Here is a 57,671-nt window from a genome sequence, read left to right as displayed (position 1 = left end):
TACGCAGGCTGACCTGGTGCTCAGGGATCGGAGATAGGCCGAGCCTTTGCCCGCTGGGGCCGTTGACCCAACGACGGAAGCGTTTGTAGAGCAGGTTGAAGGCGAAGTTCCCGAACAACAGGGTTCCCGGTTCCTCGGAGCCCATGAGATCCTCGGCGACCTTGACGGCGCGGTGGACCTCTTCCGTGACGATCCACTCGTCATCCGTGCCGCCCAGCGGCTGTCCCTTGATCACCTTGCTTGCCAGGCGATAGCGGACCATGCCCGGGATCGGCTCCTCGGTCAGACGGCAGCCCACGGCGAGCTCGGCGATCTCGCTGATCCTCATCCCGGAGACCGCCGCGGTGACGATGATGCATGCCGTCCGCAGCTGACGCTCCAGAGTCCTGACCTGATCTTCGGGAATCGGAGCCGTCCACGGGATCTCGCCTTGTTCGTCCGCCCGGATGACCGTGGCGGCGTCCCGGCCCCATGGCTGCTCGACTCCCACCGCGTCCAGGGCCCGCAGGAGCACGGGACGTAGCGCCGGTAGGTGGCGGTAGTTGAATTCGGAGCGTCCCGCTTCACGGGCGAGCGAGTCGAGTGACACCTGCAGGAGTGGATCCTCCGGCGCGAACGTGCCCTTGGACAGACGCAGGGTGATACGTCCCTGCGGGAGTCGGTCGAGGGGCCGGGCCTCGGCGATCCGGCGGCGTACGACTTCCTCCAGGACGGCCACGCCTCGGACGCGTGGTTCTGGACTCGGTGCCGGCTGCTGAAGGTCACGGACCTGGTCACGCAGCGCGAGGATGTGCGGGGCGAGGACCTGCACCATGTAGAGCGCGGCACCGAGCAACGGCTGCAGGACCTCGTCGGGGACGACGGGGGTGGAGTTCTCCCCGTTCCTGGTCCTGCGGAGGCCCGCGACCGTGGAGGCGGCGCGCCCGTCGAAGGGCTGCAGGTCAGCTGGATAGCGGTCGGTACTGAACAGCTCCTGGTAGTAGGCGAGTTCGATGACAACGTTCGCGGCCCTGGCCATGGTCGGGCTCTGCTGCCCGATCACCTCGCCGCCCTTGTCGAGACGTCGTGCACGTTCTGCTGCGTAGGCGGTGCAGTGGTACTCCGTTACGTCTCCGAGCCGGGAGATGCCACGGCTGGTGAGCCAGTTCAGCCACCGAGCGGCCTCCTTCAGCTTCAGGTTGCACGTCTGCACGGTATGGGGTGTGCGGACGGCTTTCGGGAGTTCCCGGACCCGTTCATGGCCCGGGAGCATCAGGGCCGCGACGTACTCCTTGGCGACCACCCGCCAGAGCGGGTTGCGGATCGAGGTGAAGTCCAGGATTCGATCAGCCGTCTTCATGTAGGCGGGGAGCCCGGTGACCTGACTGAAGTCCCAGACGTCCTGCCCGAAGACGGGCCCGGCCTGCCCGGGAGGAAGCGCGAATCCGACCGCCGGGCAGAGAGCGAGCCCGGCGAATGCGGAGCCCGGGGGCTCCGCGGTGCTCACGGCGGTGTGGCGTCTGATCACTGTGTGCGCTCCTCGGGAAGCAGCGGCAGTTCGTCGTCGGTATCGGCCACCGTGGCGGCCGCGCGGAGGACCAGTTGTGCGTCACGCGCGCGGAAGGCATCGAGGACTTCATCGACGCGTTGCGCGTAGGGGCCGAAGACGGCCATGAACTGGGCGGCAGGCGTCTGCTTCCACTGGCGGGAGAAGAACGCCTTCATCCGCAGCAGATTCGGGACGTGCCGTGGCGCGAAGATCGCCAATGGGCAGAGCAGGCAGATCCACGGTCGTGCCGGGCAGGGCTTGCCCGCCGGACCGTGCAGGCCGCTGAGCGGATCGGTGCAGGCAGCGACGAACACGTCGCGCTCGCCGCCGAGCAGCTCGGCAAGCGCCGAATCGTCCAGGTCCATCCCGGCGACCAGCCCGGGAAGTTCCCCAGCAAGGTCCGCCGCCTGATCATCCGTCAGGATCAGCGGCGGACGGGATTTGCGGAGCAGGTCGGCCTGAGCTTCTTCGATGATGGTCTCGACGGCGTCCTTCTGGGCCGGTGTGGTCACGGTCAGGTAGTGATCGCCTTCCACCCGGGGAGTGTGGTTCGGGTCCACGGTGGCCCGGGTGCTGCCGAACCAGCTTCGCCGTTCACGCAGAGACTGGTAGGTGGTCCGGATGCGGGACTCGTGGATCTTGAGCGGCTTTCCGTCGTCGCCGACGACTTGGTGTTTGGTCATCCAGGCCCGCACCGGATACGTCGAAATGGGGGTCGTGTGCCACGGCCCCCCGACGCTGCCGGGCACGTGCCGCAGCCACAAGGCATCACGGAACTCGCGAGGAGCGTGGCGCCGGGACAGTTCGGAGTGCCGCAGCCACTGTTCCAGCAGGCGCACGCCGCGCCGGTTCAACGTCGTACTCTCCTTGGCCGTGCGGCCCTTGAGGTAGTCGAGCAGGACCACCCCGTCGCCGGCCCAGTCCAGGCCCTCGACGCTGAGATCGTCGACACCGTCGGGAACGACCCCGGTGTAAGTGGCGAACAGGAGCCGGTAGGCCAGCGCCGCAGAGACATCGGGGAACAGAGCGGTGGTCGCCCGCCTGAGCTCGGGGATCTGCCGGTTTACCCACGGCGTGCTCCAGCCGAGCTCCGCGCCGATCTCGGCAGCGGTGGTCGGGCCGCGGTGAACAAGCTGCCAGTGCGCGTTCGGTTCGCTCCACCCACCCTCGCGGGGATCCTGGCCGTCCTCGGCGGCGGCGAGCGCCCGCTGGTGAGCGGCGTAGGACTCTCGAACCACAGCACGGCATGCTTCCTGCAGTCGCTGCCACTCCCGCTCTCCGTAGGGAGCCAGCGGTGCCCTGGCCACGGTCCGGTTGAACGCCCGGCCGCGGACGAGTTCACGCACCTCGGGCCGCAGTACCCGTACGTCCTCATCGAAGACGGTCAGCATGCGACGGCAGGCCGCTTCAGCCTGATGAGACAGGCCCCACAAGTACTCCGCGAGACGTGCCCGGGAAAGCCCCGCAGCAGACCCCGTGAAACCGTCGGCGTCCAGGGTCTTGACCATCGCGCGGGCGGCGTTGACGTACATCTCCACGGTGGAGGGCGCATCGACCCGCCCGTGCGGGTGGACCAGTCCGACCAGGCCGCTGAGCAGCTCGCGGGCCAGGACCGGATTGGGGCACGTGCCGAAGGTCAAGGTGACCGTGGTGGCGTTGCTCAGGACGCATTCGATGCCCAGCGGCTCGTCGACGATACGCGCGGGCATCAACACTCCTCGTCTTCGTCGAACTCGTCGTCGACCTCGTGGGCGACTGCCTCGCGGCCGGCGGGATCGTAGAGGCGTTCCGCCCGGTCGTAGGCGTCCTTGTAGATGCGGGTCATGTCCAGGCGCCGAAGATAGGTTTCCGTGACGAGGACACTGGAGTGACCCAGCAGGTCGCGCAGCACCATCAACGGATCGGCCTTGCTCAGGTAGAGCGCCAGCGCGGCGTCGGCATCCGTATCGCGAACGAGCTTCGCCGCCTGCGTGTAATAGCCGCCGACCAGGAGTTCCAACGTGCGCATCGCGAAGCTGTGACGCAGCCGGTGGGCGAAGACGTGAGGGAACCGGGGTTCGTGCCGATCGCGGATCCGCGTCGAAGTGCGGGCGAAGACGGTGGGCCAGGCCGTGAACGGGCCACCGTCGTGCCGGACGGCCAGCAACATGCTGCCTCCGTCGGGGGCGACCAGGCGCCGTCGCTCGACCGGCCGCAGCGAAGCCCACTGCGTGCGCTTGCCGTTGACCCTCCCGCCTCGCGCATCCGCTTCGGTCACCACCAGCGGCTCCCCCCATCGCGCAGGCGGACGCCACGACGAACCCTCGGCGGAGAGGGGCCGGAACAGGTCCATGTAGCCGTGTACTTCGGCCAGCGCCGCATAGTCGATCCAGGTCGTGCGGAACTTGCGTCCCTTCGTGATGCCGGCCGCCACCGGGAAGGGGATCGGCAATGCCGTCGGCGCGGGAGGAAGCGGCGGAACCTCGGGCGTAAGCAAGTAGGTGAACTCCTGTCGGCGCAGGCCAGTCGACAACGCCAGCCGGCCGACCGCCGCGTTGCGGGCCGTCTCCCTCCCGCGGAAGCCCTCGTCCTCGCCTCCGTCGGGCCGCAGCCCCGCCAGAGCACGCAGGAACAACTCGGCGAAGTCGTCCTCCAGGTACTTGATCGTCACGTGAGCCTTCGGGGTACGACGGTTCGCCAGGTTCACCGACCGCTCGCGTACCTGATCGCCGTAGAACGTCTGAGCCTGCTTGTAGGTGAACGGCTCGGCCGACGCGACGCCTTCAGCCACCGCCCACCGGTAGAAGCCGGACAGGATGCTCATGTGCTGGTTCCACGTCGTGGCCTCGATCCGCTGCTCCAGCGGACCGCTCGCCCGGAACACCGCGTACGAACTCAGCGCGGCCTTCAGACGGGTCCGCTCCTCAAACGGGCCGAACCCGTGCGCGGCAAGATGCTCCAACCATCCACGCAACACCTGCGCGTAGTACCGCCACGACCGCGGTGACGGGCAGCCACTCGACGGCAGCTCGCTCAGCCACCGATTCACGGCGACGGTCGGCCGCAGTACCCCTCCATCCTCAAACAGCAGGTCGTCATCGACGAGCACCGGCATGCCCTCAGGGATCACCGGCCTGTCATCGAGACCCCAGGACTCCCAGCCATCAGCCGAGAAGAATGTCTGTTGCATGACGGGCGACTCTAGGTATGAGACACAGTCGACTGCAAACGACAGAACACTTTTGAGCGAACCTCAATGCTTGCGCAGGGCTTGAAAGAGACACCGCAGCTAAGCGGCGACAACGGCGGCGAGCCCACCATGGATCCGCACTTCCAGGGTGCCTACCGGTACGCCTGGCAGGCCGGGATGATGCTCACCATCTCCACCAACGGCTCCCTGCTCTGGCGGCCGGACCTCCTCCAGCTCTTCCGCGACTGCCTGCCCTACCGGCTGGTCGTCAGTATGTACGGAGCGAGCGAGGAGTCCTTCGACGCGCTCACCCAGCGGCGCGGAGCGTGGAAGGCGTTCCGACGCGGCATGGAGGCCGCACGCGAGGCGAGCCTGCCACTGCGTATCAACGTCGTGGTGACCGAGGACAACGCCTCCGAGGCCGACGAGATGGCCGCCCTCGCTGAGGAGTGGAACGTCGAGAACCACGCGTACACGAACATGACGCCCACGATCTACGGCGGCGGAGAGCCGCTGCTCGCCCAGTCCGCCGCCCACTTGCGGCAGCGCAAGCCGTTCGCCGGCTGCAACGCGGGACACACCTTCTTCCACGCCGACCCTCACGCCAAGGTCTCGATCTGCAAGGTCGGCCGCGACGACCGGATCGACCTGATGACCGAGGGCATCGACGGCCTCACCCGGCTCGGCGCCATCGCCGACCGCCTCATGCTTCGCACCGGTGGGTGCGAGGGCTGCGCCTTGTCCGGCACCTGCCGGGTCTGCCGCCCCCTGGCCAAGCACTACCAGGAGGCGAAGGCGCCGCTGCACAGCTACTGCCAGCACGGAGACAAGGAGAACGCCTCATGACCCCGCCCGTACCGGTGACCATCCTCCCCGGCCCGCCGGCCTCGGCCCGCCGCGCGGCACCGCCCGTCGCGACCGCGTCGATCACCGCCGTCCAGGACCTCGACGTGATCGTGGAGAGCACGGAATGCTCCTGCGATGCTGGTGACGACAACCCCCACTGACCGAGACGATCCAGTCAACACTGTTCAGGCCCCGGCGTACTCGCGTCGGGGCCTGAGCCCTGACCGGCTCACCGCTAGGGTGCCGCTCATGTTCTTCCGCTGGGACTGGCTCCAGCCCCAACTGACCGCGCCGATCGTGCCGAGTCTCGGTCCCGTCCACCCCGACGCCCTGACCGTCAGCCTCTTCGAAGACGTCTTGCGAGCGGCCGACACCGCGGACTTCCTTCCCTATGACAAGGACCGACGCTGGGGCGGCGAAAAGGACGAGAGAGTCCTCCGCAGCGATGTGGTTCACCAATCCGAGCACACCCTCATCCCGACCCTGGCCCGGCGCGGACGCGGCACTGTGAAGGTCTTCGCCTACGGGCTCCCCGACAGCATCGTGGATGAGGCCTCCGAGCTGGCCGCCAAGCTCGCTGCCAGGCACGACGTGGTCAATGCCCGGGTCGTATGCCCCCTCGGCCCCGAGACCGCGCACCCGCGCGGCACCCGTATCCAGCTGAAGGACTTCGCCACCGGCCCCTGCCCCGCCCCGGATGGTCCGGTCCGGCCCGTCACCACCTGGTCGGCCGCCGTGCAGGAGACCTTCGCGCCGTTCGCCGAGGCGATGGCCACCGATGGCCTGACCTTCCTCCACACCCAGATGCAGGCCGACCGGTGCGGCCCGGTCCTCGCCGCCGCCGTCGAGGACCGCGTCGTTGGCGCGATCGGCCCCATGGAAGTACGCCTCGACGCGATCAGACGCCCCCAGCTCATGCCCCAGTACTTCGCCGTCCTGCCCGAGGCCCGAGGACAGGGCCTGGGCCGCATCCTGTGGCGGGCCGCGATGCACTGGGGCCACTCCCACGGTGCCGCCTACCAGCTCCTCCAGACCGAGGTCGGCGGCCCCTCCGACCGGCTGTGCCAGGCCGAAGGACTGACCTCCCTCGGCTTCACCCACACCACACCGGCGTAGCGCAACCGCCTCGTTGAGCAGGGACTTCGCGCCGAGGAGTAGGGCCGATCTTGGCCCGCACATGGCCCGCACGCCCTGGTCAACACCGGGAAACAGGGGCACGAGGTGAGACAAGGCGAACACAGAGGGCGGGCCTCGTTTCGGTGACCCGCCCTCTGACCTGCCACTTCTCTCACCTGGCGGTGGGTGTGGGATTTGAACCCACGGTGACATCGCTGCCACGACGGTTTTCAAGACCGTTCCCTTAGGCCGCTCGGGCAACCCACCCACGCCCCGCCCACCAGCGGCGGAGCGGCTACAGCCTACCGGCTGACCGGCTCGGGTGCGTATGCGCAGGCGGGCAGGGGGCAGCCCGTCCGATGCGGACTGGCTCATATGGCTCGTGGGTGCAGGTTGAGGGCGCTGCTGGACGAGCGTGTGGCGCTGCGGCCGCGGTTCGTCCGGGGGCCTCCGCGACGGCGCACGAGCTACGGAGAAACCGGACCACGTGGTCGTGGAGCGCGCCGATCGGGTCGGTGGGGCGACACCCCGAGCGTGTCCGTGCGTGAATAGCTCAACAGTGGTTCCCGCGTCCTCATAGCCGTTCTCTTCGGCGTTACGGTTCGCGTGGGACCGGACGGAGGGGACATCGGATGACCAGCCACACCTCGGACACCCTGGGCACGCTCGGCCGGGGCTATGTGCGTGACGCCCCTGGCTCGTTCGGGAAGGCGTGGCTCGCCGCGAGGTATGTGAATCCTCGGTTGCGGGACCGCCCGCGGCAGCGTGTCGTACGGACCCGCTTCGGCGCCCGGTTCGCCGTCGACACCCAGGACTTCATCCAGCGGTACCTGTATCTCTTCGGGGTCTGGGAACCGCACATCACGCGGTGGCTGCAGGGCCGGCTCCGCCCCGGTGACACCTTCGTCGACATCGGCGCGAACATCGGGTACTACAGCGTGCTCGCGTCGGGACTCGTGGGGAGCGCGGGCCGGGTCGTGGCCGTCGAGGCGTCGCCGGCGTTCCATCAGCGGGTGGTGCAGCATGTACGGCTCAACGACTGCCGCAACGTACGAGCGGTCAACGCCGCTGTCTCCGACAGCCGGAAGAAGGTCACCTTCGTGCTGGCCAGTTCGGCGAATCTGGGGGCGAACAGCATCGTCCCCTACGACGGGCCCGCCGAGTCGTCCTTCGAGATCGAGACCGTTGCGCTGACGGAGCTGCTGGAGCCCGACGAGATCACCCGCGCCCGGGTCATCAAGATCGACGTCGAGGGCGCCGAGGGGTCCGTCGTACGGGGCATGGTGCCGCTGCTCGACAAGCTGCGGCCGGACGTGGAGATCGCGATCGAGGTGGCCCCGGGCCGTATGGCTCAACTCGGCGACTCCGCCGAGGAATTGCGGGCGACCCTGCGCGAACACGGCTTCAACGCCTATCAGATCGCCAACGACTACCTGCCCGACAGCTACCCCCTGGCGATCCGCAGCACGTCGATCGTTCCCGAGCGGTGGCGTGGACCGATCGCCGGGCAGTGCGACCTGATCTTCTCCCGGGTGGACGCCGAGACGCTGGGCTGACGCGAGGGGCCTTCCGTGGAGCGCTGCCGGCCATCGGTCGCGTCGTGCGGTACGGCGCCAGCGGAGGTGATCCGTCCGATGAGCGTACGGCAGCGGGCTCAGCCGGCGGTCGGTGAGCTCCAGCGGAGGCCCGCCAGGGCTCGTGCCCGTGCCTCCACCACCGCCATGCGTGCGTCGCGCTCGGCCGGGTCGGTGTGGGCCGCCTGGCCGGTCGCCTGGCCGGGCCATTTGCGGTAGAGCAGCCCTGTCCCGGACGAGAACCAGCCCCGGCTGACGGAGTCCAGCGCGAGGAGCAGTCCGGTGTCCTCGGAGGCAGGCAGGGCCATCCAGCCGCCGAGTGCGAGCACGAGATGGCGGCGGGCGAAGAGCGTCGCCGGGTGGACCTGGGCCCGGTAGCCGTGCGTCGACCAGTACGCGAGGACGGCCCCCTGCTCGATCACGCCCTCCTCCGGGTCGCCCTCGAAGCCGACCGTTGAGCCGTCGGGCAGCAGATCCAGCGCCCGTGACGTCGCCCAGCCGATGGTCGGGTCGGCTTCGAGCGCGGCCAGGTCACGGGCGAGCGCCCCCGCCGTCAGCTGGTCGTCGGCGTCCAGGACCTTGACGTACTCACCGTCCGCCAGCGCGAGCGCGAGCGTACGGGCCGTACCCGGGCCGCCGGGCCGGCCCTGCGTGAAGGTCACGCGGGGATCGTCGGGAACGTACGGGGCGACCTCGTCGCTGCGGCCGTCCTCCTGGATCAGCCAGTGCCACTCCCACCCCTCGGGCAACTCCTGCGCGCGCAGCGACGCGTACGCCTCCGGCAGGAAGTGTGCGGACGGCGCGTGAACGGCGGTGATGACGATGACGCGCCGGCGCACGGCACTCACCACCTTTCCAGGGGAGTGACGAAGAGCATTTCGGTGCGGTCGCCGGAGAGCGTGACCTCGGACATCTCCACCACACGGCCCTCGGTGTCGTACGACGTCTTCCGGCACAGCAGGACCGACGTCCCGGGCGGCAGCCCCAGCTCCTCCGCCTCCTCGGGGGTCGGCGGCCGGGCGGTCACGCGCTCCTCGATGCGGTCCAGCTCGATACCGACGGAGAGGAGCTGGTTCTGCGTACCGCCGGGCCACGGCTCGTTGGCCGCGTCCAGGAGCTTGGGGTTCGACTCGACCAGCACGCGGACGAGGTAGGAGGTGACCAGCGCGAACGGCGCGGTCTCGGCTGCGTGCCGCGTCCGATACGTACGCTCCACCAGCGCACTTCCCTCAGGAACATCGAGCGCCTCGGCGACCCTCGCGTCCGCCTTGGTCTCGCGGTACGCCGCGTGGAAGACGAGATCACCGACGCACAGGCCGGTGTCGTGCTCGGTGGAGCCCGTCTCCAGCCGCTTGGCCTCGGGCTGGTGCGCCCGGTCCTTCTCCCACTGGTGGCGGGCGTTGCCGCGCAGCACCTTCGTACGGGCCCTGCGGACGAAGTTGCCCCGGCCGTGCTGCTTCTCGACCAGGCCCTCGTCCTGAAGCACCCGGAGAGCGTCGCGGATCGTGGGGACACTCCGGCGGTAGCGCTCCGCGAGCCTGGTCTCCGAGGGCAGACGGTCACCGGGCCGGAGTCCGCCCGCGCGGATGGACTCCCGCAGCTCGTCCGCGATCCGCTCGTACGCCTTGGCCATGAGTGCTCACCGCCCTTTCGTACAACGACGCCAGGATACGACTCCTCAGGAGGTCCTGACGACTCGGACGACGCGGCATACGAGGCAGTCGATCATGGGTGATCATGGGTGGCCGGCCACGGCTGCCGTACGGACGCGCGGAGGCGGGGCACCGGGATGGTCGGTGCCCCGCCTCACCTGCGGCGACGGGGAGCCGGGGAGGTGGCTCCCGCACTCGCGTCCGCGTCGGTGTCGGTGTCGGCTTCGGTGTCGGACCGGGCCTCGGCCTCGGACCTTGGCCCGGCGTCGGACCGCGTGCTCTGCCTCAGCTTTCGCCTTCGCGTTCGCCCAGCGTGACCTGGGCCGTGGACTCCTTGCCGCCGCGCTTGTAGGTGAGCGTGACCTTGTCGCCCGGCTGGTGGGTCCAGATCTGGCCGATCAGGGTCGGGCCGTTGTCGATCGGGATGTTGTTGAACTTCGTGATGACGTCGCCGGCCTTCAGCCCCGCCTTGGCCGCCGGGCCGTTCGGGGAGACCGCGGGCGTACCGCCCTCGCCCTGCGCGGCGATCGTGGCGCCCTCGCTCGTGTCGGTCATCGTGACCGTCGCGCCGATCACCGGGTAGACCGGCTTGCCCGTCCTGATGAGCTGCTCGGCGACGTTCTTCGCCTGGTTGACCGGGATGGCGAAGCCGAGGCCGATCGAGCCCGCCTGCGACTGGCCCAGGCCGCCGCTGCCCGCCGACTGGATGGCCGAGTTGATACCGATGACCGCGCCCCGCGCGTCCAGCAGCGGGCCGCCGGAGTTGCCGGGGTTGATCGACGCGTCGGTCTGGAGGGCGCTCATGTACGAGTTGCCGGAGCCCGAGCCGTCCCCGGAGGCGACCGGGCGGTTCTTGGCGCTGATGATGCCCGTCGTCACCGTGTTGGAGAGGCCGAAGGGCGCGCCGATCGCGATCGTCGTGTCGCCCACCGCGACCTGCTCCGAGTTGGCGAGGGGAAGGGGGGTGAGACCGGAGGGCGCGTTCTTCAGCTTCACGACCGCCACGTCGTAGCCCTCGGCCCGGCCGACGACCTCGGCGTTGTACTTCTTGCCGTTGGAGAAGGTCGCCGTGAGAGCACCGCCCTCGGCCGCGGAGGCCACCACGTGGTTGTTGGTGAGGATGTGGCCTTCCTTGTCGTAGACGAAGCCGGTGCCCGTACCGCCCTCGCCGTTGCCGCCCTTCGCCTCGATCGTGACGACGCTCGGCAGCGACTTGGCGGCCACCGAGGCGACCGTACCCGCGTCACGCTTGACTTCCTTCGGGGCGTCCGCGGCGGAGACGGTCGTGGAATCCGTGGCACCGCCGTCGTTGTTCTCCGCCGCCCAGTAGCCGATGCCGCCGCCGACCCCGCCCGCGACAAGTGCGGCGACGAGCACGGCGGCGATCAGCCCGCCCCCGCGGCCGCGCGGCGGCTTCGGTTCGTGGCCCGGCGTCGGCGCGCCCCAGACGGCGCCGTCACCGCCGCCTCCGTAGGAGGGGAGTACGGGCGGGGGCGGCGGCCAGCCGGCCCCGGCGGACTGCGCCGCGGTGGGCGCGCCCACGGACGCGCCGGCCGGGACGGGGCCCGGGGGCGGCGTGGGCGCCGCGTACTCCGGCGCGGGGTAGGCAGGGGCGGGGGCCGCGTACGGGGGCGGCGGCGCCTGGCCGGGCCGCTGCGGGGCGCCCGCGGGCTGCTCCGGCGCAGCGCCCGGCGTCTGCGGGGCGGGCGGCCGCGCACCTGTGGGCGTGGCCGGCTGGTGGTCCGGCTGCCGACGCGGGTCCGGCTGCTGCGGGTCCGTGGGCTCGGACGCGGCCTCTCGTGCGACCTCTCGCGGAGCGGACGCGGGTGTGCCCGCGGGAGCGGCATCCGGTACGGGAGGTACGGACGGGACGGCGGGGCCCGCGGTGCCCTCGTTCTCGGTGCTCACAACTCTTTCTCCTCGGTTCCACTCGGTCTTCGGCAAGAGTCCGCTGTGCACGTGTCTGCGGTCAGCTTTTCCCACAGCACGTCAGACCACTGTAAGCAGGACCTGTGCATCTGCCCGCCAACCTTTACTACGGACATTACGGACGCGCTTGGCGTAGGCCCCGGAACGGCCCCCGTCGAACACCCGTCTACCCCGTCACGATGGCACCATGACGCGGTGACTCAAGCACGACAGCACAGCATCCAGGTCGTCGCCCACCGCGGAGCCTCGGAGGACGCCCCCGAGCACACCCTGGCCGCTTACACCAAAGCCATCGAGGACGGTGCGGACGCCCTTGAGTGCGACGTACGCCTCACCGCCGACGGCCATCTCGTCTGTGTCCACGACCGGCGCGTCAACCGCACCTCCAACGGACGCGGCGCGGTCTCCGCCCTGGAGCTGGCCGATCTCGCGGCGCTCGACTTCGGCTCCTGGAAGGACAGCGAGGAGAGCCCGGACTGGCGGGACCCGGAACTCACCTCCGTACTGACACTGGAACGGCTCCTCGAACTCGTCGCGGACGTCGGCCGCCCTCTCCAGCTCGCCATCGAGACCAAACACCCCACCCGCTGGGCCGGCCAGGTGGAGGACCGGCTGCTGCACCTGCTGCGCCGCTTCGGCCTGGACACCCCCGGCGGCCCGGACGCCTCCGGCGGCCCAGGCGCCACCGGCCGTGCGGACGCCACCGGTGGTGCGGATGCCCCAGGCGCCGCGGAATCCCGCGTACGGATCATGAGCTTCTCGGCGCGCTCGCTGCACCGGATCGCGAACGCCGCGCCCCAGCTCCCCACCGTGTACCTGATGCAGTTCGTCTCCCCCCGGCTGCGCGACGGACGGCTGCCCGCCGGCGCGCGCATCGCCGGGCCCGGGATGCGCATCGTCCGTAACCACCCCGGCTACATCACCCGGCTCCAGCAGGCGGGCCACCGCGTCCATGTGTGGACGGTGAACGAACCGGAGGACGTCGACCTCTGTGTACGTCTCGGCGTCGACGCGATCATCACCAACCGCCCCCGTCAGGTGCTGACCCAGCTCGGCCGGCCCGTCTGACGCCTGCCACAACCGGCCACCGCGCCGCTACGGATGGCGACGGGGTGTGCACCGGCGCGTTCGTCGTAAAGGCGATCGGTACGAGTGCGTCAAAGCCTCGTGTCCGGCCGGTTTCCGGTTCAGGCCGTTGGGGCATTCACACCGTGGCGTGGGGCAAAGGAGGTCTCGGGGGTGGCGTTTGTGGTGACACAGGAAGTACCCACGTCGTCTTGCATGGCCGTTCCGCATGGCCCTGCGGGCGTGGGTCAGGCACGGCACCGTATGCGGGAGCAGTTGAGCCGCAGCGGGGTGTCGGAGTCGGTCGTCGACGACGCCGTACTGATCCTTTCCGAACTCGTCAGCAACGCGTGCCGGCACGGCAGACCCCTCGGGCATGCGGAGATCGGCGACGGCGACATCCGCGCGGAGTGGCGCGTCGACAAGGCGGGGCGGCTGACGGTCGAGGTGACGGACGGCGGCGGCCCGACCCGGCCCGTCCCGGCCACGCCCTCGGTCACGGCCCGCGGCGGCCGGGGACTCAACATCATCTCGGCGCTGGCGCAGGAGTGGGGCGTACGGGACAGCGCGACCGGTGAGGTCACCGTCTGGGTGATCGTCACCGAGGGCCACCGCCGCGAGGACTTCGCCACCCGCGTCACGGCCCCCGCCCTGACCGGGCTCGGTGACCTCGACGACCTCGACGGGCTGGACGGCTTCGAGGGGCTGGACGGGCTCGACGGCCTCCGCGGTCTCAGCCGGATCGACGATCTCGGCGGACTGGATTTCGCGGACTCCCGCAACGACAAGGACTGACGCGCGTAGCCACCGTGTCCCTCGTCAGGACGGACGTACGGGACTACAGACGTACGGGCGTTCGTCCGGACGAGGGGGTACGGGCGCGCCCGGAGCGCCCCGCGCTCCCCCGTGAGTGGCGTACGGCCGGGGCCCGTCCGAGCGGGACGCTAGGCTCGCGCCGACACCGCATCGCCGTTCCCGGGAGAAAGCCACCATGGCCAAGAAGCGCCCCCAGACGAAGGCCGCGAAGGCTCAGCTCAAGGACGGCCCCGTCCCGGTGGTGGGGGCCCGCGAACCCTGCCCGTGCGATTCGGGCCGCCGCTACAAGGCGTGTCACGGCCGGGCCGCCGCGCACGCCGTCACCGAGCTGGTCCAGCGGCCCTTCGAGGGCCTGGCCGGTGAGTGCGACTGGGTCGCGCTGCGCGAACTGGTGCCCGCCGCCACCGTCGAACTGACGCTCAAGGACGGGCTGCCCGAGGGCGTGCCCTCCGTGACGCTCGCGACCGTCCTGCCGATGGCCTGGCCGGCGCTGCGCCGTGACGACGGCTCCGTGCTGCTCGCCCTCCAGAACGACACGTCCTCCGGCGACCTGAGCCGCGACCTCGCCGACACCCTGCGGCGGGCGCTGGCCGCCGAGCCGGGCCGGCCGGTGGCCGCCCACCGGGTGCCCGCCGACGGCCCGCGCCTCCAGGACCTGCTGGACCCCGCGGCGCCGTTCACCCCGGTCGTGCACTCCGGTTTCGAGTTCTGGGTGCCGGACGCGGAGAACAGTTCGGCGGAGGTGACCGCCTCCCTGGAGCGCGCCAACGCCGCCGCCATCCCGACCGCCCTCCTCTCCGGCACGGACGCCGCGTACTGGTGCGAGACGCCGGAGAAGAACCACCTGCGCTGGGTCATGCCGCACCCCGAGGAGAAGCTGCTGGACGCGCTCGCGCGGCTGCACGCGGCGGGCACGTCGAGCCTCGGCGAGTCCACCCGGCTGGTCGGCTCCTTCCGGGCGCACGGCCTGACCGTCCCGGTGTGGGACCTGCCGAGCGCGATGGGCGCGGAGGAGTGCGAGAAGCCCGCGGCGGAGTTCGCCGAGCGGCTGGCGGCGGCCCTCGCCGTCGACGCGCCGCTGACGGGCGACGAGCGCCGGGCGCGCGGCGGTCTCACCAACCGACAGGTGACGCTGAGCTGACCGGAGCCGCGCGGAGCCGTACGGGGGTGGCCGGCCCTCCCCGAAGGCTCCGCGCGGCCCCGAGGGGTTGCGATCCCAAAGGGTTCCACGGAAGTCCACAGAAGTTCACAAGAGTTCGGTGATACCAGTCACACCTTGCCGTACTGGCAAGTAATTCGTTGTCCGAATACGCCGGATCGAATTTGCTAACGGCCGATCTCTTGTTACCGTTCTAGAAGCCCGGTCGCTGGTGCATCCCCCGTCGCCAGCGACCGGGCGTCCGCGTTCCCGGTCCCGTCCGGCCTGGCCGACCGTCGGGTCAACGGGCCGCCGAGCCGGGGGAGTTGCTTCCCGAACGCAACAGCAGCGGCCCGTCGTGCGCCCCGCTCCCGTCTTCCCCCGTCGCCGCGAACTCCGCCATCGCCAGATAGCCGGAACGCTTTCCCCGCGACGGTTCACGCGGCGTTTCACAGGTCGCCGGTTCGTCGTCGGCGGCGATCACGCAATGTGTCTGTACGGTGCGCCCGCGCGGGCCCATCAGACTGAGTACGGCGAGCACTTCACCGCCCGTCGCATTGCGATAGTAAGTACGGCCCCAGGTGTCCCCGTCCCCGGCGGGACTGTCGGACAGGACGCAGGTCTGCGCCTCGACACCTTCGGAGGAGGCGACTTCAGGCCCGCACAGCTCGACGGTCCGCACCACCGCGTCCACGGGTGCCCTGGCGTCCTCGGGAGCTTCGGCATCCGCGCGCACCTCGGCCTCCCCGGACGGGCCGGCGGCCGTGCGCGACCCCGCGTCCGTGGTGCCCGGCGCGGGAGCCCGTACGGGGGCGGTGGCGCTCCCTGGGGCGGCTCCCGGGCCGGAGGAGCCCAGGGAGCCCAGGGAATCCGGAGGAGGGCCCAGGGGGCCCGCGGAAGCCACCAGAGGCACCAGTGCGGCGCACACCACGGCGGCCGAGAGTCCGATCATGCGGAGATTCATGGTGGGCCGAAGATAACGGCGGAACAGGCCGCTCAGGGACACCGCGCGGCCGCTTCCCGGACAACTCGGCCCGGCTCACACCCGTACGAGTGACGCGGCCGGCCTCCGTGCCGGCACGCCACCGGACAACCGGCCGCAGGCGGACGGCCGCACGCGGCGGCGGTCCGGGCGGCGGCATCCCGGGCGGCCCGGCCCGTGCGGACCCTCCCGGATCCCGGCCGTCCGCCCGGCGCCCCGCAGGTCGCCTCAGTACGCGAGCCGGCTGCCGCCGTCCGGCGCTCCGGTGCTCGCCTCGACCAGCGCGTCCACGACCGCCTCCACGTCCGGCAGCCAGGGCGCCGCCGACCCCGCCAGGGGCTCCCGCTCCCAGCGGACCTGCCCGCCGGCCGCCTCGGACGGCGGCAGGACGAGATAGCCGCCCTCGCCGTGGAACCGCAGCGAACTGGGTACCCAGTCCTTCGCGTACAGCAGCTCGCCGAGCCGTTCGAGTGTGTACGGGGCCACCAGCAGCGACCAGCGCGTGGGCGTCGCCACGACCGGGCCGAGCCGCATGCCCATCCGGTCCAGCTCCACCAGCGCCCGCGCGCCGGCGACGGCCGGCAGGCTCACCGCGCACGGCGCGGCGCCTCCGGTGGCCAGCACGATCGGGGCCGTGGGGCGGTTGTTCCACCACCAGCGCACCATGCGCTCGTCGGTGGTCGCCGCGAGGAGTCCGGGATCGAAGGGGTGGGCGCCTGGTACGACGCATTCGGGGTCGGGGCAGGCGCAGCCCTGGCCGCGGGTCCCGCGTCCGCCGGCCGCCTTGAGGCCGGCACCGGGGAGTACGGGCCAACCCCATTCCGAGGCACAGATGAGCGCCGCGTCGAGCTGGGCAGGACTCTTCTTGCTCCCCTTGCGCCGGAGCCGGAGCCTGCGTCGCCTTCCGAGGATCTCGCGCATGAGCGCTCGTTCCTTTCCGTTGAACGCCGAGGGTCCACATGACACTGACACCCTGCGTGTGCATGTGCGTGCATCACTTCACCGTGCGTACTTCCAGCGCTCGGCCGCCCCTGCCCGAGGCGCGGACAGTCGTTCCTGGTCCGCGGCGCGTCGCACCGTACCTGGACCGATCACGGACGGTCGTCGTTACTTCTTCGCTTCGCTTCGTCGCGTGGTTCGAACGGGGTGGAACGTGGGGCGAGGAGTGGCGTGCGCATGGCGCTTGCTGTTCCGCTGTCGCGTGTCGCACTTGGTAGGGCGCTTGGTTTCCCGCTGTCCCGCTGTACTTTTCTCGCCACTCCGGGGGACGGGGTGTGGCCTACGGCGGTTAAGACGCCATGGCCCGCCGCCAGGTTCCGGGGCGGTCCCAACTGCCCCTGTCCGTCACCGTTTACGTACCCAGCACGTTCGGAATGACGCTCGCGTTCGGAATGACGCTCTATGACGCTCCACCAGGGTTGTTGCGGAACCCAGCCCTGACAGATCCCCTGTTGAACGCCTTCAGTCGATCGCAAAACATGGTCAGGGGGGTCATTTTTTGGACAAGTTCAGGATCCCACAGAAACCCACCGCTGCGCCAGGACAATGCTGGACATTGCATCCGCTGTGCGTGTACATGTGGATGCAATGCCAGCCGTGCAGAATGACATGGGGGTTTGCGATGCTATCGAGCGAAACGCACCCACCGGGGAGCGACCGTCATGAGCGCCCCTAACCTGCCGAAAGTGGCTGGAATCGATTCAGCGATCACCGCTTCCGCGCACACTGCCGCGCCGCGCGATGTCATTCCGGGCCCGCCGGGCGCGCTGATCCAGGACCGGCTGGCCGGCTGGGTCTCGGACCTGACCACACTCCACGAACTCGTGGAACGGCTGTCCGGAACCGCTTCGCCGGGCGCCGCGCTCGACGAACTGCTGCGCGCCGGGGCCGCGCTGGTCGGCGCCCGGCGCGGCCTGGTGGTACTGGAACCGGCCGACGGGCTCGGCCCCGTCACCACCGTCGGTCTCGGCCTCTCGCACGCGGATCTCGGCCATCTGGAGACCGTGCCGCGCCACGCGAGCGCGTACGGCAGGCTCCTCCTCGACGGTGCCGGCTCCCCCTCCGCCGCTCGGACGGCCGGCGGAGTGGCCGAACCCGATCTGTTCGGTGACCCAGCCACCGACCATCGGCAGCGCGAAGTCGCCGCCCGTCTCGGCTACGGGGCGAGTTACGCCGTCCCCCTTCACGCCGTCCCCCCGCGCATCGATCCGGCCACGGGCCCGTCCCCGGACGCTTCCCCGGCGCGATCCGGACAGCTCGGCGTGGCGGTCTGGTTGTACGACGGGCCCGCCGAACCGGCGGAGCGCCTGCGCCGTCTGGTCGGCCTCTACGCCCGCCACGCCGCCGCCCACCTCGCCGGGCTGCTGGAGCTGGAACGGGCCCGTGCCCGGGCCGCCGCGCTCGCCGAGGAGCTGCGCCCCGGCGCGCTGCCCCGGATCCCCGGCGTACGGCTGGCCGCGCGCCACAGCACCCCACGGCCGCCCGGCCGCGCCCCGTCCTGGCCCGCGTACAGGCATCCGTACGGCGGCGACTGGTACGACGCGCTGCCGCTGCCCGAGGGCGCCCTGAGCCTGTCCGTCGGCTCGGTCAGCGGCTCGGGCCCCGCCGCGCTCGCCGCCACCGCCCGGCTGCGCGCCGCCCTGCGCGCGTACGCCGTGATGGAGGGCGAGGACCCCGTCGCCGTCCTCTCCGACCTGGAACTGCTCCTCCGGCTCACCGAGCCCGCCCGGACGGCCACCGCGCTCTTCGCGTACGCCGAGCCGGGACCGCGCAAGATCCTGTTCGCCGGGGCGGGGCACGCGCCACCGCTGATCGTCGGGGACCGGCGTACCGAGTACGTCGAGACGACCCTCTCCGCACCGCTCGGAATGCTCTCCTGCTGGCAGGCGCCGAGCGTGGAACTGTGGGCCGCGCCCGGCGAAACGTTGCTCCTTTACACAGATGGGCTGCTGCGCCGTACCGGCGCCCCCATGGACCGCGCCTTCGCGCGGCTGCACGCGGCGGCGGCGAGCGTCCCGCCGTCCGCGCGGAACGACCCGGGGGACGTCGCGGACCACGTCCTGCGGGTCCTGTTCCCGGAAGGACGCCGGGAAGAAGGACGCCGGGAAGAAGGCGGCGAGGACGCCGTATTGCTCGCTGCCCGCTTCGACTGATTCCTCACAGAAATCCGGCCCCGCTTCCCCTCACACATACGATGGAAAAAATGGGCTTTCGTACGAGGAGAAGACGTGGCTGAAGAGCTCACCCCGGAGACACCCGAACCGGAACCGGAGACCCCTGAGTCGGCGGAAGAACCCATCAAGCAGCGGAAGAACGGTCTGTACCCGGGCGTGTCCGACGAGCTCGCAGAGAACATGAAGTCCGGCTGGGCCGACACCGCGCTGCACGGCCTGCGCCCCGTCCCGCAGGCGGCCGAGACCGCCGCCCGGCGCGCCGCGCTCTCCGCGCGCTTCCCCGGCGAGCGTCTGGTGGTCCCCGCCGGGAACCTGAAGACCCGCTCGAACGACACCGAGTACGCCTTCCGGGCGTCCACGGAGTACGCGTACCTCACCGGCGACCAGACCCAGGACGGCGTCCTGGTCCTGGAGCCGAAGGCCGAGGGCCACCAGGCGACGATCTACCTGCTGCCGCGCTCCAACCGCGGGAACGGCGAGTTCTGGCTCGACGGCCAGGGCGAGCTGTGGGTCGGCCGCCGCCACTCGCTCGACGAGGCGGAGCAGCTTCTCGGCCTGCCCGCCAAGGACGTACGGGAGCTGCCCGCGGCGCTCCGGGCGGCCACCGGCCCGGTCCGTACCGTCCGCGGACACGACGCCGGGATCGAGGCGGCGCTGGCCGACAAGGTCACCGCCGAGCGCGACGAGGAGCTGCGCGCCCATCTCTCCGAGGCGCGCGCCGTGAAGGACGCCTTCGAGATCGGTGAGCTGCAGAAGGCCGTCGACTCGACCGTACGGGGCTTCGAGGACGTCGTACGGATCCTCGACAAGGCCGAGGCGACCAGCGAGCGCTACATCGAGGGCACCTTCTTCCTGCGCGCCCGCGTCGAGGGCAACGACATCGGTTACGGCTCGATCTGCGCGGCGGGCCCGCACGCGACCACCCTGCACTGGGTGCGCAACGACGGCGACGTACGCTCCGGTGACCTGCTGCTGCTCGACGCCGGTGTGGAGACGCACACCCTCTACACCGCCGACGTCACGCGCACGCTGCCGATCAACGGCACGTACAGCGAGATCCAGCGGAAGATCTACGACGCGGTGTACGCGTCCCAGGAGGCGGGTATCGCGGCGGTCAGGCCCGGCGCGAAGTACCGGGACTTCCACGACGCCTCGCAGCGTGTCCTCGCCGAGAAGCTGGTCGAGTGGGGGCTGCTGGAGGGGCCGGTCGAGCGGGTCCTCGAACTGGGGCTCCAGCGCCGCTGGACGCTGCACGGCACCGGCCACATGCTCGGCCTCGACGTCCACGACTGCGCCGCAGCGCGGCGCGAGGCGTACGTGGACGGGACGCTGGAGCCGGGCATGTGCCTGACCGTCGAGCCGGGTCTCTACTTCCAGGCCGATGATCTGACCGTGCCGGAGGAGTACCGGGGCATCGGCGTCCGGATCGAGGACGACATCCTCGTCACGGAGGACGGGAACCGGAATCTGTCGGCGGGGCTGCCGCGCCGGGCGGACGAGGTCGAGGCCTGGATGGCGGCGCTCAAGCAGGCCTGACCGGGACGGCCCGCCGCTCGCGGGCCGGGCCCCGGCTTGTGTGCGTACCCGGTTCCGCGGCCCCTTCGGAACCGGGTACGCACAGGCGTCAGCCCACGCTCAGCAGGGCGTCCCCGCGCCACTTCAGGACCTTGTCGAAGCTGACGACGGCGCCGTGCCCCGGCCGGTTGCGGAAGTGCACGTGGTCGGCGAACTGCTCGATCATGCGGAGCCCGCGGCCGTTCTCGGCGGTCGCGGCGGCCGGGGCGCTGCGGCGCACCACCCGCCGGGACGGGAAACCGGGGCCGGAATCGGCCACTTCGATACGGCAGCGCTCACCGTCGAGATACGCGGTCACCCGGTAGGCGCCGGGCGCCTCCCCGGGGGAACGTTCGTCCCCGCCGTGCTCGACGGCGTTCGCGCATGCCTCGGTGAGGGCGACCGAGAGGTCGAACGAGACGTCCGGGTCGACCCCGGCGGTCCGCATGGCGTCGAGCAGAAGGCGCCGGGCGAGCGGAACACTCGCTGCTTCACGTCGCAAGTGGAGAGACCACCAGATGCTCATGTGTCAGCCTCCTGGCTGCGGCTGTTCAGGCTGCTGCGGCTCGACATACCGATACGTATTGCCCCTACGGCCGACCCGTAAGCACACGATTGACGTGATAGCCCTCATTCGGCGGATGCGAGGGGGATGCACGCCGTGTATAGGGCGAGTCCATGCGTGGAAAGGGCTGACCTCATGCATGGAAAGGGCTGACATGGGGCAGACGACGACCTTCCGGACCTGCCCTACGGGACCCGGCGCCGCAGTGCGATGATGACCCGGCCATGTCCAGTCCCGTCCGCATACGTGCCGGAGCCGCCCCGCGGCTGCTGAGGGCCGCGGTGTTCACCGCGGTCTGTGTCGTGCTGTCGGCGACGGGACACGCCATGGCGGCCTGCGCGCCCGTTCCCTGGTGGACCCTGCTCGTCGGGTTCCTGGGGGTCTTCGCGGTCGCCGCGCCGCTGGCGGGCCGCGCCCGCTCCACAGGGACCATCGTCGTCGCCCTGGCGGGCGGCCAGCTCGGTCTGCACACCCTGTTCGGCATCGGCCAGCACAAGCTCCATGTCCCGGCCGGCAGCGACGACGTACTGATCCGGATGGCCGCGCGATTCGTCTGCGGGGCGGGCGCCAACTCGATGAGCCCCCTCGACGCGCAGCGCGTCCTGGCCGACGCGGGCGTCCCCGCACCGGGCCCGGCGGCGGGTGGCGTCCATGACCACATGGCGACGGTCGGGTCCGCGGCCACCGGACCGCTCGGCGCCCCGGCCGACGGGCTGCTGCCCTCCGTACCGATGATGCTCGCGCACCTGCTGGCCGCCCTCGCGGCCGGCTGGCTGCTGCGGCGCGGCGACCTCGCGCTGCTCCGGCTCGGCAAGCTCTCGGCGGACGGTATCGGTGAGGTCGCGGAGAGCGCGCCACTGCGCGCCCTGCGCGCCGCTCTGGCGCTCGTACGGGCCCTGTGCGCCGGGCTCCCCGGCGTGCCCGCGCCCGGTCCGCGCGCCGCGCACGCCGCCGCGTACGGCGCTCGTCCGGTGCCGGCCGGGGAGACACTCCAGCACACGGTGATCAGGCGCGGCCCGCCGGCCGGCTGCGCTCTCGCGGCCTGACGCGACAGGCCCCGCCCGCCGCACGGCCCACGGCATGCGCTCCCGCGTGCTGTGCCGGTCCGTTTCCTTCGGTGCCCGTGCGGCCGGGGAGCATCGCCGTGCCGTCGCGCTCGCCCACGCGCGCGCCTCGGCAGGTCCGGGCCGGGTGAGCCTCCGGCACGCCCACCGACCGATCACCGCTTCCCTCATCCTGTGGAGTGTTCCGTGTTCCGAGCCTTCCCCTCGTCGTCGTCCTTCTCCTCGTCCTCCTCGTCGTCGTCCTCCGGCTCCCCGGCCGTCGCCCGTCTCTCCGTCGTCGGCGGTGTCGCCGTCTCCGCCCTGTTCCTGCTGGCCGGGCCCGCCTCCGCGCATGTCAGCGTGCAGCCCCAGGGCGAGGCCGCCAAGGGCGGCTACGCCGTCATCAACTTCAAGGTGCCCAACGAGCGGGACGACGCCTCCACCACCAAGGTCGAGGTGAACTTCCCCGCCGACCACCCGCTGGCCTCCGTGATGCCGCAGCCCGTGCCCGGCTGGAAGGCCAGCGTCGCCAAGGAGAAGCTCGCCAAGCCGCTGACGATGCACGGCAACACCATCACCGAGGCCGTCTCCAAGGTCACCTGGACCTCCGACGGCGGCAAGATCGGCCCCGGTGAGTTCCAGCAGTTCCCGCTCTCCGTCGGACAGCTTCCCGAGAACACCGACCAACTGGTCTTCAAGACCCTCCAGACGTACGACAACAAGGAAGTCGTCCGGTGGATCGAGGAGACCAAGGAGGGCGCGGAGGAGCCCGAGAGCCCCGCACCGGTGCTGAAGCTCACCGCGGCCACGGGTGACGGGCACGGCGCCGCCGGCTCCGACGACTCCGCCTCCGACACCGCCGACAAGGCCGCGGCCACCACCGGCGACCAGCGGAACGGCACCACCGAGACGGCCTCCGCCGACAGCAGCGACACGACCGCCCGCGTCCTCGGTGTCGTCGGCATCGTCGTCGGTGCGGCGGGGGTGGCCTTCGGCGTGCTGGCCGGCCGACGCCGTACCACCTCCTGACGCACCGATCCGCAGGCGGTCGCCGACAGGCGGTCACCGCCACGCGGCGCGGTCGCTGACACGCGGTCACTGACACGCCGTACCCGCCGCACCCCGTACGACGCGGTCGTGGCGAGCGAGGCTGGGACTCCCCCGGCCCCGCTCGTCCGGCCGCCACCGCACTCACACCAGGAAACAGCCCTATGCGCACCAAGAAGACCGTGACCACCGTGACCACCGCGGCCGCTCTCGCGGCCGTGGCAGCACTCACCCTCACCGCCTGCGGCAGCGGCGACGACTCCGCGAAGCCGATCGCCGATGTCTCCACCCAGGCCAAGACCCAGGCCGCGACCGTGCTCGACCAGCCCTTCAAGAAGCCGAACCTCGTCCTCAAGGACACCCACGGCAAGGACTACGACCTCCGCGAGGAGACCAAGGGCAAGCCGACACTGATCTACTTCGGCTACACCAACTGCCCGGACGTCTGCCCCCTGACGATGAGCAACATCGCCATCGCCAGGAAGTCGCTCAGCAAGGCGGACCAGGAGAAGCTCCAGGTCGTCTTCGTCACCACCGACCCCGAGCGGGACACCTCCGCCGAGCTCGCCAAGTGGCTGCCCAGCGCGGGCGACCCGTCGTTCGTCGGGCTGACCGGCGACTTCCCCACCATCCAGGCGGGCGCGCGCCAGCTCGGCATCGGTATCGACGCCCCCAAGAAGGAGAAGGACGGCACCACCGTCTCCATGCACGGCACCCAGGTCATCGCCTTCTCGCCGAAGACCGACGCCGGGTACGTCCTGTACGGCGAGGACGCCGGCTCGGACGACTACGCCAAGGATCTCCCGAAGATCATCAAGGGCGAGAACCCGTGAACCGGCGCACCACCTCCCTCGTACTCACCATCGGCCTCACCGCCACGCTCACGCTGACCGCCTGCTCCTCTCCCGGCCCGCCGGAACTCAAGGTCGGCGCGGGCTACATGCCACGCCCCGTCAGCGACCTCGGCGCGGGCTTCCTCACCGTCACCAACAGCGGTGACACCGACGACAGACTCACCTCCGTCACCAGCGACATCTCCGAGGACGTCACCATCCATCAGACCGAGAACCGGAAGATGCGGGAGGTGAAGTCCTTCGACATCCCCGCCGGCGGCGAGCTGGATCTCGAACGCGGCGGCAACCACCTCATGTTCATGAACCTCAAGTCCCGCCCCGCGCAGGGCCAGAAGGTCGGCATCGAGCTGCACTTCGAGAAGACCGACCCCATCAAGGTCGAACTTCCCGTGAAGGAGACCAACTACAACCCCGCCCAGCACTGAGGCCGCGACCCGCCCGGACCAAGGGACTGAGAGAAGACCTATGACAGCCACCGCCCCGCGCTTCGGAGCCGTATCCCTGGTGCGGCTGCTTCTCGTCACCACGGTGCTCCTCGGCACCGTCCTCACCGTGCTCTCGGGCACGGCATCGGCGCACGCAGCACTCACCGGGAGCACCCCCGAGGACGGGGCCGTGGTCGCCACCGCCCCTCAGGACATCACCCTCACCTTCTCCGAACAGATCGCCATGGGCGACGACTCGATCCGCGTACTCGATCCGGACAACAAACGCGCCGACACCGCGAAGATCCGCGATCTGGGCACGGGCTCCACCGTCAAGTACGGCGTCGCCCTGAAGGCCGGCCTGCCCGACGGCACCTACACCGTCGCCTGGCGTGCCGTCTCGGCCGACAGCCACCCCGTCTCCGGCGCCTTCACCTTCTCCATCGGGGCGCCCTCCCGGACGACCGCCATCGTGCCCGACGAGAAGGTCGGCGGCGGACTCGTGGGCACCCTGTACGACGTCGCCCGCTACCTCTCGTACACCGGCTTCATCCTGCTCGTCGGCGGTACGGCCTTCATCCTCGCCTGCTGGCAGCGCGGCGCGTCCGTACGGCCGCTGCAACGGCTCGTCGTCAACGGCTGGCTCACCCTGACCGCCGCCACCCTCGCCATGCTGCTCCTGCGCACCCCGTACACCGGCTCGGGCAAACTGGCCGACGCCTTCGACCTCGGCGGGCTCCAGGACGTCCTGACCACCAAGACCGGCGCGGCGCTCGTCTCCCGGCTGCTGCTGCTCGGCGCCGCCGCCCTGTTCATCGCCGTTCTCTTCGGCACGTACGCCAGGCGGGACAGGCCGGAGGAGAGTACGGGGGAGGACGCCGAGCAGGGCGACGGTCCGGGCGAAGGACAGAGCGCCGAGCAGGGCAGCGCGGAGAAGAACGACCTCGCTTTCGGACTCGCGATGGGCGGCACCGTCGTCGCCGCGGGGCTCGCCGCCACCTGGGCGCTCGCCGAACATGCCTCGACCGGGATCCAGCCCGGTATCGCCATGCCCGTGGACATCCTGCACCTGCTGTCGGTGGCCACCTGGCTCGGCGGACTGGCCGCGCTGCTGATCGCTCTCCACAAGGCGCCTTTCATGGAGAGCGCGGCGATACGGCGCTTCTCCCGTATCGCGTTCATCAGCGTCGTCGTCCTCGCCGTGACCGGGCTCTACCAGTCCTGGCGGCAGGTCGGATCCTGGTCGGCGCTCGGGGGGACGTCATACGGGCGGCTCCTTCTGGTCAAGGTCGGGCTGGTCGCCGTACTGGTCGTGATCGCCTGGTTCTCACGACGGTGGACAGGACGGCTCGCGGAAGGCACGGGGACGGACTCGGATTCGGATTCGGGGACCGGGACGGGCACAGGGCCGGGGAGGGCTGCGAAGACGGACACAAAGGCGGAGACGAAGGCCGAAGCCGCGGCGGAAACGGGGACTGGGAGTGGACCCGAGACCCCCGCGGCGACAACCGTCGTTGGTGACGCTGAGAGAGCTACCCAGCTCACACGCCAGAAAGCCGCGATGGCGAGCACACGCCAGAAACGTCTGCGCGACGCCGATCCCGAGCGGACCGGACTGCGCCGCTCCGTTCTCGCCGAGGCCGGCGTCGCCGTCGTACTCCTCGCCGTCACGACCGCGCTGACCTCCACGGAACCGGGCCGTACCGCGGAACAGGAGGCCGACCGGGCCGGCCCGCCGGCCGCCGCCGCGCCCGAGAAGACGGGCCCCACCACCGTCACCCTGCCCTTCGACACCGGAGGCGAGAACGGCCAGGGCACCATCAGGCTCACCCTCGACCCGGCACGCTCCGGCCCCAACGTCATGAACATCTACCTCGACGACGCCGAGGGAAAGGTCATGGACGTGCCCGAGGTCAAGATCGCGTTCACCCTCACGGCCGAGAAGATCGGCCCGCTGCCGATCGTGCCCGTACGCGCCGCGGCCGGAAAATGGACCGCGGACCCCGTCCTGCTGCCCATGCCGGGCAACTGGAAGCTCCAGGTGACCGTGCGGACCTCGGACATCGACCAGACGACCGTCGACAAGAACGTGAAGATCGGCTGACTCACCGTGAGCGACACCCGACAGACCCCGACCAGCCACAACGCCCCGAACACCCCGAAGGCCGCGGCCTCCTCCGGCGCGCCCGACGGCGGGGGCACGGACGCCCGCACCGTCTCCCGACGGCGGCTGCTCGGCACCGCGGGCGGAGCCGGAGCCGCCGGGCTGGCCCTCGGCGTGGCGGGCGGAACCGGCTACGCGACCGCCCGCCGCCCCGACCCGGTCACCGCGCTGACCACCGTCGGCACCGAGGCCGTCCCCTTCTACGGCGCGCACCAGTCCGGCATCACCACCCCGGCGCACGCCCGCGGCCATCTGGTCGCCTTCGACCTCTCCCCGGGCGCCGGCCGGAAGGAGGCCGCCGCGCTGCTCCGCCGCTGGTCGGCCTCGGCCCTGGCGCTGATGGCCGGCGAACCGGTGGACGGCCGGACCGGCGGCCCGGCGAGCGGCGGTCACGACACCGGGATCGCCCTGGACGCGGGACCGTCCTCCCTCACGGTGACCTTCGGCTTCGGCCACAGCTTCTTCGGCCGTACGGGACTCACCGCCCACCGCCCCGCCGCCCTGGACGCCCTGCCCGCCTTCTCCTCCGACCATCTCGACCCCGCACGGAGCAACGGGGACCTGTGGATCCAGATCGGCTCCGACGACGCGCTGGTCGCCTTCCACGCCCTGCGCACGCTCCAGAAGGACACGGGCGCGGCGGCCCGGGTCCGCTGGCAGATGAACGGGTTCAACCGCTCCCCCGGCGCGACCGCGCAGCCCATGACCGCCCGCAATCTGATGGGCCAGGTCGACGGCACCCGTAACCCGAAACCGTCCGACCCGGACTTCGATCAGCGCATCTTCGTACCGGCGCAGGTGCCGGCCGGCACGCCGGAGTGGATGGCCGGCGGCTCGTACGCCGTCGTACGGCGCATCCGTATGCTCCTCGACGACTGGGAGGAACTGGCGGTCGCCCAGCAGGAGCGGGTCATCGGACGCCGCAAGTCCGACGGAGCCCCGCTGACCGGCGGTACGGAGACGACCGAGCCGGATCTCGACAAGCGGGGCCCCGACGGCGATCTCATGATCCCCAGCAACGCGCACGCCCGGATCTCACGGCCGGACGCGAACGGCGGGGCCGCGATGCTGCGCCGGCCCTTCTCCTTCCACGACGGCATCGGCGCCGACGGGACACCGGACGCCGGACTCCTCTTCGTCTGCTGGCAGGCCGACCCGCTCAAGGGGTTCGTACCGGTGCAGCGCAAGCTCGACCGCGGCGACGCGCTGTCGGCGTTCATCCGTCACGAGTCGAGCGGACTGTTCGCGGTGCCCGGGGGCGCGCGCCAGGGGGAGTACGTGGGTCAGCGGCTGCTGGAGTCCTGAGCCCCCGTGCCCCGGCAGGCGCGCGGACACGGGAACCATCGGTGCGGCCGGGCCATTAGGGTGACCGTATGTCGGCCACGCGCTATACGTATCTCGGCCCCGAGGGCACCTTCACGGAAGCGGCACTCCGCACCCTCCCCGAAGCCGCCACACGGGAGCTGGTCCCGATGGTGTCGGTCCCGGCGGCTCTCGACGCCGTACGGAACGGAGAGGCCGCCGCGGCCCTCGTACCGATCGAGAACTCGGTGGAGGGCGGGGTCACCTCGACCCTCGACGAGCTGGCCGGCGGCGAGCCCCTGATGATCTACCGCGAGGTGCTGCTGCCGATCTCCTTCGCGCTGCTCGTACGGCCGGGCACGACACTCTCCGACGTGAAGACGGTGACCGGGCACCCGGTGTCCCAGCCGCAGGTGCGCAACTGGCTGCGCGCCCAGCTCCCGGACGCGCTGTGGGAGTCGGCCGCGTCGAACGCGGACGGGGCGCGGCTGGTGCAGGAAGGCCGGTTCGACGCGGCCTTCGCGGGCGCGTTCGCGGCGGCGACGTACGGCCTCGAACCCCTGGTCAGCGAGATCCACGACGCGGAGAACGCGGAGACACGCTTCGTCCTGGTGGGCCGGCCCGCGCGCCCCGCGGCGCCGACGGGCGCGGACAAGACCTCGGTGGTCATCTGGCTGGGCGACGACCGGCCTGGCGCGCTGCTGGAGCTCCTTCAGGAGTTCGCGGTGCGGGGCGTCAACCTGATGCTGATCCAGTCGCGGCCGACCGGTGCGGGCATCGGCAACTACTGCTTCGCCGTGGACGCCGAGGGCCATATCTCGGACCGCCGGGTGGGGGAGGCGCTGATGGGGCTGAAGCGGATCTGCCCGAAGGTGCGGTTCCTCGGTTCGTATCCGCGGGCCGGGGTGTCGGCGAAGGATGTGGGGACGCTGCGCCCCGGGACGTCGGACGCCGAGTTCATCGCCGCGGCGGACTGGCTGGCGCGCAGCCAGGACGGCCGGGCCTGACGCCGAGCGGGCCGCGTCCGGCATCGAGCGGGCCGTGTCCGGCTCCGGGCCGGATCGGGCAGGTCGCGGACACCGGGGGCACCGAGGCACCGGACGCTGGCCGCTGGACACCGGGGCACCGGCCGTGCCCGCTGGTGCCGTGACACAGGGCCTGTGGACAGAGACCCAAGTTATCCACAGGCCTGGTTCTCGACCTGGGGACAAGTCGACAACCCGCACCACCCGGGTCGACAAATCTCCGCAGTCGTCCCGGTTTCGTCCACAGGCCCCTCAACCGCCCGGTGTCACCCCTATTCCCGTGATCAACTCGTTAGAGCGAGTAATTCCCACCCGAATGAGCGTGTGAAGTGGGTTTGAGGAGTGGTTTCCCCGTCCCTCATCCAGCTTTCAAAGGCCTCTTTTCCCGGATCCACAGATCTCCCGCACAGCCTGTGGATAACTTTGGGAGAGCCCGCCTTTCTGTGGACAACAGGGCGCCGACCCCCTCCCATCAGCCGCCCCAAGTCCCGCCCCACACAAGGGAAGTGGGTCAAGGCGGTAACGCCGGAATGCCTCGTTCCGGGGAATTCAAACCCCTTTATTGACGAACGACGGGAGACCTGCAAGGGATTTCCCGACAGTTTTACCAAATGCCGCAATTCGGACAGCGCCCTTGTCCGTCGCCAATCGAGTGGGGCGTTGTCAGTGCGCACCGGTAGCCTGGTGGGGTGATTGACCTTCGCCTGCTTCGTGAGGACCCCGACCGTGTTCGCGCCTCCCAGCGCGCCCGTGGAGAGGACGTCGGCCTTGTCGACGCCCTGCTCTCCGCCGACGAGCGGCGGAGGTCGTCCGGCGTCCGCTTCGACGAGCTGCGTTCCGAGCAGAAGTCGCTCGGCAAGCTGATCCCCAAGGCCTCCGCGGAGGAGCGCGCCGAGCTGCTCAAGAAGGCCGAGCAGCTCAAGGCCGACGTGAAGGCGGCCGACGCCGAGCAGCACGAGGCCGACGAGGAGGCCAAGCGCCTCCTCCTCCAGCTCGGCAATGTCGTCCACCCCGACGTCCCGGTGGGCGGCGAGGAGGACTTCGTCGTCCTGGAGACGCACGGCACGATCCGCGACTTCGGAGCGGAGGGCTTCGCCCCGAAGGACCACCTCGAACTGGGCGAGTCGCTGGGCGCCATCGACGTCGAGCGCGGCGCCAAGGTGTCCGGATCGCGCTTCTACTACCTGACCGGGATCGGCGCGCTGCTGGAGCTGGCGCTGGTCAACGCGGCGATCGCGCAGGCCACCGAGGCCGGCTTCATCCCGATGCTCACCCCGGCGCTGGTCCGCCCGCGTGCCATGGAGGGCACGGGCTTCCTCGGCCAGGCGTCGGAGAACGTGTACCACCTGGAGAAGGACGACTACTACCTGGTGGGCACGTCGGAGGTGCCCCTCGCCGCGTACCACATGGACGAGATCATCGAGGCCGACAAGCTGCCCCTGCGGTACGCGGGCTACTCGCCGTGCTTCCGCCGCGAGGCCGGTACGTACGGCAAGGACACCCGGGGCATCTTCCGGGTCCACCAGTTCGACAAGGTCGAGATGTTCTCGTACGTCGACCCGGCCGACGCCCAGTCCGAGCACCAGCGGCTGCTGGAGTGGGAGAAGCAGTGGCTGACCGGCCTTGAGCTGCCCTTCCAGGTGATCGACGTGGCAACGGGCGACCTGGGCGCCTCGGCCTCGCGCAAGTTCGACTGCGAGGCGTGGATCCCGACACAGGGCAAGTACCGCGAGCTGACCTCGGCGTCCAACTGCGACGGCTTCCAGGCCCGCAGGCTCTCGGTCCGGATGCGCGAGGGCAAGCAGGTCAAGCCGCTCTCGACGCTGAACGGCACGCTGTGCGCCGTGCCGCGCACGATCGTGGCGATCCTGGAGAACCACCAGCAGGCCGACGGTACGGTGCGGGTGCCCGAGATGCTCCGTCCGTATCTGGGCGGCCGCGAGGTGCTGGAGCCGATCGCCAAGTGAGTATCGACCCGGCCGCCGCACCGTTCCCGTACAAGCTGGTCGCGACCGACCTCGACGGCACGCTGCTGCGGGACGACGGCACGGTCTCGGGGCGTACGCGCGAAACGCTCGCCGCCGTCACCGCGGCGGGTGCGGCGCACATCATCGTCACCGGGCGGTCCGTGCCCTGGACACGTCCCGTCCTGGACGACCTGGGGTACGAAGGGCTCGCGGTCTGCGGACAGGGCGGGCAGGTCTACCACGCCGGTGAGCACCGGCTGCTGACCTCCCTGACGCTGGACCGGCAGCTCGCGGGGGTGGCGCTGGCCAAGATCGAGAGCGAGACCGGACCGCTCGCGCTGGCCGTGAGCCGGGACGGATTCGACGGCGAGGTCGTGGTCACCCCCGGCTACCGGCTCCAGGACGCCCTGCTGCGTACGACGCTCGTCGAGGACCCGGCGGAGCTGTGGTCGGCGCCGCTGAACAAGGTCTACATCCAGCATCCGGAGCTGGACGACGACGCGCTGACGCGGATCGCGCGGGCGACGGTCGGCGGCCTGGTCGATGTGGTGATGGCGGGCGAGGGGATAGTGGAGATCCTGCCCCTGGGCCTGTCGAAGGCCACCGGCCTCTCGCTGGCCGCGCGCCGGCTCGGCCTGAAGGCGGCGGACACGATCGCGTTCGGCGACATGCCCAACGACATCCCGATGTTCGGCTGGGCGCGGCACGGCGTGGCGATGGCGAACGCGCACGCGGAGCTGAAGGCCGTGGCGGACGAGATCACGGACTCCAACGGGGACGACGGCATCGCGGTGGTGCTGGAGAAGCTGCTCCTCGGCTGAGCCCGCCGCGTCGCCACGGACGCGGCGGGGAGCGAGGGGGTACGGGAGGGGCGGCCCGCGCGGATGCGCGCTCGAAGCGGCCGCCCCCGGGCGGCACACACGCGGCTGCGCGGAGTGGTGATGGCTCCTCCGGTGCCGGTGGCGGTGCTGCCCTGTTCGGAGCGCGACGGACTCGGCCCGACGGGCCCGAGGGACTCGTCAGCCGGTCATCGCCGCGCTCCGCTCCCGGTCTGTGGTGTGTCCCGGCGCATCGGCTGCCGTGACATCACCACTGTGCTCCCGGCGCGCCGCGGCGCGCCACTGATTATCGGTACGGGCCCGCGCCCGCCCCGCCCACCGCGTGACGGCGAGGGCGAGGCGGACGCGGGCTCGACTCCGCCGGGAGTGGATCAGCGGCGCCTACGGCCGCGCCGCAACTCCCCCACCTGCTGGGCCACGTGATCCACCTTGGCGTCCACCCGGTCGATCCGGTCGGACATCTCGCACAGCCGGTTGCTGATCGCGGCGACCACCTGGTTGGTGGCGTCGAGCCTCCGGTCGAGGCTGTCGAGCCGGTACGACATCCGGTTCAGCACCGGCCCCAGCTCCTGGAGCGCCACCCCGACCCCGCCGAGGCAGGACTCGACGTCCGTCACACGCCGGTCGAGTGCGGCGTACCCCTCGCGCCAACCCTCCTCGGCGTCGAGAAGGTACGTACGGACGCACCGCACGATGTCGCTGTCGCGAAGGAGCATGGCGACGTTGAGGACGGCGCGGCGGGTGTAGAGAGTGAGCTGAGTGGCAGCCTGTGGATAACTTTCGGCATAGCGCCCGCCCCATAGTGACACCATGTCACTATGAAATTTCCGCAGGTCAGAGCCTCGCAGTACTCGCATGCCGCTCTCAGCGAGCTCAGCTCGATGCCTTGCCGTCACTTGCCGGATTACATCTGTGGATACTTCGAAGTGCCGGGACATGTCCTCGGTGCGAATGTGAACACCATCCGGGAGCATGACAAGCGCCTTGATCTTGTCAAGCGCGTCGACGCGCCCCAAATGCTCGACACGCATCGAGCGCGATTCGAGCAGAGCACCTTCAGGTGGCATGAGCATGCCTTTCCTTTGTGAACCGATGATGGTCGGCCCTCTCCCCGGGCTTCAGGGGCGGAGGTCGGCTCACGGTGGCTACTCACCCAATGACCGGTGCGGCGGTTCCCCCGAACCGCCACCGGCAATCCCCAGTTTCACGAACGCTCGACGCTACGAACTCCAGTTGCCTCCACGCACACGGAACAACGAGCCGATAAACGTACAGTTACGCGGCCCCCAGCGTCCTCAGCGCCCTCAGGGGCACCTCACCCCTCAGGGGCACCTCAGCCCCCTCAGGGGCATCTCAGCGCCCCTCACTCCTCGCCCGCGAGCGTCAGCGTCCGCAGCTTCTGGCCCGCGTACCAGGTCGCCGCCGCCGAGACGCCCACCAGCAGGGTCACCGCCAGCGGCAGCCCGACGTCCGAGGTGATCGTGGAACCGGCATCGATCTTCTGGGCGAGCGCCAGCGCCCACTGCTGGACGCTGAGGGTCCGCGCGCCGGACACCAGGCTGCCGAAGAGGGTCTCCCAGACCAGCGCGTAGACGAGGCCGATGACCACCGCGTGCCGGCTGACCGTACCGAGCAGCAGGAAGAGCGCGCTGTACGCGATCGAGGCGACGAGCGCCGCGACCGTGTAGGCGATCGCGATCTGCTGGCCGTTGCCGTTGAGGATCCACCCGGCGATGAAAGTGGGGATCGCGGAGAACCCCATGGTGACGGCGATCGCCACAATCAGCTTGGTGAAGATGATCGCCGACCGCTTCACCGGCTTGGAGAGCAGATAGACGATCGAACCGTCGTCGATCTCGGGGCCGATCGCGCCCGTACCGGCGATCACGCCGATCAGCGGGACCATCGTCGCGAGGGCGAATCCGCCCAGCACCTCCGAGGCGACCTGGTCGTCGACGCCGTTGAACATACGGACGGCGACCGCCATCAGGATCAGCAGAGCGGGCAGCACGAAGAGGATCGCGGCCCGGCGCCTGCCGAGCAGGGCCCGGTAGGTGAGCCGGGCGACTGTGGGGTTGTACATGACGTCACAGCTCCTTTCAGGCCGCTCAGGCCGCTACGAGGTAGGAGAAGACCGACTCAAGGGATTCGTCGGAGGGCGAGACCGTGAGCAGCCGGATGGAGTGCTCGCGGGCGACCTTCGGCAGCAGTTCGGTGAAGCGGCCGAAGTCGACGGCCTGGATGCGCAGGGCGCCCTCGGCGAGGTCGACCTCGATGCCGGCCGTCGACGGGTCGGCGATCAGTGCGGCGGCGAGCGCGCGGTCGTCGCTGGACCGTACGAGATAGCGGTGCGGCCGGTCGGTCATCAGCCTGCGGATCTTGCGGAAGTCACCGGAGGCGGCGTGCCGGCCGGCCACGATCACCTCGATGTGCGAGGCGAGTTGTTCGACCTCCTCCAGGATGTGGGAGGAGAACAGGACCGTGCGGCCCGTGGCGCCCATCCGCCGCAGCAGTTCCATGAGCTGCATGCGCTGGCGCGGGTCCATGCCGTTGAACGGCTCGTCGAGGAGCAGCACCGACGGATCGTGGACCAGCGCGGACGCCATCTTCACCCGCTGGCGCATGCCCTTGCTGTACGTCCCGATCCTGCGGTCCTGCGCGTACTCCATCTCGACCGTGGCGAGCGCGGCTCGGGCCTCCTTGGCACCCAGGCCGTGCAGTTCGGCGTTGGCGACGACGAATTCGAGGCCGGTGAGGAAGTCGTACATCCCCTCCCGCTCCGGCACGATGCCGATCTGGCGGTAGACGGACTCGTTGCGCCAGATCTTCTCGCCGTCGAGGGTGACAGTGCCCGTGGAGGGGGCGAGGAAGCCCGCCATCATGTTGATGAGGGTGGACTTGCCCGCGCCGTTGGGGCCGAGCAGACCGGTCACGCCGGGGCCGATGGTCATGGTCACGTCGTTGACGGCGACCACGTTCCCGAACCAGCGCGAGGTGTGCTCGATGTTGATGGTGGTCACAGCCCGACCTTCCGGTAACGGCTCATGAGGACGGCGTACGAGCCGGAGATGAGCGCGAGTACGGCCAGCAGATAGACCACGCCGACCCCGGCCGAGGGTCCCGCGCCCCCGGGGAAGGACGACGTGGCGCCGAGGAACGCGGTCTGCAGACCGTCGATGAGCGTGATGGGTGAGAAGAGGCCGATCCATTGCACGGCGTCGGTCCGGTCCGTGGACAGGGCGATCGCCTGGAGGACGGAGACGGCCCCGTAGGAGATGGTCAGGGTCGCGATCACACCGGCGACACCGAATCCGCGGCGCGGCGTGAGCGCGGCCACCACGAGGCCGAGTCCGCCGAACAGGAGGGAGAGCACCGCTACCGACACCAGCCCCTGGCCGAACCCCTTGGTCTGCTCGACGAAGTCCATCGAGGCGAGCAGGGAGCCGATGTACAGGATGAGAAGCGGCACGCCGGTGAGGATGAGCAGGGCGGAGGTCATCGCGCCGAACTTGGCGAGGACGTAGTCGCCGCGTTCGATGGGGCGCGAGAAGTAGAGCGGAATGGACTTGAAGCGCAGATCGCGGGAGACGGACTGGGGCGCCTGCGCGGCGAGGTAGAGGCCGATGACCGCCTGGGTGAAGATCGCGTAGCGCGTGTAGTCCATGGGCAGGCTCTTGAGGTCCGTCGCCACGGCGACCGCCACGATGATCGCCGCGGGCAGGCACATCACCGCGAGGAGGATCATCGGCAGGACCTTGGACTTGGCGGACCGGCCGAGTCCGTACGCGCCGCGCAGGGACTGCGTGTAGAGGGAGCGGCGGGCGTAGGCGCGGCCGAGCCGGGGCCCTTCGTACGCGCGGTATCCGATGTTGTGGATCCGGCTGGCGCCGGTGTCGGTGCCGCTGTGGGCACCGGTGAGGGCGTTGGTCTCAGCGCTCATCGCGGGCGCCTCCCTTCTGCAGTGCGTACGCCGCCTGGTCCGCGCCCTGGTCCTGGCCCTGGCCGGCGCCCTGGCCCTGTTCCGACTCGGCGGCTGACCGGGGGCGGAAGACCTCCGCGATGTGATGGCGGCGCTGTTCCATCCGTACGAGCCCGAGACCGAGCCCGGCGACGGTGTCGCGGACGATGTCGTACGTCTCCTCGCCCGTGGCCTCGATCAGCAGGATGTGTCCCGCGCCCGGCAGCCCCTCCTCCGTGCCCGAGCGGAGCGTGACACCGGCGGCGGAGAGGGAGTCGCGCAGCGCGCCTGTTCCGTCGGGGTGCGTGTCCGTGTCGGTGACCTCGACCGCGAGGGTCGTGGTGATCTGGGTGAAGTCGCTGGTGGAGCTGGAGCGCAGCAGCCGCCCGCCGTCGATGACGACGACATGGTCACAGGTGCGTTCGAGTTCGCCCAGGAGGTGCGAGGTGACCAGGACGGAGATGCCGAAGTCGGTGTGGACACGGCGGATCAGGCCCAGCATCTCGTCGCGGCCGACCGGGTCGAGGCCGTTGGTCGGCTCGTCGAGAAGGACGAGCTTCGGGTCGTGGACGAGCGCCTGCGCGAGCTTGACGCGCTGCTTCATACCGGTGGAGTAGCCGCCGATGGGACGGTAGCGCTCCTCGTAGAGGCCGACATGGCGCAGGGTGTCGGCGGTCCGCTCGCGGGCCGCGGTCGGGGGCAGCCCGGACATGCGTGCCATGTGGACGACGAACTCGGTGGCCGAGACGTCCGGCGGCAGGCAGTCGTGTTCGGGCATGTACCCGACCTGCTCGCGGATGGCGCTGCCGCTGGTGGCGACGTCGAGCCCGAGCACGGTGGCCCGGCCCTCCGTCGCGCGGGACAGGCCGAGCAGAATCTTGATCATGGTGGATTTGCCGGCTCCGTTGGCACCCACCAGGCCGGTCACACCGGGCCCGATGTCCAGGGAGAGCCGGTCGAGTGCGGTCACCCGGGGGTACCGCATGCTCAGGCTTTCGGTCGCGATCACAGTCGTCACCATTCGAAGGTAGTGGTGCGGGCCACGGACAACGTCAGACCTGGCGCCTGTATCCGTGTCCGTCTCCAGTCGTACGGACCCGTAGGGGCCGTGCCCCCGAGGATGAGGGAAAGCGGCGGAGGCGGGGCGTGCCCCGGGAGGGCGCCTGCGGAACAGGCCGCGAGCCAGGTTGTCCACAGGGACAACGGGTCACTTGACGCGGCAGTCGGGCTCTTGCGACATTCTTCACTGTCACCGTACGGACACGGAGCGCATACGGAGCGAAGGGGGCGGCAGGGTGGCGATCCACGAGGTCCGGCAGCCGGCGTACACGTGCGCGGAGGAGGCCGTATGAACGACGACGACCGGGCGGGGGACGGGTACCGCGAGCGCTGGGTGCGCGCCGGCGGGGTCGACCTGTGCGTCGCCGAACTGGGCGATCCGGCCCGGCCGACGGTGCTGTTCGTGCACGGCTATCCGGACAGCAAGGAGGTCTGGTCGGAGGTGGCCCGGCGGCTCGCGGACCGCTTCCACGTGGTGCTGTACGACGTACGCGGGCACGGCAGGTCGACGGCGCCGGTCCCGCTCCGCGGCGGCTTCACCCTGGAGAAGCTGACGGAGGACTTCCTGGCGGTCGCGGCCGCGGTGAGCCCGGACGGGCCGGTCCATCTCGTGGGCCACGACTGGGGGTCCGTGCAGTCCTGGGAGTTCGTCACCGTGGCCAGGACCGAGGGCCGGATCGCCTCGTTCACCTCGGTGTCGGGCCCTTCCCTGGACCATCTCGGGCACTGGTTCAGGGAGCGGGCGGTGCGCCCCACCCCGCGCCGGGCGGGGCAGCTTCTCGGCCAGAGCGCCAGGTCCTGGTACGTCTACGCGCTGCACACCCCCGTCCTGCCGGAGCTGGCCTGGCGCGGGCCGCTCGGCAAGCGATGGCCGGGGGTGGTCCGGCGGATCGAGGGGCTGCCCGGGGAGAGCTTTCCCGTCCCCTCGCTGCCGCGGGACGCCGCGCACGGGGTCTGGCTCTACCGGGACAATGTCCGTCCCCGGCTGCGCCGGCCGCGTACGGACGCCTTCGCGCATGCGCCGGTCCAGCTCATCACGCCGACCGGGGACGCCTTCCTCTCCGAGCGGCTGTACGACGATCTGGAGCGGTGGGCGCCCGGGCTCGTACGGCACTCGCTGCCCGCCGGGCACTGGGTGCCCCGTACCCGCCCCGATCAACTGGCCTCATGGATCGGCGACTTCGTCCTGGCCCAGGAGGACGGCGAACCGCGGGCCGCGGCCGGCGCGCCGCGCGGCCCCTACGGCGAGCGTTTCGGCGGTCGACTCGTCCTGGTCACGGGCGCGGCCGGCGGCATCGGCCGGGCGGTGGCCTTCGCGTTCGCCGAGGCGGGCGCCCGGGTCGTGGCGGTGGACCGGGACGGAGACGGCGCGGCGCGAACCGCGGAGCTGGCCAGGCAGATCGGAGCCCCGGACGCCTGGAGCGAGACCGTCGACGTCGGCGAAGGGCCGGCCATGGAACGGCTCGCCGAGAAGGTCGCGGCGGAGTACGGCACGGTCGACATCCTGGTCAACAACGCGGGCATCGGGCTGTCGGGAGCCTTCCTCGACACCACGGCCGAGGAGTGGAAGGACGTCCTGGACACCAATCTGTGGGGCGTGATCCATGGCTGCCGCCTCTTCGGCAGACAGATGGCGGAACGCGGACAGGGCGGCCATATCGTCAACACCGCGTCCGCCGCCGCCTATCAGCCCTCCCGCGCGCTGAGCGCGTACGCCACGTCCAAGGCGGCCGTACTGATGCTCAGCGAGTGCCTGCGCGCCGAACTGGCCGGTCAGTCCATCGGGGTGTCCGCGATCTGCCCCGGCTTCGTCCACACCGGGATCACCTCCACCGCGCACTTCACCGGCGTCTCCGCCGCCGAGGAGGCCCGTCTCCGGAAGAGGACCGCCCGGCTGTACGGGATGCGCGGCTACCCGCCCGAGAAGGTCGCGGACGCCGTACTGCGCGCCGTCGTCCGCGATCAGGCCGTCGTGTCCGTCACCCCGGAGGCGCACGGCGCGCGGTTCCTGTCTCGGATCGCCTCACGGGCACGCCGTGCCGTCGCCCGGGTGGAACCGCCGTTGTGAACGCCGGGCAACGGAACCGCCGGCAACGGAACCGCGAGGAAGGCAACTTGGAAGTCCGCACTTCAACACACTGACAGGAACAGCATTTTGGCCAAATGATGTGAAAAGACTCAGCGCTTGTCCACAGAATCGCCAAATAACCTGTGGATAAGTCAAGTTGACTGTGGATCAAACCTATGTGCCACAACAACTTGAAAATCCGGTGGCGGCCTTCCGCCACCACCCGGCACGCTGACCGGATGCACAACGCCGACGAGCGACGCACCCTGAAGGTGTCGAAGTACCTCTCCAGACACCTGCGCCACCAGCCCGAACGGATCGGGCTCACCCTCGACCCGAACGGCTGGGTGACGGTCGGCGAACTGCTCCGCGCGGCCGGCGCCCACGGCTTCCGGATCAGCCGCGCCGAACTCGACCATGTGGTCGCCGTCAACGACAAGAGCCGTTTCACCCTCGACAGCGAGCGCGACCGGATACGGGCCAACCAGGGCCACACCGTTACCGTCGATCTGGAGCTGGCGCCCGCGGAGCCGCCCCCGTACCTCTACCACGGCACCGTGCCCCGCGCCCTGGACGCGATCCGGGCCGAAGGGCTGCGCCCCATGGCCCGGCACCATGTGCATCTCTCGCCGGACCGCGCGATCGCGACCCGCGTGGGGGCCCGCCGCGGCCGGCCCGTCGTGCTGTCGGTGGACGCGGGGGCGATGCACCGGGCCGGACTGGTCTTCCACGTCAGCGCGAACGGCGTCTGGCTCACCGACTCCGTACCCCCGCGTTACCTGCGCTTCCCGGGCTGACGCGTCACGGACGGAGCTGAGCGAGCGCCTCCGTGCCGATCCGCTCGAAGACCCGCTGGTCGGCGGCGAAGTCCGAGTCCGGGATGGGCGCGTGCACCGCGATCTCGGTGATCCCCAGCTCGAAGTGACGGCCCGCGAAGTCCACGAACGCGTCCAGCGACTCCATCGGCCCGTTCCGGTCCGGTGTGAAGCCGGTCAGCAGGATCTTCTCCACCTCCGACACCTTCCGCCCGATCTCCGCGCACGCCGCGCCGAGCCGGTCGATCTGCCCGCTGATGGCAGCCCGCGACTCCTCCGGCGTCCCCGTCTCGAACAGCTTCGGATCCCCCGTCGTCACCCACGCCTGACCGTGCCGGGCGGCGAGCCGCAGCCCGCGCGGCCCGGTCGCCGCCACCGCGAACGGCAGCCGGGGCCGCTGCACACACCCCGGGATGCCCCGGGCCTCGACCGCCGAGTAGAACGTCCCCTCGTACGTCACCGAGTCCTCCGTCAGCAGCCGGTCGAGCAGCGGCACGAACTCGGCGAACCGGTCGGCCCGCTCCCGCGGCGGCCATGCCTCCTGCCCCAGCGCCGTGGCGTCGAACCCCGTACCGCCCGCGCCGATCCCCAGCGTGATCCGGCCGTCCGACACATCGTCGAGCGTGAGCAGATCCTTGGCGAGCGTCACCGGATGACGGAAGTTCGGCGAGGTCACGAGCGTGCCGAGGCGGATCCGTTCGGTCGCGGCAGCCGCGGCCGTCAGGGTCGGGACCGCCCCGAACCACGGGCCGTCGCGGAAGGTCCGCCAGGACAGGTGGTCGTAGGTGTACGCGGTGTGGAAGCCCAGCCGCTCGGCGCGCAGCCACTCGTCGCGGCCACCGTCGTGCCAGCGACGGACGGGAAGAATCACGGTACTCAGACGCATACGGGCGACGATACGGGCACGGGCCGGGCCGGCGGACACCCACGGACGCGCACGGGCCGGGCCGGCGGACACCCACGTACAGGTACGGGCCGCCTGCCCAATGGACACCCGCAGTCAGGTACGGGTCGGCCCGGCGGATACGCGCGCGTACCGGCGGGCGGCTCAAACGTGCGCCCCTCCGCCCGCCCGTGCGCGGCCGTACGGGAGAATGGCCCCGTGACCTCGCCCCGTGGATCTGCCCCCGCCCCCGACGCCTCTCCGCTCCCCGCCCGGCCCCGGCTGATCGCCACGGATCTGGACGGCACCCTGCTGCACGACGACAAGTCCGTCTCGGACCGTACGATCGCCGCGCTCGGACGCGCCGAGGAGGCCGGCATCGAGGTCTTCTTCGTCACCGGGCGGCCGGCCCGCTGGATGGATGTGGTCAGCGCACATGTGCACGGCCACGGCATGGCGATCTGCGCCAACGGCGCCGCGGTGGTCGATCTGCACTCCGGCGGCAAGCTGCTCACGGCCCGCCCGCTGGACCGGCCGGTCGCCCTGGACGTCGTGGAGGCCCTGCGCGCCGCCGCCCCCGGGACGACCTTCGCGGTCGAGCAGACCACCGGCATCAACTACGAGCCGGCGTATCCGGCCTTCGCACAGGACCCGGGCGCGACCATCGCCACCGCCGAGAAGCTCCTGCGCGCCGAGGAGACGGATGAGGGCGCCCCGGACCCCGTACTGAAGCTGCTCGCCCACCACCCCGAGCTGACCCCGGACGGGTTCCTCGCCCTGGCCCGTACGGTGGCGGGCGACCGCGCCACCCTCACCCGCTCCAGCCCGACCGCGCTCCTGGAGATCAGCGGCCTCGGGGTGAGCAAGGCGAGCACGCTCGCCCTCTGCTGCGCCGAACGCTCCATCTCCTCCGACGAGGTCGTCGCCTTCGGGGACATGCCCAACGACCTGGAGATGCTGACCTGGGCGGGCACGTCGTACGCGATGGGCAACGCCCACCCGGAGGTCCTGGCCGCCGCGTCCGGCCGTACCCTCACCAACAACGAGGACGGCGTCGCGGTCGTCATAGAACAGATCCTGGCCCGCCTGTAGAACTCCACCGGGGGGCCGGCGGTCGGTGTTCACAGCGGCACCTCCCAGATCACTGCCGCCCCTCGGGTACCTTCCGCCTCTCCGTCCTCTCCGTCCTGTCCCTCCTCGCCGCCGAGCCCCGGCTCGGACCAGCTCGACCCGCCCAGCGCCTCGGCCCGCCGCCGGAGGTTGCGCAGCCCACTGCGCCGGCCGCCGGCCGGGATGCCCACCCCGTCGTCCGCGACCGTCAGCCGCACCGCCCTGCGGCCGTCGTCGAGCCGCCTGGTCGCGTCCACCACCACCTCGATCCGGGACGCGTGCGCGTGCCGGAACGCGTTGGACAGGGCCTCCCGGAGCGCGGCGATCAGATTCTTCCCGTACGGCTCGCCCACAGCCACGTCGACCGGGCCGACGAAGCGGTACGCGGGGGTGAAGCCCAGCGGCACCGCCGCCATGTTGATCTCCCGCAGGACCCGCGTCCGTACCCCCGACGGGGCCTCCGCCGGCCCCTGCTGGAGCGCGAAGATGGCCGCCCGGATCTCCTGAATCGTCACGTCCAGCGCCTCGACGGCCTTGTCGATGCCCTGGTGGACCTCGGGTGCGACCGTGCCGCGCTGGGCGCTCTCCAGCATCATCCCGGTGGCGTGCAGCCGCTGGATCACCAGGTCGTGGAGGTCGCGGGCGATCCGGTCGCGGTCCTCCAGGACGGCCAGCCGCTCCCGGTCGTGCTGCGCCCCCGCCATCATCAGCGCCAGCGCGGCCTGCGAGGCGAACTGGCCCGCCAAAGTGCGCTCCCGGTCGCCGAAGCCGCGTGCGCCCCGCTCACGCGGCATGACCAGCGCGCCGAGCACCCGGCCGTCGGTGCGCAGCGGCAGCAGCATGATCGGGCCGTACCGCGAGGCGATCTCGGTGATCACGCGCGGGTCGGTGCGGGCGTCGTCCACGATGACGGCCTCGCCCGCGAGCAGGGCCGCAGTGGCGGGGCTCTCCGCCGGGACGAGATAGCCAGGGGCGACGCGGGGGTGGCTGGCGGTGACCGCGACGATCTCCAGTTCGCCGTTGGGCGTACGGAGCATCACCGAGGCCGCCGCCGAGTCCGAGAGGCGGCGGGCCTGTTCCGCGACGACGGTGAGCGCGTCCTCGGTGGAGCCTCCGGAGAGGAGCGCGGTGGTGACGGCGACCGAGCCGTCGATCCACCGCTCGCGCTGCCGGGCCGCCTCGTACAGCCGGGCGTTGCCGATGGCGATGCCCGCCTCGGTGGCCAGGACGCGCACCATCCGCAGGTCGTGGTCGCTGAACTCCGCGGCCCCCGCCCCGTGGGACGCGACCGGCGCGGACTCCGGCCCGGGGGCGTCGGCGGGCGCGCCGCCGGTCTTCTCGGCGAGATAGAAGTTGCCGACGATCTCGCCGGGGCCCTGGCCCGGGACCGGGACACCGAGGAAGGTACGCATCGGGGGGTGCCCCGGCGGGAATCCGGCCGCGCGCGGGTCGGTCGTCAGGTCGGCGAGCCGGATCGGCCCGGGGCTGCGGACCAGCGCGCCGAGGAGTCCGGTGCGCCCGTCGGGCCGGTGGCCGATCCGCCGGGCGGTGGCCTCGTCCACGCCGTACGTGACGAAGTCGGAGAGGCCGTCGCCCTGTTCGTCGACGACACCGATCGCGGCGTACCGGGCGCCGACGAGTTCGGCGGCGGTCGCGCAGATCCGGTCGAGCGTGGCGTGCAGCCCGCGCCCCGCGCCGACGGAGCACATCGCCTCCAGGAGCTGAGGGATCCGCGCGGCGGTTTCGGCGGAGAGCCCTTCCAGGCTGCCGGCCGCGAGGCCGGCCGCTTCCAGGGGATCGAGGGGTTCCAACGGGTCCGGAGGCTCGGGCTCTTCCATGCGTCCGAGAGTAGTAAGGGCTGTTTCACACCGAAAGTCGGATTCAGCGCCTCGCGAGGACGGCGGCGGGTGCCGTCGCCGCCGCGCCGAGCAGATCGCCGGCCCGTTCCCGTTCCAGCATCCGCCGCAGCGGTCCCTCGGCAGCGGCGAGTTCACCGTAAGGACCACGCTGTACGGTGCGCCCCTCGTCGAGCACGATCACCTCGTCGACCGCGTCCACGCCCCGCAGCCGATGGGTGATGAGCAGCGTCGTCCGCCCCTCGGTCGCTGCCAGCAGATCGGCGGTCAGCGCGTCGGCGGTCGCCAGGTCGAGATGTTCGGCGGGCTCGTCCAGGATCAGCACGGGGAAGTCCGCGAGAAGCGCGCGGGCCAGCGCGAGACGCTGGCGCTGGCCGCCGGAGAGCCGGGCGCCGTGCTCGCCGACGAGGGTGTCGAGCCCGTCGGGGAGCGCGTCGACCCAGTCGAGCAGCCGGGCCCGGCGCAGCGCGTCACGCAGTTCGTCCTCGTCGGCGTCGGTACGGGCGAGCCGCAGGTTCTCCCGTACGGAGCTGTCGAAGAGGTGGGCGTCCTGGGCGCAGAGCCCGACGAGGCGCCGTACGGTGTCGCCGTCGAGCGCCGCCAGGTCCGTACCGTCCGTACCCCCGAGGCGGCAGCTTCCCTCGCCGGCGTCCAGGAAGCGCAGCAGCACCTGGGCGAGCGTGGTCTTGCCCGCGCCCGAGGGGCCGACGACGGCGACGCGCTTCCCGGCGGTCAGCGTCAGGTCGAAGTCCGTGAGCGCGTCCCGGCGCTGCCCGGGGTGGCGCGCGGACAGCCCGCGCACCTCCAGCGGGAACGGCGACGCGGGCGCGGGGGCGGGCCGTTCCGGCTCCTGCACGGGGACGGGCGTGTCCAGCACCTCGCACACCCGCTCGGCGCTGCGGCGGGCCCGCTGCCGGTGGAGCACGGCGAGCGGCAGCCCGGTGACGGCCTCGAACGCGGCGAGCGGGGTCAGCACGATCACGGCCAGTTCGATACCCGCGAGCCGTCCCGCGTGCACGGCCTGCACGCCCAGGTACGCGGCGACGGCCACGGTCATGCCGCAGATCAGTGCGGTGAGCCCGGCGCCCAGCGCCTGGGCGCCGGCGCTGCGCGAGGCGATCGACGTGAGCGTGGCGTCGGCCGCCCGTACCCGGCGCAGCCGGCCGCGCAGGGCGCCCGCGACGGTCAGCTCCGCGGTGCCCCTGAGCAGATCGACGACCCGGGTGGCCAGCAGTCCGCGCGCCGGAGCCAGGTGGCGCTCGGTGTGGCGGGCGCACACGCCGCTCAGCAGCGTTACGCCCACCCCGGCGGCGAGCAGTCCGACGGCCAGGGCGGCGCCCGCCTCCGGAAGCAGCCAGGCGGTGAAGCCGACGGCGCCCACGGAGACGAGCAGCGCGGTGCCGGCCGGGAGCAGCCAGCGGAGCCAGTAGTCCTGGAGTTCGTCCACGTCCGCGACGAGCCGCGAGAGCAGATCCCCGCGCCGTGCCGTGCGCAGCCCGGCGGGCGCGACGCGCTCCAGCCTCCGGTACACGGAGACCCTGAGGTCCGCGAGCATCCGGAGCACGGCGTCGTGCGAGACGAGCCGCTCGGCGTACCGGAACACCGCCCGGCCGATGCCGAAGGCGCGGGTCGCGGTGACCGCGATCATCAGATAGAGCACCGGGGGCTGCTCGGAGGCGCGCGAGATGAGCCAGCCGGAGACGGCCATGAGGCCGACGGCCGAGCCGAGGGCGCAGCTTCCGAGGACCAGGGCCAGGACGAAGCGCCCGCGCAGCGTTCCCGCGGCGTCCCGCATCCGCGCGAGCGGGCTCCGGGGTACCGGGCCCGCGCCGCTGCCGACGGTGCCCTCGCGGCTCGCCGCGTCGTGGGCGGTGATCAGGGTGGCGGTCTCCGCCTCCGCGGGCCCCGCCGTCCCCGTACGCTCCAACGCTCCCGTACGTTCCGACGCTTCCGGGCGCTCCACCCCGTCCAGGCGCTCCATCACGTCCGGGCGCACCACCCCGTCCAGGCGCTCCACCCCGTCCGGGCGCACCACGTCCGGGCGCCCTCCCGCCGGCCGCTCCGGGAGCGCGACCACCCGATCCGCCACCGCGAGCAGCGCCGGCCGGTGGACGACCAGCAGGACCGTACGGCCCACCGCCAGCCGCCGTACCGCCTCGACGATGCCCGCCTCCGTCTCGCCGTCGAGCGCCGCGGTGGGCTCGTCCAGCAGCAGCAGCGGCCGGTCGGCGAGGAAGGCGCGGGCCAGCGCGAGCCGCTGGCGCTGCCCCGCCGAGAGCCCGGCACCGTCCTCGCCGAGCACGGTGTCCGCGCCCTGGGGGAGCGCCGTCACGAAGTCGTACGCGCCCGCCTCGCGCAGCGCGGTGTCCAGGGCCGTGTCGTCCGCGTCGGGGCGGGCCAGCCGTACGTTCTCGGCGATCGTCCCGGCGAAGAGATACGGCTGCTGGGGGACCCAGGCGATGGTCCGGTGCCAGCGCTCCGGGTCGAGGGAGGCGAGGTCCCGGCCGTCGACCCGTACCCGGCCCTCGTCCGGTACGGCGAAGCCGAGCACCGTGTGGAGCAGCGTGGTCTTGCCGACGCCGCTCGGGCCGACCAGTGCGACGGTCTCCCCCGGCTCGACCGTCAGGGTGACCGCGTCCAGCGAGGGCTCCGTACGGCCCTCGTGGCGGACCGTCACCCCCTCCAGCTCCAGCCGGGGCGTGGCCGGCACCTCGCCGGTACCGCGCGCCGCGGGCTCCGTCTCCAGAACGGCGAAGATCTCCTCGGCGGCGGAAAGCCCCTCGGCCGCCGCGTGGTACTGCGCCCCGACCTGCCGGATCGGCAGATACGCCTCGGGGGCGAGCACCAGGACCACCAGCCCGGTGTAGAGATCGAGGTCCCCGTGGACCAGCCGCATCCCGATGCCGACGGCGACGAGCGCCACCGACAGCGTCGAGAGCAGTTCCAGCGCGAACGACGACAGGAAGGCGATCCGCAGAGTGCGCAGGGTGGCCTGGCGGTACTCGGAGGTGATCGTGCGAATCGCCTCGGCCTGCGCCTTGGCCCGGCCGAAGACCTTGAGGGTCGGCAGCCCGGCGACCACGTCCAGGAAGTGTCCGGACAGCCGGGACAGCAGCCGCCACTGCCGGTCCATCCGGGACTGGGTGGCCCAGCCGATGAGGATCATGAACATCGGAATGAGCGGCAGGGTCACCACGATCACCGCGGCCGAGATCCAGTCCTCGGTGACGATCCGGGCGAGCACCGCCACGGGCACCACCACCGCGAGCCCGAGCTGCGGCAGATAGCGGGCGAAGTAGTCGTCCAGCGCGTCGATCCCCCGCGTGGCCAGCGCGACCAGCGAACCGGTGCCCCGGCCGCCGAGCCGGCCGGGTCCCAGCTCGGCCGCCCGTTCCAGCAGCCGTCCGCGCAGCTCGGACTTGACCGCCGCGCTCGCCCGGTGCGCGGCCAGCTCGGTCAGCCAGGAGACCAGGGCGCGTCCGACGGCGACCGCGGCGAGCAGCAGCAGGGGAGTACGCAGGTCGGAGCCGTCGTACCCACGCTGGAACGCACCGACCACCACCTCGGCGATCAGCATCGCCTGGGCGATCACCAGCGCCGCTCCCGCCACCCCGAGCACCACCACGGCCACCAGGAAGAGACGGGTGGCGCGGGCGTACCGGAGCAGACGCGGATCGATTGGTTTCACGTGAAACACCCCTTCCTACCGCTGACGACCTACGACACTGCTGCGTCCGGACCCGCTACGCGATGTGCTGCGTCCCGATCCGCTTGCGGAACACCCAGTACGTCCAGCCCTGGTAGAGCAGCACGACGGGGGTCGCGATCCCCGCGCACCAGGTCATGATCGTCAGGGTGTACGGGGTGGAGGAGGCGTTCGTCACTGTCAGGTTCCACGCCTCGTTCAGCGAGGAGGGCATGACGTTCGGGAACAGCGTGAGGAAGAGCATCGCGACCACCGCGACGACGGTCACCCCGGAGAAGACGAAGGACCAGCCCTCCCGTCCGGCCGCGACCGCCCCGATCGCGACCAGCAGCGCGGCCACGGCGACGATCGCCGCGACCAGGCTCGCCCCGTCGCCGTTGTCGGCCTGCGTCCAGGCCAGGAAGCCGAGGGCCAGCACAGCGGTGACGGCCCCGAGCACGAGCGCCGTCCGCCGGGCCCTGACCCGGATGTCCCCCACCGTCTTGAGCGCGGCGAACACCGCGCCGTGGAAGGTGAAGAGGGCCAGCGTCACCAGCGCGCCGAGCAGCGCGTACGGGGTCAGCAGATCCGCGAGGTTGCCCGCGTACTCCATGTCCGCGTCGATCTTCACTCCGTGCACGATGTTGCCGAAGACGAAGCCCCACATGAGGGAGGGGATCAGGGAGGTCCAGAAGATGGTGTGCTCCCAGTTGCGCTGCCACTTCTCCTCAGGCCGCTTGGAGCGGTACTCGAAGGCGACCCCGCGCAGGATCAGACAGACGAGGATGAGCAGGAACGGCAGGTAGAAGCCGGAGAAGAGCGTGGCGTACCAGTCGGGGAAGGCCGCGAAGGTGGCTCCGGCGGCGCTCAGCAGCCAGACCTCGTTGCCGTCCCAGACGGGCCCGATGGTGTTGATGAGGACCCGGCGCTCCGCGCGGTCGCGGGCCAGCAGCTTGGTCAGGACCCCGATGCCGAAGTCGAACCCTTCGAGGAAGAAGTAGCCGGTCCAGAGGACGGCGATCAGCACGAACCAGACGTCGTGAAGGTGCATAGCTCCTCAACTCCTCAGTACGAGAAGGCCATCGGCCGGTCGGCGTCCGCGTGGTCGCCGCCGATCTTGGTGGGCGGGTTGAGGTCGTCCTCGGTCAGCTCCGGCGGTCCGGCCTTCACGTACTTCACGAGCAGCTTGACCTCGACGACCGCGAGGGCCGCGTAGAGCAGGGTGAAGACGATCATCGAGGCGATCACCTCGCCCTGGGAGACACCGGGGGAGACGGCGTCGGCGGTGCGCAGCACTCCGTACACCACCCAGGGCTGGCGGCCCGTCTCGGTGAAGATCCAGCCCCAGGAGTTGGCGATCAGCGGGAAGAGCAGCGTCCAGAGGGCGGTGATCCAGTACCACCGGGCGAACTTGGGGCTGAGCGCCTTGGTGCGGAAGAGGACGAGGTTCGGGACTTCGTCCTCGCCGGTCCGCAGCGCGGGCGGCAGCAGGAACTTCTTGCGGGTGAGCCAGAGCCCGAGCAGGCCGATGCCGAACGACGCCATGCCGAAGCCGATCATCCAGCGGAAGGACCAGTAGGCGACGGGAATGTTGGGCCGGTAGTCGCCGGGGCCGTACTTCTCCTGTTCGGCCTTGTTCACATCGTTGATGCCGGGGACATGCGAGGTGAAGTCGTTGTTGGCGAGGAAGGAGAGGAGCCCGGGGATCTCGATGGCGACATCGTTGTGGCCCTTTTCGACGTCTCCGTAGGCGAACACGGAGAACGGTGCGGGCCCCTCGCCGTCCCACAGGGCCTCGGCGGCGGCCATCTTCATCGGCTGCTGCTTGAACATGACCTTGCCGAGGGTGTCGCCGCTGACGGCGGTGAGCAGGCCCGCGACGACGACGGTGATCAGGCCGAGGCGCAGCGAGGTGCGCATCACGGGGATGTGCTTCTTGCGCAGGAGATGGAAGGCCGCGATGCCGACCATGAAGGCGCCACCGACGAGGAAGGCGGCGGTCAGGGTGTGGAAGAACTGGGTGAGCGCGGTGTCCTGGGTGAGAACCCGCCAGAAGTCGGTGAGCTCGGCCCGTCCCGATTCCTTGTTGATCCGATAGCCGACCGGGTGCTGCATCCAGGAGTTGGCCGCCAGGATGAAGTACGCGGAGAGGATCGTGCCGATCGAGACCATCCAGATGCAGGCCAGATGGATCTTCTTCGGCAGCTTGTCCCAGCCGAAGATCCACAGCCCGATGAAAGTGGACTCGAAGAAGAAGGCGATCAGCGCCTCGAAGGCGAGCGGGGCGCCGAAGACATCACCGACGAAGCGCGAGTAGTCGGACCAGTTCATGCCGAACTGGAACTCCTGCACGATGCCGGTGACCACACCCATCGCGATGTTGATCAGAAAGAGCTTGCCCCAGAACTTGGTGGCCCTGAGGTACTTCGGGTTCTCCGTGCGGACCCACGCGGTCTGCAACCCGGCGGTGAGCGCGGCGAGCGAGATCGTCAGGGGGACGAAGAGGAAGTGGTAGACGGTCGTGATGCCGAACTGCCAGCGCGCCAGGGTCTCCGGCGCCAGAGCGAGATCCACGTCTTCTCTCCTTACATCAAGCCTGTCCCTGCGACTGAGGGCGTAACGCCGGTTTTGACCGGGGCGTAACGCCTGGAACCGGACTAGCTTGTGAACGCGTTCACATTCACAAGCATTATGTCGCACAAGACTTCCGGATCTTCGCGTGGGGGGGTCCCTTACCGGCACTCCCCCGGAACAGGGCCAGGCGCCCCTGTTCCGGCACCGGATCCGGACATGCGTCAGGGGTGACCCAGCGAGGCCACCCCTGAAACAGACGTACGAATCGAACGTGAAAGCGAAGAAGGCGAGAGGGCGAGAGGGCGAGAGGGCGAGGAAGCTCTACGGATCAAGCTCTACGACTCCCCAGAGCTCCTCACAGCTCCGTGACTCCCTACAGCTCCTTGCGGAACGCCGCCGCGGCCTGGAGGAAGAGGTCGTTGGCCTCGTGCTCGCCGATCGTGACCCGGACCCCCTCGCCCGCGAAGGGCCGTACGACCACACCCGCCGCCTCGCACGCCGCCGCGAACTCCAGCGTGCGCTCCCCGAGCCGCAGCCAGACGAAGTTGGCCTGTGACACGGGCACGGTCCACCCCTGGCCGGCCAGGCCCCCGTACACCCGCTCGCGCTCGGCGACCAGCGAGCCGACGCGCCCCAGCAGCTCGTCCTCGGCGCGCAGCGAGGCGATCGCCGCCTCCTGTGCGATCTGGCTCACACCGAAGGGGACCGCCGTCTTCCGCAGCGCGGCGGCGACCGGCTCGTGCGCGACGGCGAACCCGATCCGCAGCCCGGCGAGCCCGTACGCCTTGGAGAAGGTGCGCAGCACGGCCACGTTCGGGCGGTCGCGGTACAGCTCGACCCCGTCCGGTACGGAGGCGTCCCGGATGAACTCGCGGTACGCCTCGTCCAGCACCACCAGTACATCGCCCGGCACCCGGTCGAGGAATCGTTCCAGCTCGGCCCGGTGCACCACCGTGCCGGTCGGGTTGTTCGGGTTGCAGACGAAGATCAGCCGGGTCCGGTCGGTGATCGCCTCGGCCATCGCGTCCAGATCGTGTGTCTCCCCCGCCGTCAGCGGTACCTGGACGGAGGTCGCCCCGGAGATCTGTGTGATGATCGGGTATGCCTCGAAGGAGCGCCAGGCGTAGATGACCTCGTCGCCGGGGCCCGCCGTGGCCTGAAGAAGCTGCTGGGCGACGCCCACGGAACCGGTGCCGGTCGCCAGGTGCGCGACGGGCACGCCGAACCGGTCGGCCAGCTCGTTCATCAGCCCGGTGCAGGCCATGTCGGGGTAGCGGTTGAAGACGCCGGCCGCCGAGATCGCCCGCTCCATCACCCCGGGCAGCGGGGGGTACGGGTTCTCGTTGGAGGACAGCTTGTACGCGACGGGCCCGCCCGCCGCGGCCGGCCTGCCCGGCTTGTACGTCGGGATGCCGTCCAGCTCGGCGCGCAGCTTGGGGCTCGTCTCGCTCACCGCGGGTCCTCCTCGGCCGTTCGTCGGTCGGTCGCTCGGTCCGGCACCGTCCAGGCCGGCCCCGCGCCGTCAATCCTGCTCACCCTATGAGGATGGACGATCGCCGCGTAGTGCGGGCGTCGCGAAAGGGGGGGAGCACTTCTCTCCCTGGCGTGCGCCGGTGGCTCGCGCCGTGGCGCGCATCCCTCGTAGAGGTGAGTTGAGACCTCTTCGAAACATGGGCCTCTCAACAGGTCCAGACCGCTCCTTACATAGGAGACCATGGCAGTGACGGTTAACTCCCTCTTCTTCCAAGGAGGTTGACCCCGATTCGTCTTGCAGAAACGTGCCTGCTGCCGGGTGCATATGCGACCGGCCACACCGCCCGCCCGAGCCCTACTATCGGCTCGCCATGACAGCAGCAGGGAAACACCAGGTGAGCCGGACGGACACAACCCGCCGGGGAAGCCGGCAGAGTCGGGCGGGCATCCGGGACGTCGCCGCCGCAGCCGGTGTCTCCATCACGACTGTCTCGGACGCGCTCAACGGCAAGGGCCGGTTACCCGACGCCACCCGAAGCCACGTCCGAGAAGTAGCGGAGCGCCTCGGCTACCGGCCGTCCGCCGCCGCCCGAACCCTCCGTACCGGCAAGTCAGGGCTCATCGGCCTGACCGTGACCACGTACGGGGATGAACCTTTCACCTTCACCGAGTTCGCCTACTTCGCCGAGATGGCCAGGGCCGCGACCTCGGCCGCGCTCGCCCGCGGCTACGCCCTCGTCATCCTCCCCGCCACCTCCCGCCACGACGTCTGGGCGAACGTCGCCCTCGACGGGACCGTGGTCATCGACCCCTCCGACCACGATCCCGTCGTCGCCGAACTAGTCCGCCAGGGCCTGCCCGTCGTCTCCGACGGCCGGCCCGCGGGCACCCTCCCCGTCACCGCCTGGGTCGACAACGACCACGAGGCGGCCGTCCTCGACCTGCTCGACCATCTCGCCGACGCCGGGGCCCGCCGTATCGGGCTGCTCACCGGCACCACCACGGACACCTACACCCGGCTCTCCACCACGGCGTACCTGCACTGGTGCGAACGCGTCGGCCAGGACCCGGTCTACGAGTCCTACCCCGCCCACGACCCGTGCGCCGGGGCCGTCGCCGCCGACCGGCTGCTGGCCCGCCCGGACCGCCCCGACGCCGTCTACGGCCTCTTCGACCCCAACGGCACCGATCTGCTCGCCGCCGCCCGGCGGTACGGGCTGCGGGTCCCCGAGGACCTGCTGATCGTCTGCTGCAGCGAGTCCACGGTGTACGCCTCCACCGAACCGCCCGTCACCACGCTCTCGCTGAAGCCGCGCCGTATCGGCACCGCCGTCATCCAGCTCCTCATCGACGCCATCGAGGGGATCGAGACGGACCGGCCGGTCGAGCAGGTGATACCGACCGAGCTGATCATCCGGACCTCCTCGCAGCGGCGCCCGCCGCGCACCACGGTCAGCGCGCCCCGCTCCCCGGCGGGCGACTGACCGGCACCGTACCCGGCACGGACCCGGCACGGACCCGGCGCCGCACACGCCGACGGGTCCGAGTCGCTACGCGACGGCGGGTCCCGTACGGGCCGTGCGGCCGGTCCCGTACGGGCCGCGCCCCACGGGATCGGTACGGAACCGGCGAGCCGGCCGGTATGTTTCCGGCCGATCCGTCTCCGTACCGGCGCCGTACGGAACCGGTACGGAGGCGGTACGAAAGCGGGACGCGACCGCCCACAGCCCCGTGTTCACGGCGGTACGACGCCACCCGACCCGCGGATCCCCGCCGGCGGCCGAACGGCCGGACCTTCCGCATTTCGGGCGATCAGCGAGAAAACAGCCGCCGAACCGGCGGTACGATCGGATTCACCACCCCTGGTGCGTCACAGAGGCCCGAGGTCATTCCTATGATGGGCGCACGACACCACGGACCTTCCCTTTTTCCGCCGACGGGCTCACCCCGTCCGGCGGCGCGGCGGGGCCGAGAGGTGTACGGCGGCACGATGGTGGTGGAGGGGTCGATGACACAGGGGGCCGGTCAGGGACCCGCGGTGCGGACGGCGACGTTGCGCGACTTCCGCGTACCGCCGTACGCGCAGGTTCCCGTGCAGTCCGGAGAGCCGGGACAGCCCGCATCGGCCGGCCCCGCGCCGGGCAGCCCCTCGGGGCCCCCCGGTGGCGTACCGGAACAGCCGGTCGCCGTACCGGAGCAGCGGGACACCGCCCCCGAGGCCGGCCCGGAACCCCTCGCGGCGACCGCGGAACACCCTCCCGGCGCGCCCGAGGAGCCGCGGCGCCCCGCCGAGCACACGGACGGGCCCGGCGCCCCCGAACACCCGGCCACCGCCTCGGCCCACCCCGGCGACGCGATCCCCGCCGACGAGATGCCTGAGGGGTACACCCCCACCGAACGCGACCTCCCGGTGATCACGAGGGTCGGCCAGGGCGACACCGACACCGCGCAGGTCGGCGCCGCCCCCGCCGAGGCCAACGGATCCGAGGGACCCGGGCCGCTCTTCGTCGTCGGTGACGTGCACGGCTACCTCGACGAGCTCGTCGGCGCCCTCGCCGAACAGGGCCTCATCGACGCCGAGCGCCGGTGGGCTGCCGGCAACGCCCGCCTCTGGTTCCTCGGCGACTTCACCGACCGGGGCCCCGACGGTATCGGCGTCATCGACCTCGTCATGCGGCTCTCCGCGGAGGCCGCGGCGGCCGGCGGCTACTGCAAGGCCCTGATGGGCAATCACGAACTACTTCTCATCGGCGCCAGGCGGTTCGGCGACACCCCCGTCAACTCCGGTGCGGGCACCGCCACCTTCCAGGCCGCGTGGATCCTCAACGGCGGCCAGCGCACCGACATGGAGCGCCTCCAGGACGTCCATCTCCAGTGGATGTCCCGGCTCGACGCGGTCGTCGAGGAGGACGGGCATCTGCTGATGCACTCCGACACCACGGCCTATCTCGACTACGGTTCCTCCATCGACGACGTCAACGACGCGGTCCACCAGATCCTCACGCGCAATGACGCCGACGAATGCTGGGACCTCTTCCGCAAACTCACCAAACGCTTCGCGTTCCGTGACGAAGGCGGCCCGCAGGCGGTCCAGGAACTCCTCTCCCAGTACGGCGGAGGACGTGTCGTACACGGCCACAGCCCGATTCCCTATCTGCTCGGCGAAGTCGGCACAGAAGACGCGTCGGATGACGAAGACGACACCGGACCGGTGGTGGAAGGGCCACACGTATATGCCGACGGACTGGCCATCGCCATGGACGGCGGAGTGACGATGGCAGGAAAACTGCTGGTCGTACAGCTTCCGTTGGCCAAATCGTCAATGTAGGACAGGTGTTTTCCGGAAACCCCCTGTCACGCCACGCCAAAATCGCTCTACCATCGGCTTATCCGTAGCAGGCTCTCCTCCGTTTCCGCCGACTGCGGCTCGTTCCACACGGGCGCTACGGCCCCACGGAGTATCGGGGGATGCACATGAAAAGCGCTCCGCACCTGCTGAGCGAGGATCGCGCGGATTTCGAGCGGATCCTTGGCGATGTGCTGCGCAATGCGCACGAACGTCCGGACCTCGCCACGATCGGGCAGCGGCTCAACGCGGAGCAGTTGCGCACCATGGCGCTGAACGCGACGGACCGGATCACCGCGCCGGCGGCGGCCGAGTACGAGCACTACGCCAAGATCCGCGGGGAGTTCCGCTCGCCGGGCACCGCCACATCGGTACGCGACTCGGTGATGGACCCGGCCGAGGACGCCACGACGGACTCCGGTGCCGGGCTCACGGCCGTCATCACGGTCCTGGTGCCGGTCCTCGGCGGCACCGCGGCGGCGATCTTCCTGCTGGTGGGCTTTCTGCTGAAGGCGCTCGACCCGGCACCCGCCTTCGCGGACAGCATGCTCGCCGTGGGCTGGTTCTTCGCGGCCGTCACCGCGCTGGGCATCCTGGCCGCCGCGGTGGGGCTGCTGGTCACCGCGCTGCGCAACAGCTCGACACAGCTCCCCGCCGACGAGACGGCCGGCGGAGAGCTGCCCGACGAGGTCGCCCGGGCGCGCGAGGCCTGGCGCCACGCCCTGCTGGAGCGCGGCATCCTGCCCTTCCTGCGGGCGGCTCTCGACGACCCGAGCGCGGACCCGGCGGCGCCGAGCCCGCCCCGTTCGGTCAAGCAGCTTCCCAAGATCGGCTACAGCAGGCCTGACTTCAGCAGCCCCCACGAGGGCTCCACCGCCGGGCAGCGACCGAACTTCAGCAGCCCGGACTTCAGCGGTCCGGACTTCACCAGCCCCGACTTCGGCGGCCCCGAGCACCGGCCTGAATGACCTGGCCGGGCGCCCGGGGGCCGGCCGGGGCCGGGCCCGGTGCCTGTCGCCGGGGCCGCGGGGACTCCAGAGCGGTACGGGGGGCCCGCGTGGGTCCGTGACAGGCGCCCAGCCCGGTGCCGTGACGGTCAGTCGGCCAGCGGCAGATAGACCCGGTTGCCGGCCGCGGCGAACTCCCTGGACTTCTCCGCCATGCCCGCCTCGATCTCGCCCGCCGGCGCCCCTGGCCCGTCCGCCCCGGACTCACCCGCGCCGCCCGCCATCTCTCCGCCGTGCTCGCGCCGGATGTCCTGCGAGATCTTCATCGAGCAGAACTTGGGGCCGCACATCGAGCAGAAGTGCGCCGTCTTCGCGGGCTCCGCCGGCAACGTCTCGTCGTGGAACTCCCGTGCCGTGTCCGGATCGAGCGCCAGATTGAACTGGTCCTCCCAGCGGAACTCGAACCGGGCGTCCGACAGCGCGTCGTCCCACTCCTGCGCCCCTGGATGCCCCTTGGCGAGATCCGCCGCATGAGCCGCGATCTTGTATGTGATGACGCCCGTCTTCACATCGTCGCGGTCCGGCAGACCGAGGTGTTCCTTGGGCGTGACGTAACAGAGCATCGCCGTACCCCACCACGCGATCATCGCCGCGCCGATCCCGGAGGTGATGTGGTCGTACGCCGGGGCGACATCGGTGGTCAGCGGACCGAGCGTGTAGAACGGCGCCTCCTCGCAGATCTCCTGCTGGAGGTCGATGTTCTCCTTGATCTTGTGCATCGGGACATGGCCCGGGCCCTCGATCATGGTCTGCACGTGGTGGCTCTTGGCGATCGAGTTCAGCTCGCCCAGCGTGCGCAACTCGGCGAACTGCGCCTCGTCGTTGGCGTCCGCGATGGAGCCCGGCCGCAGTCCGTCGCCGAGGGAGTACGTCACGTCGTACGCGGCGAGGATCTCGCACAGCTCATCGAAGTTCTCGTAGAGGAACGACTCCTTGTGGTGCGCGAGGCACCAGGCGGCCATGATCGAGCCGCCGCGCGAGACGATGCCGGTCTTCCGGCGGGCGGTGAGCGGTACGTAGCGCAGCAGGACACCGGCGTGGACCGTCATGTAGTCGACGCCCTGCTCGGCCTGTTCGATCACGGTGTCCTTGTAGATCTCCCAGGTCAGCTCCTCGGCCTTGCCGTCGACCTTTTCGAGCGCCTGGTAGAGCGGCACGGTGCCGATGGGCACGGGGGAGTTGCGCAGCACCCACTCGCGGGTGGTGTGGATGTTGCGGCCGGTGGAGAGGTCCATGACCGTGTCCGCGCCCCAGCGGGTCGCCCACGTCATCTTCTCCACCTCCTCCTCGATGGAGGAGGTGACCGCGGAGTTGCCGATGTTGGCGTTGACCTTCACCAGGAACCGCTTGCCGATGATCATCGGCTCGGTCTCCGGGTGATTGACATTGGCCGGCAGCACGGCGCGGCCCGCGGCGATCTCCTCGCGGACCACCTCAGGGGCGACGTTCTCGCGGATCGCGACGTACTCCATCTCCGGGGTGATCTCTCCCCGGCGGGCGTACGCGAGCTGGGTGACCGCCCGGTCCGTGCGGGTCCGGCGCGGCTGGCGGGGCCGCCCGGGGAAGACCGCGTCGAGGCCCCGCAGATCCGTCGTCCCGCTCCCGAGCAGCCCGCCGCGCGGGGAGGTGTGCTTGAGCCCGTCGTCCTCGGGGCGCGGCGGTCGGCCCGCGTATTCCTCGGTGTCGCCGCGGCCGATGATCCAGTTCTCCCGCAGCGGCGCGAGACCGCGGCGTACGTCGGTCTCGACGGTGGGGTCGGTGTACGGCCCCGAGGTGTCGTACAGCGTGACGTCCTCGCCGTTGGTGAGGTGGACCTGGCGGACCGGCACACGGAGATCGGGGCGGGAGCCCTCGATGTATCCCTTGTGCCAGCCGATGGAGCGTCCGCCCGCGGCCTCGCCCGAGGGGGCCGGGTCCGCGCTGCTGCCCTCCGAGCTGGAGGCAGGCGTGTGTGCGTCCTGATGGGTCATGAGACCTACTCCCTACGCCGGCATTACCCGGTAACAGGTTCAGCGGTCGGCGCAGCGCAGGTGTCCGGGGTTCCGTCCCCGGGACTACACGTCA

At 70.9% G+C, this 57,671-nt stretch carries 43 protein-coding genes, 1 tRNA gene, 2 pseudogenes and 1 riboswitch (2 of these 47 only partly in view); of the genes and pseudogenes, 24 read left to right on the top strand and 22 right to left on the bottom strand.

The window, feature by feature from the left end; translation table 11 throughout:
- The 3 genes in view from ACIQ7D_RS08235 to ACIQ7D_RS08225 are tightly spaced (each overlapping or abutting the next) and all read right to left on the bottom strand, a layout consistent with a single transcriptional unit that may run on beyond the window.
- A protein-coding gene (locus ACIQ7D_RS08235) for a site-specific integrase (protein ID WP_403934965.1) crosses the window boundary here: on the bottom strand, window positions 1-1,507 show its 5' portion. Its footprint begins 668 nt before the window's first position; the window shows 1,507 of its 2,175 coding nt (coding positions 1-1,507); the start codon lies at window positions 1,505-1,507; its stop codon lies beyond the left edge, outside the window.
- A complete protein-coding gene (locus tag ACIQ7D_RS08230; protein WP_403934963.1) occupies window positions 1,504-3,237 on the bottom strand; it encodes a hypothetical protein in 1,734 nt (577 codons plus the stop codon). Before ACIQ7D_RS08230 ends, ACIQ7D_RS08235 begins: the two co-directional genes overlap by 4 nt.
- Window positions 3,237-4,697 carry a site-specific integrase gene (locus ACIQ7D_RS08225; RefSeq protein ID WP_403934960.1) on the bottom strand — a complete coding sequence of 487 codons (1,461 nt, stop codon included), beginning with the start codon at window positions 4,695-4,697 and terminating at the stop codon, window positions 3,237-3,239. Before ACIQ7D_RS08225 ends, ACIQ7D_RS08230 begins: the two co-directional genes overlap by 1 nt.
- A 114-nt stretch (window positions 4,698-4,811) precedes the next feature.
- Here ACIQ7D_RS08225 and ACIQ7D_RS08220 point away from each other — a divergent pair.
- The 3 genes and pseudogenes from ACIQ7D_RS08220 to ACIQ7D_RS08210 all read left to right on the top strand — a co-directional run.
- A pseudogene (locus ACIQ7D_RS08220) lies at window positions 4,812-5,543 on the top strand (radical SAM protein); the annotation flags it as partial.
- On the top strand, window positions 5,540-5,704 hold the full coding sequence (locus ACIQ7D_RS08215) for a hypothetical protein (RefSeq protein WP_403934957.1): 165 nt from the start codon (window positions 5,540-5,542) through the stop codon (window positions 5,702-5,704). The pseudogene ACIQ7D_RS08220 and the gene ACIQ7D_RS08215, both read left to right, overlap by 4 nt.
- 88 nt (window positions 5,705-5,792) lie before the next feature.
- A complete protein-coding gene (locus tag ACIQ7D_RS08210; RefSeq protein ID WP_403934955.1) occupies window positions 5,793-6,659 on the top strand; it encodes a GNAT family N-acetyltransferase in 867 nt (288 codons plus the stop codon).
- A gap of 177 nt (window positions 6,660-6,836) precedes the next feature.
- On the opposite strand, the gene ACIQ7D_RS08205 is transcribed toward ACIQ7D_RS08210, so the two are convergent.
- Window positions 6,837-6,926: transfer RNA gene (locus ACIQ7D_RS08205), tRNA-Ser, on the bottom strand.
- Window positions 6,927-7,291: 365 nt separating this feature from the next.
- Here ACIQ7D_RS08205 and ACIQ7D_RS08200 point away from each other — a divergent pair.
- Window positions 7,292-8,215 (top strand): FkbM family methyltransferase, encoded by a 924-nt coding sequence (locus ACIQ7D_RS08200; RefSeq protein ID WP_403934952.1) that lies wholly within the window; start codon window positions 7,292-7,294, stop codon window positions 8,213-8,215.
- Window positions 8,216-8,313: 98 nt separating this feature from the next.
- On the opposite strand, the gene ACIQ7D_RS08195 is transcribed toward ACIQ7D_RS08200, so the two are convergent.
- The 3 genes from ACIQ7D_RS08195 to ACIQ7D_RS08185 all read right to left on the bottom strand — a co-directional run bounded on the left by ACIQ7D_RS08195 (window position 8,314) and on the right by ACIQ7D_RS08185 (window position 11,793).
- Window positions 8,314-9,072: a glycosyltransferase family 2 protein gene (locus ACIQ7D_RS08195; protein ID WP_403935100.1), complete on the bottom strand. Its 759-nt coding sequence runs from the start codon at window positions 9,070-9,072 to the stop codon at window positions 8,314-8,316.
- 5 nt (window positions 9,073-9,077) lie between these two features.
- Window positions 9,078-9,866, bottom strand: coding sequence for a GntR family transcriptional regulator (locus ACIQ7D_RS08190; RefSeq protein ID WP_403934949.1), 789 nt, complete (start codon window positions 9,864-9,866; stop codon window positions 9,078-9,080).
- Window positions 9,867-10,170: 304 nt separating this feature from the next.
- Window positions 10,171-11,793, bottom strand: coding sequence for a trypsin-like peptidase domain-containing protein (locus ACIQ7D_RS08185; RefSeq protein WP_403934946.1), 1,623 nt, complete (start codon window positions 11,791-11,793; stop codon window positions 10,171-10,173).
- A gap of 216 nt (window positions 11,794-12,009) precedes the next feature.
- Here ACIQ7D_RS08185 and ACIQ7D_RS08180 point away from each other — a divergent pair, with 216 nt between their 5' ends.
- The 3 genes from ACIQ7D_RS08180 (at window position 12,010) to ACIQ7D_RS08170 (ending at window position 14,836) form a co-directional block, all read left to right on the top strand.
- Window positions 12,010-12,882, top strand: a complete 873-nt coding sequence (locus ACIQ7D_RS08180) for a glycerophosphodiester phosphodiesterase (protein ID WP_403934943.1) — start codon at window positions 12,010-12,012, stop codon at window positions 12,880-12,882.
- An 84-nt stretch (window positions 12,883-12,966) separates the two neighbouring features.
- On the top strand, window positions 12,967-13,674 hold the full coding sequence (locus ACIQ7D_RS08175; protein WP_403934940.1) for an ATP-binding protein: 708 nt from the start codon (window positions 12,967-12,969) through the stop codon (window positions 13,672-13,674).
- 196 nt (window positions 13,675-13,870) lie between these two features.
- Window positions 13,871-14,836, top strand: a complete 966-nt coding sequence (locus ACIQ7D_RS08170; RefSeq protein WP_403934937.1) for a DUF5926 family protein — start codon at window positions 13,871-13,873, stop codon at window positions 14,834-14,836.
- Window positions 14,837-15,134: 298 nt separating this feature from the next.
- Here the strand turns inward: ACIQ7D_RS08170 and ACIQ7D_RS08165 are convergent, their stop codons facing one another.
- Both ACIQ7D_RS08165 and ACIQ7D_RS08160 read right to left on the bottom strand, forming a co-directional pair.
- Window positions 15,135-15,785, bottom strand: coding sequence for a hypothetical protein (locus tag ACIQ7D_RS08165; protein WP_403934934.1), 651 nt, complete (start codon window positions 15,783-15,785; stop codon window positions 15,135-15,137).
- A 258-nt stretch (window positions 15,786-16,043) separates the two neighbouring features.
- Entirely contained in the window at window positions 16,044-16,736 is a 693-nt protein-coding gene (locus tag ACIQ7D_RS08160) for a bifunctional DNA primase/polymerase (RefSeq protein ID WP_403934931.1), read from the bottom strand.
- Between the two features lie 624 nt (window positions 16,737-17,360).
- On the opposite strand from ACIQ7D_RS08160, the pseudogene ACIQ7D_RS08155 reads away from it, so the two are divergent.
- Window positions 17,361-18,967, top strand: a pseudogene (locus ACIQ7D_RS08155) (SpoIIE family protein phosphatase).
- Window positions 18,968-19,042: 75 nt separating this feature from the next.
- Window positions 19,043-20,524, top strand: coding sequence for an aminopeptidase P family protein (locus tag ACIQ7D_RS08150; protein WP_403934928.1), 1,482 nt, complete (start codon window positions 19,043-19,045; stop codon window positions 20,522-20,524).
- 88 nt (window positions 20,525-20,612) lie between these two features.
- Here the strand turns inward: ACIQ7D_RS08150 and ACIQ7D_RS08145 are convergent, their stop codons facing one another.
- The gene (locus tag ACIQ7D_RS08145; protein ID WP_403934925.1) at window positions 20,613-21,068 is read right to left on the bottom strand and encodes an ATP-binding protein; all 456 of its coding nucleotides are present in this window, start codon (window positions 21,066-21,068) and stop codon (window positions 20,613-20,615) included.
- 263 nt (window positions 21,069-21,331) lie between these two features.
- On the opposite strand from ACIQ7D_RS08145, the gene ACIQ7D_RS08140 reads away from it, so the two are divergent.
- The 9 genes from ACIQ7D_RS08140 to ACIQ7D_RS08100 all read left to right on the top strand — a co-directional run bounded on the left by ACIQ7D_RS08140 (window position 21,332) and on the right by ACIQ7D_RS08100 (window position 31,755).
- Window positions 21,332-22,153, top strand: coding sequence for a hypothetical protein (locus tag ACIQ7D_RS08140; RefSeq protein ID WP_403934922.1), 822 nt, complete (start codon window positions 21,332-21,334; stop codon window positions 22,151-22,153).
- Between the two features lie 318 nt (window positions 22,154-22,471).
- A complete protein-coding gene (locus tag ACIQ7D_RS08135) occupies window positions 22,472-23,179 on the top strand; it encodes a YcnI family protein (RefSeq protein ID WP_403935097.1) in 708 nt (235 codons plus the stop codon).
- 182 nt (window positions 23,180-23,361) lie between these two features.
- A complete protein-coding gene (locus ACIQ7D_RS08130) occupies window positions 23,362-24,030 on the top strand; it encodes an SCO family protein (RefSeq protein WP_403934920.1) in 669 nt (222 codons plus the stop codon).
- The gene (locus ACIQ7D_RS08125; RefSeq protein WP_403934917.1) at window positions 24,027-24,476 is read left to right on the top strand and encodes a copper chaperone PCu(A)C; all 450 of its coding nucleotides are present in this window, start codon (window positions 24,027-24,029) and stop codon (window positions 24,474-24,476) included. The genes ACIQ7D_RS08130 and ACIQ7D_RS08125 overlap by 4 nt, the downstream gene beginning before the upstream one ends.
- Window positions 24,477-24,516: 40 nt before the next feature.
- Entirely contained in the window at window positions 24,517-26,580 is a 2,064-nt protein-coding gene (locus tag ACIQ7D_RS08120) for a copper resistance CopC/CopD family protein (RefSeq protein ID WP_403934915.1), read from the top strand.
- 126 nt (window positions 26,581-26,706) lie between these two features.
- Window positions 26,707-27,945, top strand: coding sequence for an iron uptake transporter deferrochelatase/peroxidase subunit (gene efeB, locus ACIQ7D_RS08115; RefSeq protein ID WP_403935094.1), 1,239 nt, complete (start codon window positions 26,707-26,709; stop codon window positions 27,943-27,945).
- 68 nt (window positions 27,946-28,013) lie between these two features.
- On the top strand, window positions 28,014-28,949 hold the full coding sequence (gene pheA / locus ACIQ7D_RS08110; RefSeq protein ID WP_403934912.1) for a prephenate dehydratase: 936 nt from the start codon (window positions 28,014-28,016) through the stop codon (window positions 28,947-28,949).
- Between the two features lie 707 nt (window positions 28,950-29,656).
- Window positions 29,657-30,934 carry a serine--tRNA ligase gene (serS, locus tag ACIQ7D_RS08105; protein WP_403934909.1) on the top strand — a complete coding sequence of 426 codons (1,278 nt, stop codon included), beginning with the start codon at window positions 29,657-29,659 and terminating at the stop codon, window positions 30,932-30,934.
- 2 nt (window positions 30,935-30,936) lie between these two features.
- Window positions 30,937-31,755 carry an HAD family hydrolase gene (locus tag ACIQ7D_RS08100; RefSeq protein WP_403935091.1) on the top strand — a complete coding sequence of 273 codons (819 nt, stop codon included), beginning with the start codon at window positions 30,937-30,939 and terminating at the stop codon, window positions 31,753-31,755.
- Between the two features lie 389 nt (window positions 31,756-32,144).
- On the opposite strand, the gene ACIQ7D_RS08095 is transcribed toward ACIQ7D_RS08100, so the two are convergent.
- The 5 genes from ACIQ7D_RS08095 to ACIQ7D_RS08075 all read right to left on the bottom strand — a co-directional run bounded on the left by ACIQ7D_RS08095 (window position 32,145) and on the right by ACIQ7D_RS08075 (window position 36,716).
- Window positions 32,145-32,840 carry a hypothetical protein gene (locus ACIQ7D_RS08095; protein WP_403935088.1) on the bottom strand — a complete coding sequence of 232 codons (696 nt, stop codon included), beginning with the start codon at window positions 32,838-32,840 and terminating at the stop codon, window positions 32,145-32,147.
- A 296-nt stretch (window positions 32,841-33,136) separates the two neighbouring features.
- Window positions 33,137-33,856 (bottom strand): ABC transporter permease, encoded by a 720-nt coding sequence (locus ACIQ7D_RS08090; RefSeq protein ID WP_403934907.1) that lies wholly within the window; start codon window positions 33,854-33,856, stop codon window positions 33,137-33,139.
- Between the two features lie 25 nt (window positions 33,857-33,881).
- Window positions 33,882-34,793, bottom strand: coding sequence for an ABC transporter ATP-binding protein (locus tag ACIQ7D_RS08085; RefSeq protein WP_403934904.1), 912 nt, complete (start codon window positions 34,791-34,793; stop codon window positions 33,882-33,884).
- A complete protein-coding gene (locus ACIQ7D_RS08080) occupies window positions 34,790-35,713 on the bottom strand; it encodes an ABC transporter permease subunit (protein WP_403934901.1) in 924 nt (307 codons plus the stop codon). Before ACIQ7D_RS08080 ends, ACIQ7D_RS08085 begins: the two co-directional genes overlap by 4 nt.
- Entirely contained in the window at window positions 35,703-36,716 is a 1,014-nt protein-coding gene (locus tag ACIQ7D_RS08075; protein WP_403935085.1) for an ABC transporter ATP-binding protein, read from the bottom strand. The genes ACIQ7D_RS08080 and ACIQ7D_RS08075 overlap by 11 nt, the downstream gene beginning before the upstream one ends.
- A 363-nt stretch (window positions 36,717-37,079) precedes the next feature.
- Here ACIQ7D_RS08075 and ACIQ7D_RS08070 point away from each other — a divergent pair, with 363 nt between their 5' ends.
- Both ACIQ7D_RS08070 and ACIQ7D_RS08065 read left to right on the top strand, forming a co-directional pair.
- Complete coding sequence (locus ACIQ7D_RS08070) at window positions 37,080-38,858, top strand: SDR family oxidoreductase (RefSeq protein WP_403934899.1); 1,779 nt, start codon at window positions 37,080-37,082, stop codon at window positions 38,856-38,858.
- Between the two features lie 239 nt (window positions 38,859-39,097).
- Complete coding sequence (locus ACIQ7D_RS08065; RefSeq protein ID WP_403934896.1) at window positions 39,098-39,655, top strand: RNA 2'-phosphotransferase; 558 nt, start codon at window positions 39,098-39,100, stop codon at window positions 39,653-39,655.
- A gap of 4 nt (window positions 39,656-39,659) precedes the next feature.
- Here the strand turns inward: ACIQ7D_RS08065 and ACIQ7D_RS08060 are convergent, their stop codons facing one another.
- Window positions 39,660-40,559 carry an LLM class flavin-dependent oxidoreductase gene (locus ACIQ7D_RS08060; protein ID WP_403934893.1) on the bottom strand — a complete coding sequence of 300 codons (900 nt, stop codon included), beginning with the start codon at window positions 40,557-40,559 and terminating at the stop codon, window positions 39,660-39,662.
- A gap of 216 nt (window positions 40,560-40,775) precedes the next feature.
- On the opposite strand from ACIQ7D_RS08060, the gene ACIQ7D_RS08055 reads away from it, so the two are divergent.
- Complete coding sequence (locus ACIQ7D_RS08055) at window positions 40,776-41,648, top strand: Cof-type HAD-IIB family hydrolase (protein WP_403934890.1); 873 nt, start codon at window positions 40,776-40,778, stop codon at window positions 41,646-41,648.
- Between the two features lie 29 nt (window positions 41,649-41,677).
- Here the strand turns inward: ACIQ7D_RS08055 and ACIQ7D_RS08050 are convergent, their stop codons facing one another.
- The 5 genes from ACIQ7D_RS08050 to hisC form a co-directional block, all read right to left on the bottom strand.
- A complete protein-coding gene (locus tag ACIQ7D_RS08050) occupies window positions 41,678-43,504 on the bottom strand; it encodes a GAF domain-containing sensor histidine kinase (protein ID WP_403934887.1) in 1,827 nt (608 codons plus the stop codon).
- A 43-nt stretch (window positions 43,505-43,547) separates the two neighbouring features.
- Window positions 43,548-47,210: a thiol reductant ABC exporter subunit CydD gene (cydD, locus tag ACIQ7D_RS08045; RefSeq protein WP_403934884.1), complete on the bottom strand. Its 3,663-nt coding sequence runs from the start codon at window positions 47,208-47,210 to the stop codon at window positions 43,548-43,550.
- Between the two features lie 55 nt (window positions 47,211-47,265).
- Entirely contained in the window at window positions 47,266-48,258 is a 993-nt protein-coding gene (gene cydB, locus ACIQ7D_RS08040) for a cytochrome d ubiquinol oxidase subunit II (protein ID WP_403934881.1), read from the bottom strand.
- A gap of 14 nt (window positions 48,259-48,272) precedes the next feature.
- Entirely contained in the window at window positions 48,273-49,781 is a 1,509-nt protein-coding gene (locus ACIQ7D_RS08035) for a cytochrome ubiquinol oxidase subunit I (RefSeq protein WP_403934879.1), read from the bottom strand.
- 373 nt (window positions 49,782-50,154) lie between these two features.
- Complete coding sequence (gene hisC / locus ACIQ7D_RS08030; RefSeq protein WP_403934876.1) at window positions 50,155-51,234, bottom strand: histidinol-phosphate transaminase; 1,080 nt, start codon at window positions 51,232-51,234, stop codon at window positions 50,155-50,157.
- Between the two features lie 391 nt (window positions 51,235-51,625).
- Here hisC and ACIQ7D_RS08025 point away from each other — a divergent pair, with 391 nt between their 5' ends.
- The 3 genes from ACIQ7D_RS08025 to ACIQ7D_RS08015 all read left to right on the top strand — a co-directional run bounded on the left by ACIQ7D_RS08025 (window position 51,626) and on the right by ACIQ7D_RS08015 (window position 55,568).
- Window positions 51,626-52,738 carry a LacI family DNA-binding transcriptional regulator gene (locus tag ACIQ7D_RS08025; protein ID WP_403934873.1) on the top strand — a complete coding sequence of 371 codons (1,113 nt, stop codon included), beginning with the start codon at window positions 51,626-51,628 and terminating at the stop codon, window positions 52,736-52,738.
- Window positions 52,739-53,247: 509 nt separating this feature from the next.
- Window positions 53,248-54,582, top strand: a complete 1,335-nt coding sequence (locus ACIQ7D_RS08020; RefSeq protein WP_403935082.1) for a metallophosphoesterase — start codon at window positions 53,248-53,250, stop codon at window positions 54,580-54,582.
- A gap of 140 nt (window positions 54,583-54,722) precedes the next feature.
- Entirely contained in the window at window positions 54,723-55,568 is an 846-nt protein-coding gene (locus ACIQ7D_RS08015) for a hypothetical protein (RefSeq protein WP_403934870.1), read from the top strand.
- A gap of 128 nt (window positions 55,569-55,696) precedes the next feature.
- Here ACIQ7D_RS08015 and thiC read toward each other — a convergent pair whose 3' ends face one another.
- The gene (thiC, locus tag ACIQ7D_RS08010) at window positions 55,697-57,577 is read right to left on the bottom strand and encodes a phosphomethylpyrimidine synthase ThiC (protein ID WP_403934867.1); all 1,881 of its coding nucleotides are present in this window, start codon (window positions 57,575-57,577) and stop codon (window positions 55,697-55,699) included.
- A riboswitch (TPP riboswitch) is annotated at window positions 57,570-57,671 on the bottom strand; it runs 43 nt beyond the window's last position. It overlaps the preceding gene by 8 nt.

Source organism: Streptomyces sp. NPDC096310, from assembly GCF_044763125.1.
Taxonomy (GTDB): domain Bacteria; phylum Actinomycetota; class Actinomycetes; order Streptomycetales; family Streptomycetaceae; genus Streptomyces.
The sequence above is the reverse complement of the archived record's forward strand: the minus strand, read 5'-3'. Positions and strand labels throughout refer to the sequence as shown.

What these genes read in the sequence shown, in the direction of transcription:
- ACIQ7D_RS08230 (WP_403934963.1), bottom strand. Translation starts at nt 3,237, where the DNA reads ATGCCCGCGCGTATCGTCGACGAGCCGCTGGGCATCGAATGCGTCCTG.
- ACIQ7D_RS08225 (WP_403934960.1), bottom strand. Translation starts at nt 4,697, where the DNA reads ATGCAACAGACATTCTTCTCGGCTGATGGCTGGGAGTCCTGGGGTCTC.
- ACIQ7D_RS08215 (WP_403934957.1), top strand. Translation starts at nt 5,540, where the DNA reads ATGACCCCGCCCGTACCGGTGACCATCCTCCCCGGCCCGCCGGCCTCG.
- ACIQ7D_RS08210 (WP_403934955.1), top strand. Translation starts at nt 5,793, where the DNA reads ATGTTCTTCCGCTGGGACTGGCTCCAGCCCCAACTGACCGCGCCGATC.
- ACIQ7D_RS08200 (WP_403934952.1), top strand. Translation starts at nt 7,292, where the DNA reads ATGACCAGCCACACCTCGGACACCCTGGGCACGCTCGGCCGGGGCTAT.
- ACIQ7D_RS08190 (WP_403934949.1), bottom strand. Translation starts at nt 9,866, where the DNA reads ATGGCCAAGGCGTACGAGCGGATCGCGGACGAGCTGCGGGAGTCCATC.
- ACIQ7D_RS08170 (WP_403934937.1), top strand. Translation starts at nt 13,871, where the DNA reads ATGGCCAAGAAGCGCCCCCAGACGAAGGCCGCGAAGGCTCAGCTCAAG.
- ACIQ7D_RS08165 (WP_403934934.1), bottom strand. Translation starts at nt 15,785, where the DNA reads ATGATCGGACTCTCGGCCGCCGTGGTGTGCGCCGCACTGGTGCCTCTG.
- ACIQ7D_RS08160 (WP_403934931.1), bottom strand. Translation starts at nt 16,736, where the DNA reads ATGCGCGAGATCCTCGGAAGGCGACGCAGGCTCCGGCTCCGGCGCAAG.
- ACIQ7D_RS08145 (WP_403934925.1), bottom strand. Translation starts at nt 21,068, where the DNA reads ATGAGCATCTGGTGGTCTCTCCACTTGCGACGTGAAGCAGCGAGTGTT.
- ACIQ7D_RS08140 (WP_403934922.1), top strand. Translation starts at nt 21,332, where the DNA reads ATGTCCAGTCCCGTCCGCATACGTGCCGGAGCCGCCCCGCGGCTGCTG.
- ACIQ7D_RS08130 (WP_403934920.1), top strand. Translation starts at nt 23,362, where the DNA reads ATGCGCACCAAGAAGACCGTGACCACCGTGACCACCGCGGCCGCTCTC.
- ACIQ7D_RS08120 (WP_403934915.1), top strand. Translation starts at nt 24,517, where the DNA reads ATGACAGCCACCGCCCCGCGCTTCGGAGCCGTATCCCTGGTGCGGCTG.
- pheA (WP_403934912.1), top strand. Translation starts at nt 28,014, where the DNA reads ATGTCGGCCACGCGCTATACGTATCTCGGCCCCGAGGGCACCTTCACG.
- ACIQ7D_RS08095 (WP_403935088.1), bottom strand. Translation starts at nt 32,840, where the DNA reads ATGCCACCTGAAGGTGCTCTGCTCGAATCGCGCTCGATGCGTGTCGAG.
- ACIQ7D_RS08090 (WP_403934907.1), bottom strand. Translation starts at nt 33,856, where the DNA reads ATGTACAACCCCACAGTCGCCCGGCTCACCTACCGGGCCCTGCTCGGC.
- ACIQ7D_RS08080 (WP_403934901.1), bottom strand. Translation starts at nt 35,713, where the DNA reads ATGAGCGCTGAGACCAACGCCCTCACCGGTGCCCACAGCGGCACCGAC.
- ACIQ7D_RS08075 (WP_403935085.1), bottom strand. Translation starts at nt 36,716, where the DNA reads ATGCGGTACCCCCGGGTGACCGCACTCGACCGGCTCTCCCTGGACATC.
- ACIQ7D_RS08070 (WP_403934899.1), top strand. Translation starts at nt 37,080, where the DNA reads ATGAACGACGACGACCGGGCGGGGGACGGGTACCGCGAGCGCTGGGTG.
- ACIQ7D_RS08065 (WP_403934896.1), top strand. Translation starts at nt 39,098, where the DNA reads ATGCACAACGCCGACGAGCGACGCACCCTGAAGGTGTCGAAGTACCTC.
- ACIQ7D_RS08060 (WP_403934893.1), bottom strand. Translation starts at nt 40,559, where the DNA reads ATGCGTCTGAGTACCGTGATTCTTCCCGTCCGTCGCTGGCACGACGGT.
- ACIQ7D_RS08050 (WP_403934887.1), bottom strand. Translation starts at nt 43,504, where the DNA reads ATGGAAGAGCCCGAGCCTCCGGACCCGTTGGAACCCCTCGATCCCCTG.
- cydB (WP_403934881.1), bottom strand. Translation starts at nt 48,258, where the DNA reads ATGCACCTTCACGACGTCTGGTTCGTGCTGATCGCCGTCCTCTGGACC.
- ACIQ7D_RS08025 (WP_403934873.1), top strand. Translation starts at nt 51,626, where the DNA reads ATGACAGCAGCAGGGAAACACCAGGTGAGCCGGACGGACACAACCCGC.
- ACIQ7D_RS08015 (WP_403934870.1), top strand. Translation starts at nt 54,723, where the DNA reads ATGCACATGAAAAGCGCTCCGCACCTGCTGAGCGAGGATCGCGCGGAT.
- thiC (WP_403934867.1), bottom strand. Translation starts at nt 57,577, where the DNA reads ATGACCCATCAGGACGCACACACGCCTGCCTCCAGCTCGGAGGGCAGC.